This is a genomic window from Streptococcus mitis SK597 (assembly GCF_000148545.1).
GTDB lineage: Bacteria > Bacillota > Bacilli > Lactobacillales > Streptococcaceae > Streptococcus > Streptococcus mitis_C.
Genome location: NZ_AEDV01000039.1, coordinates 1 through 57,671, shown reverse-complemented (window position 1 = coordinate 57,671; position 57,671 = coordinate 1). Strand labels below are relative to the sequence as shown.

Annotated in this window: 51 protein-coding genes, 1 tRNA gene, 2 pseudogenes and 1 riboswitch (1 of these 55 running past the window's edge); of the genes and pseudogenes, 18 read left to right on the top strand and 36 right to left on the bottom strand. The window is 40.2% G+C overall.

What is annotated here, in order from left to right; translation table 11 throughout:
- From SMSK597_RS07290 to adcAII, 7 genes are all read right to left on the bottom strand, one after another.
- Positions 1 to 4,033, bottom strand: the 5' portion of a protein-coding gene (locus SMSK597_RS07290; RefSeq protein ID WP_000417196.1) for a ZmpA/ZmpB/ZmpC family metallo-endopeptidase. It extends 1,838 nt beyond the left edge of the window; 4,033 of the gene's 5,871 nt are visible here — the first part of the coding sequence; the start codon lies at positions 4,031 to 4,033; the stop codon falls past the left edge of the window.
- 202 nt (positions 4,034 to 4,235) lie between these two features.
- A complete protein-coding gene (locus SMSK597_RS07285; RefSeq protein ID WP_000174779.1) occupies positions 4,236 to 5,414 on the bottom strand; it encodes a hypothetical protein in 1,179 nt (392 codons plus the stop codon).
- A gap of 17 nt (positions 5,415 to 5,431) precedes the next feature.
- Complete coding sequence (gene addA, locus SMSK597_RS07280) at positions 5,432 to 9,082, bottom strand: helicase-exonuclease AddAB subunit AddA (RefSeq protein WP_000836260.1); 3,651 nt, start codon at positions 9,080 to 9,082, stop codon at positions 5,432 to 5,434.
- Positions 9,079 to 12,363 carry an ATP-dependent nuclease subunit B gene (rexB, locus tag SMSK597_RS07275; RefSeq protein ID WP_000772319.1) on the bottom strand — a complete coding sequence of 1,095 codons (3,285 nt, stop codon included), beginning with the start codon at positions 12,361 to 12,363 and terminating at the stop codon, positions 9,079 to 9,081. Before rexB ends, addA begins: the two co-directional genes overlap by 4 nt.
- Before the next feature lie 129 nt (positions 12,364 to 12,492).
- Positions 12,493 to 13,164 carry a CPBP family intramembrane glutamic endopeptidase gene (locus tag SMSK597_RS07270; protein WP_000746012.1) on the bottom strand — a complete coding sequence of 224 codons (672 nt, stop codon included), beginning with the start codon at positions 13,162 to 13,164 and terminating at the stop codon, positions 12,493 to 12,495.
- A 384-nt stretch (positions 13,165 to 13,548) separates the two neighbouring features.
- A complete protein-coding gene (locus SMSK597_RS07265) occupies positions 13,549 to 16,641 on the bottom strand; it encodes a pneumococcal-type histidine triad protein (protein ID WP_000700514.1) in 3,093 nt (1,030 codons plus the stop codon).
- A 7-nt stretch (positions 16,642 to 16,648) separates the two neighbouring features.
- Complete coding sequence (adcAII, locus tag SMSK597_RS07260; RefSeq protein WP_000744918.1) at positions 16,649 to 17,566, bottom strand: zinc-binding lipoprotein AdcAII; 918 nt, start codon at positions 17,564 to 17,566, stop codon at positions 16,649 to 16,651.
- Positions 17,567 to 17,717: 151 nt separating this feature from the next.
- Here adcAII and SMSK597_RS13805 point away from each other — a divergent pair, with 151 nt between their 5' ends.
- The gene (locus SMSK597_RS13805; RefSeq protein ID WP_000692897.1) at positions 17,718 to 17,915 is read left to right on the top strand and encodes a hypothetical protein; all 198 of its coding nucleotides are present in this window, start codon (positions 17,718 to 17,720) and stop codon (positions 17,913 to 17,915) included.
- A 34-nt stretch (positions 17,916 to 17,949) separates the two neighbouring features.
- Here the strand turns inward: SMSK597_RS13805 and SMSK597_RS07255 are convergent, their stop codons facing one another.
- The 10 genes from SMSK597_RS07255 to SMSK597_RS07210 form a co-directional block, all read right to left on the bottom strand.
- Positions 17,950 to 19,341 (bottom strand): APC family permease, encoded by a 1,392-nt coding sequence (locus SMSK597_RS07255; RefSeq protein ID WP_001020330.1) that lies wholly within the window; start codon positions 19,339 to 19,341, stop codon positions 17,950 to 17,952.
- 222 nt (positions 19,342 to 19,563) lie between these two features.
- Positions 19,564 to 20,538 (bottom strand): DUF1002 domain-containing protein, encoded by a 975-nt coding sequence (locus SMSK597_RS07250; protein ID WP_001227753.1) that lies wholly within the window; start codon positions 20,536 to 20,538, stop codon positions 19,564 to 19,566.
- A 73-nt stretch (positions 20,539 to 20,611) separates the two neighbouring features.
- Entirely contained in the window at positions 20,612 to 21,226 is a 615-nt protein-coding gene (gene pmp23 / locus SMSK597_RS07245) for a cell wall hydrolase Pmp23 (protein ID WP_000476379.1), read from the bottom strand.
- The gene (locus SMSK597_RS07240) at positions 21,226 to 22,200 is read right to left on the bottom strand and encodes a nucleoid-associated protein (protein ID WP_000356100.1); all 975 of its coding nucleotides are present in this window, start codon (positions 22,198 to 22,200) and stop codon (positions 21,226 to 21,228) included. Before SMSK597_RS07240 ends, pmp23 begins: the two co-directional genes overlap by 1 nt.
- A 7-nt stretch (positions 22,201 to 22,207) precedes the next feature.
- Entirely contained in the window at positions 22,208 to 23,464 is a 1,257-nt protein-coding gene (gene glyA, locus SMSK597_RS07235; RefSeq protein ID WP_000575486.1) for a serine hydroxymethyltransferase, read from the bottom strand.
- A 62-nt stretch (positions 23,465 to 23,526) separates the two neighbouring features.
- Positions 23,527 to 23,958: a GNAT family N-acetyltransferase gene (locus tag SMSK597_RS07230; protein ID WP_000945731.1), complete on the bottom strand. Its 432-nt coding sequence runs from the start codon at positions 23,956 to 23,958 to the stop codon at positions 23,527 to 23,529.
- Between the two features lies 1 nt (position 23,959).
- The gene (locus tag SMSK597_RS07225; protein ID WP_000969307.1) at positions 23,960 to 24,562 is read right to left on the bottom strand and encodes an L-threonylcarbamoyladenylate synthase; all 603 of its coding nucleotides are present in this window, start codon (positions 24,560 to 24,562) and stop codon (positions 23,960 to 23,962) included.
- Entirely contained in the window at positions 24,546 to 25,382 is an 837-nt protein-coding gene (prmC, locus tag SMSK597_RS07220; RefSeq protein ID WP_000761869.1) for a peptide chain release factor N(5)-glutamine methyltransferase, read from the bottom strand. The genes SMSK597_RS07225 and prmC overlap by 17 nt, the downstream gene beginning before the upstream one ends.
- The gene (gene prfA, locus SMSK597_RS07215; protein WP_001028820.1) at positions 25,382 to 26,461 is read right to left on the bottom strand and encodes a peptide chain release factor 1; all 1,080 of its coding nucleotides are present in this window, start codon (positions 26,459 to 26,461) and stop codon (positions 25,382 to 25,384) included. Before prfA ends, prmC begins: the two co-directional genes overlap by 1 nt.
- Positions 26,458 to 27,048, bottom strand: a complete 591-nt coding sequence (locus SMSK597_RS07210) for a thymidine kinase (protein WP_000068147.1) — start codon at positions 27,046 to 27,048, stop codon at positions 26,458 to 26,460. The genes prfA and SMSK597_RS07210 overlap by 4 nt, the downstream gene beginning before the upstream one ends.
- 123 nt (positions 27,049 to 27,171) lie before the next feature.
- Between SMSK597_RS07210 and SMSK597_RS07205 the strand changes: the two genes are divergently transcribed.
- Together SMSK597_RS07205 and mnmE are read left to right on the top strand one after the other, a co-directional pair.
- Entirely contained in the window at positions 27,172 to 27,354 is a 183-nt protein-coding gene (locus tag SMSK597_RS07205) for a 4-oxalocrotonate tautomerase (RefSeq protein WP_001117401.1), read from the top strand.
- A gap of 137 nt (positions 27,355 to 27,491) precedes the next feature.
- Positions 27,492 to 28,865, top strand: a complete 1,374-nt coding sequence (mnmE, locus tag SMSK597_RS07200; RefSeq protein ID WP_000632766.1) for a tRNA uridine-5-carboxymethylaminomethyl(34) synthesis GTPase MnmE — start codon at positions 27,492 to 27,494, stop codon at positions 28,863 to 28,865.
- A 46-nt stretch (positions 28,866 to 28,911) separates the two neighbouring features.
- Here the strand turns inward: mnmE and dapA are convergent, their stop codons facing one another.
- From dapA to SMSK597_RS07170, 7 genes are all read right to left on the bottom strand, one after another.
- Positions 28,912 to 29,847 (bottom strand): 4-hydroxy-tetrahydrodipicolinate synthase, encoded by a 936-nt coding sequence (dapA, locus tag SMSK597_RS07195; protein ID WP_000121606.1) that lies wholly within the window; start codon positions 29,845 to 29,847, stop codon positions 28,912 to 28,914.
- Positions 29,848 to 29,902: 55 nt separating this feature from the next.
- Entirely contained in the window at positions 29,903 to 30,979 is a 1,077-nt protein-coding gene (locus tag SMSK597_RS07190) for an aspartate-semialdehyde dehydrogenase (protein WP_000542461.1), read from the bottom strand.
- Between the two features lie 282 nt (positions 30,980 to 31,261).
- Entirely contained in the window at positions 31,262 to 32,446 is a 1,185-nt protein-coding gene (locus SMSK597_RS07185) for a hypothetical protein (RefSeq protein WP_000655938.1), read from the bottom strand.
- 3 nt (positions 32,447 to 32,449) lie between these two features.
- Positions 32,450 to 33,037 carry an ATP-binding cassette domain-containing protein gene (locus SMSK597_RS07180; RefSeq protein ID WP_000939878.1) on the bottom strand — a complete coding sequence of 196 codons (588 nt, stop codon included), beginning with the start codon at positions 33,035 to 33,037 and terminating at the stop codon, positions 32,450 to 32,452.
- 32 nt (positions 33,038 to 33,069) lie between these two features.
- Positions 33,070 to 33,258, bottom strand: coding sequence for a hypothetical protein (locus SMSK597_RS13800; protein WP_050540813.1), 189 nt, complete (start codon positions 33,256 to 33,258; stop codon positions 33,070 to 33,072).
- Between the two features lie 684 nt (positions 33,259 to 33,942).
- A tRNA-Thr gene (locus SMSK597_RS0102355) sits at positions 33,943 to 34,015 on the bottom strand.
- Between the two features lie 99 nt (positions 34,016 to 34,114).
- The gene (locus SMSK597_RS07170) at positions 34,115 to 34,624 is read right to left on the bottom strand and encodes a QueT transporter family protein (protein ID WP_000737072.1); all 510 of its coding nucleotides are present in this window, start codon (positions 34,622 to 34,624) and stop codon (positions 34,115 to 34,117) included.
- Positions 34,622 to 34,718, bottom strand: a riboswitch (PreQ1 riboswitch). It overlaps the preceding gene by 3 nt.
- A 28-nt stretch (positions 34,719 to 34,746) precedes the next feature.
- Here SMSK597_RS07170 and SMSK597_RS07165 point away from each other — a divergent pair.
- Both SMSK597_RS07165 and mscL read left to right on the top strand, forming a co-directional pair.
- Entirely contained in the window at positions 34,747 to 35,178 is a 432-nt protein-coding gene (locus SMSK597_RS07165) for a GtrA family protein (RefSeq protein WP_000702210.1), read from the top strand.
- An 81-nt stretch (positions 35,179 to 35,259) separates the two neighbouring features.
- Positions 35,260 to 35,637 carry a large conductance mechanosensitive channel protein MscL gene (mscL, locus tag SMSK597_RS07160; protein ID WP_000910204.1) on the top strand — a complete coding sequence of 126 codons (378 nt, stop codon included), beginning with the start codon at positions 35,260 to 35,262 and terminating at the stop codon, positions 35,635 to 35,637.
- A gap of 40 nt (positions 35,638 to 35,677) precedes the next feature.
- Here the strand turns inward: mscL and hemH are convergent, their stop codons facing one another.
- Positions 35,678 to 36,772 (bottom strand): ferrochelatase, encoded by a 1,095-nt coding sequence (gene hemH, locus SMSK597_RS07155; RefSeq protein WP_000709230.1) that lies wholly within the window; start codon positions 36,770 to 36,772, stop codon positions 35,678 to 35,680.
- 153 nt (positions 36,773 to 36,925) lie between these two features.
- Here hemH and pepT point away from each other — a divergent pair, with 153 nt between their 5' ends.
- Entirely contained in the window at positions 36,926 to 38,149 is a 1,224-nt protein-coding gene (gene pepT, locus SMSK597_RS07150; RefSeq protein WP_000222024.1) for a peptidase T, read from the top strand.
- Between the two features lie 141 nt (positions 38,150 to 38,290).
- On the opposite strand, the gene pta is transcribed toward pepT, so the two are convergent.
- The 5 genes and pseudogenes from pta to SMSK597_RS14085 form a co-directional block, all read right to left on the bottom strand.
- Complete coding sequence (gene pta, locus SMSK597_RS07145) at positions 38,291 to 39,265, bottom strand: phosphate acetyltransferase (protein ID WP_000451580.1); 975 nt, start codon at positions 39,263 to 39,265, stop codon at positions 38,291 to 38,293.
- A 43-nt stretch (positions 39,266 to 39,308) separates the two neighbouring features.
- Positions 39,309 to 40,205 carry an RluA family pseudouridine synthase gene (locus SMSK597_RS07140; protein WP_001209985.1) on the bottom strand — a complete coding sequence of 299 codons (897 nt, stop codon included), beginning with the start codon at positions 40,203 to 40,205 and terminating at the stop codon, positions 39,309 to 39,311.
- Positions 40,202 to 41,020: an NAD kinase gene (locus tag SMSK597_RS07135; protein WP_000799046.1), complete on the bottom strand. Its 819-nt coding sequence runs from the start codon at positions 41,018 to 41,020 to the stop codon at positions 40,202 to 40,204. The genes SMSK597_RS07140 and SMSK597_RS07135 overlap by 4 nt, the downstream gene beginning before the upstream one ends.
- Positions 41,004 to 41,675 carry a GTP diphosphokinase gene (gene yjbM, locus SMSK597_RS07130; protein WP_000171681.1) on the bottom strand — a complete coding sequence of 224 codons (672 nt, stop codon included), beginning with the start codon at positions 41,673 to 41,675 and terminating at the stop codon, positions 41,004 to 41,006. Before yjbM ends, SMSK597_RS07135 begins: the two co-directional genes overlap by 17 nt.
- A 210-nt stretch (positions 41,676 to 41,885) precedes the next feature.
- Positions 41,886 to 42,305, bottom strand: a pseudogene (locus SMSK597_RS14085) (transposase); the annotation flags it as partial.
- 593 nt (positions 42,306 to 42,898) lie between these two features.
- On the opposite strand from SMSK597_RS14085, the gene SMSK597_RS07120 reads away from it, so the two are divergent.
- From SMSK597_RS07120 to SMSK597_RS07090, 7 genes are all read left to right on the top strand, one after another.
- Positions 42,899 to 43,468, top strand: coding sequence for a CYTH domain-containing protein (locus SMSK597_RS07120; RefSeq protein WP_000681271.1), 570 nt, complete (start codon positions 42,899 to 42,901; stop codon positions 43,466 to 43,468).
- Positions 43,469 to 43,580: 112 nt separating this feature from the next.
- The gene (locus SMSK597_RS07115) at positions 43,581 to 44,540 is read left to right on the top strand and encodes a ribose-phosphate diphosphokinase (protein WP_001283821.1); all 960 of its coding nucleotides are present in this window, start codon (positions 43,581 to 43,583) and stop codon (positions 44,538 to 44,540) included.
- 9 nt (positions 44,541 to 44,549) lie between these two features.
- Positions 44,550 to 45,665, top strand: a complete 1,116-nt coding sequence (locus SMSK597_RS07110; RefSeq protein WP_000639653.1) for a cysteine desulfurase family protein — start codon at positions 44,550 to 44,552, stop codon at positions 45,663 to 45,665.
- A gap of 4 nt (positions 45,666 to 45,669) precedes the next feature.
- Positions 45,670 to 46,017, top strand: coding sequence for a DUF1831 domain-containing protein (locus tag SMSK597_RS07105; RefSeq protein ID WP_000863536.1), 348 nt, complete (start codon positions 45,670 to 45,672; stop codon positions 46,015 to 46,017).
- Positions 46,018 to 46,024: 7 nt separating this feature from the next.
- Positions 46,025 to 46,240 (top strand): DUF4649 family protein, encoded by a 216-nt coding sequence (locus tag SMSK597_RS07100; RefSeq protein ID WP_000462490.1) that lies wholly within the window; start codon positions 46,025 to 46,027, stop codon positions 46,238 to 46,240.
- 82 nt (positions 46,241 to 46,322) lie between these two features.
- A complete protein-coding gene (locus SMSK597_RS07095; protein WP_000653414.1) occupies positions 46,323 to 46,964 on the top strand; it encodes a redox-sensing transcriptional repressor Rex in 642 nt (213 codons plus the stop codon).
- A 17-nt stretch (positions 46,965 to 46,981) separates the two neighbouring features.
- Positions 46,982 to 47,671, top strand: coding sequence for a gamma-glutamyl-gamma-aminobutyrate hydrolase family protein (locus tag SMSK597_RS07090; protein ID WP_000743338.1), 690 nt, complete (start codon positions 46,982 to 46,984; stop codon positions 47,669 to 47,671).
- Here the strand turns inward: SMSK597_RS07090 and radC are convergent.
- The 4 genes from radC to SMSK597_RS07070 form a co-directional block, all read right to left on the bottom strand.
- Positions 47,668 to 48,348 carry a RadC family protein gene (gene radC, locus SMSK597_RS07085; protein ID WP_000286931.1) on the bottom strand — a complete coding sequence of 227 codons (681 nt, stop codon included), beginning with the start codon at positions 48,346 to 48,348 and terminating at the stop codon, positions 47,668 to 47,670. The genes SMSK597_RS07090 and radC overlap by 4 nt on opposite strands.
- Before the next feature lie 42 nt (positions 48,349 to 48,390).
- Positions 48,391 to 50,682 (bottom strand): DNA helicase PcrA, encoded by a 2,292-nt coding sequence (gene pcrA, locus SMSK597_RS07080; protein WP_000992871.1) that lies wholly within the window; start codon positions 50,680 to 50,682, stop codon positions 48,391 to 48,393.
- Positions 50,683 to 50,816: 134 nt separating this feature from the next.
- Complete coding sequence (locus SMSK597_RS07075; protein ID WP_000414385.1) at positions 50,817 to 51,791, bottom strand: GTP pyrophosphokinase; 975 nt, start codon at positions 51,789 to 51,791, stop codon at positions 50,817 to 50,819.
- A gap of 21 nt (positions 51,792 to 51,812) precedes the next feature.
- A complete protein-coding gene (locus SMSK597_RS07070; RefSeq protein ID WP_000845269.1) occupies positions 51,813 to 53,483 on the bottom strand; it encodes a formate--tetrahydrofolate ligase in 1,671 nt (556 codons plus the stop codon).
- Between the two features lie 225 nt (positions 53,484 to 53,708).
- Between SMSK597_RS07070 and coaB the strand changes: the two genes are divergently transcribed.
- From coaB to SMSK597_RS07050, 5 genes are all read left to right on the top strand, one after another.
- Complete coding sequence (coaB, locus tag SMSK597_RS07065) at positions 53,709 to 54,398, top strand: phosphopantothenate--cysteine ligase (RefSeq protein WP_000699509.1); 690 nt, start codon at positions 53,709 to 53,711, stop codon at positions 54,396 to 54,398.
- Positions 54,399 to 54,409: 11 nt separating this feature from the next.
- Positions 54,410 to 54,961 carry a phosphopantothenoylcysteine decarboxylase gene (gene coaC, locus SMSK597_RS07060; protein WP_001284125.1) on the top strand — a complete coding sequence of 184 codons (552 nt, stop codon included), beginning with the start codon at positions 54,410 to 54,412 and terminating at the stop codon, positions 54,959 to 54,961.
- Positions 54,945 to 55,508, top strand: coding sequence for an ECF transporter S component (locus SMSK597_RS0102350; RefSeq protein ID WP_000747412.1), 564 nt, complete (start codon positions 54,945 to 54,947; stop codon positions 55,506 to 55,508). Before coaC ends, SMSK597_RS0102350 begins: the two co-directional genes overlap by 17 nt.
- Before the next feature lie 178 nt (positions 55,509 to 55,686).
- Complete coding sequence (locus SMSK597_RS07055; protein WP_001097394.1) at positions 55,687 to 56,214, top strand: ECF transporter S component; 528 nt, start codon at positions 55,687 to 55,689, stop codon at positions 56,212 to 56,214.
- Positions 56,215 to 56,226: 12 nt separating this feature from the next.
- Positions 56,227 to 56,742, top strand: coding sequence for a transcription repressor NadR (locus tag SMSK597_RS07050; RefSeq protein ID WP_000159189.1), 516 nt, complete (start codon positions 56,227 to 56,229; stop codon positions 56,740 to 56,742).
- Here the strand turns inward: SMSK597_RS07050 and SMSK597_RS07045 are convergent.
- A pseudogene (locus SMSK597_RS07045) lies at positions 56,739 to 57,068 on the bottom strand (NUDIX domain-containing protein); the annotation flags it as partial. The gene SMSK597_RS07050 and the pseudogene SMSK597_RS07045 overlap by 4 nt on opposite strands.
- Before the next feature lie 373 nt (positions 57,069 to 57,441).
- The coding region (locus tag SMSK597_RS13310) for an LPXTG cell wall anchor domain-containing protein (protein ID WP_000298966.1) at positions 57,442 to 57,671 on the bottom strand (230 nt) is incomplete at its 5' end.

The window sequence follows — 57,671 nt, the reverse complement described above, 5'->3', positions numbered from 1 at the left end:
CTAGCGGAGAGGTATTTCCCTTACCAAAGAAATCCATATGGAACATAAGCAAATCTTTTGCGCTAGCCTTATCGAATTTGAAATCATACCAGCGTTCTAGATAGGTTAATCCGAGCATCAAGGCTTCTTTGTTTCGCTTGATTTTATCAACCATGTAATTGTCAATAGCACTATTATTTCCAGAGACAGCAGCATCAGCTGAAAGCAATTTTTTAAGAGTCTCAGTCAAATGCTCTTTAGTTTTAGCGAATTGTTCATCTAGATAGAGTTCTGTTAATTTAACATTATCCGAAATTCCTAACAAATTCTTAAGAGCAGTTGGATTATACTGCACTGTATTTAAGTCATTTTTAACTCTATCTATTATAGATGTATAATCTTTTAGGAAAGTATTTGGTGTGTATACTAGACCTGTAGTTCCAATAGTATACTCAGCCAGATTTGCAAAATCACTATTGTAGGTTAAATCTACTTTCTCAGATGTTCCATCTTTGTAATGTAGTAATAAGTGATTGATAGAGTTCTTGTCTGAAGTAATATCTGAAACCACTTCCTCATTTTTCATAGGTACAACAGATAATAATTCTTTTTTAAACAGGTTAGTATCAGTTGATAATTGATTTCCATATTTCACAATGGTGTCTCTATTATAGAAAGGTAATAATTTTTCTATATTTTTATATGCAACTTCTCTTGTCGCTTGATAATGAGTGGCCTTGGTATAATCTACATCCTGTTTAGCAGAATTTGTGAAATCTTCCACGGTTATAGTTTTCTTTGTAGTAATCTGGTCTTTCTTGGCTTGAACTGCTGTTTTTTCAATCTCAGTACCACGTTCTACAGTGGAATCAACTGACATTACCTCATCTCCAACTGCTTGAACATTAACTACCTTATTGTCTTTATTACTGTAAACCTCTGTCTCCTTCATCCCATCAAAATGATAACCAGAAATTGCATTCCCATTTGTAACAGTAACATCACTTAGAACACTCGATAGACGTCCAGAATTGTCTTTTGTGTCAGAACCATTTGTCCATAGGGAACCTGCAACTCCACCAACTCTAGCGAATGGTTTAGCATTATTTATTTCACCTTCAGCATAACTATTTGCTACAGTTGCATTATTTTCTACGATACCTGCGATTCCACCAATGGTTTGGTTAGAACGTTCTGCATTACTTAAAATGGTTACTGTTGCAATAGAATGATCTACCCTAGCATTAGCACCGGTTAATTGACCGACTAGACCACCAATTGCATACTGAGAAGTTGTAACAAAGGTATTAGTTATTCTTCCGGTGAAGCTACTATTTCTTACTGTAGAATTATCAACTTTTTGGACAAGTCCTCCGATACCTAGCTCACCAGCAATGATTCCATTTGCGTGAACGTTCTCTAAAGTTGAAGAATTTGTGGCTTCCTTAGCAACTGATGCGACATGATTCTTACCAGAAATATTGACATCTTTTAAGGTGAGATCCTTAACAGTAGCGTGTTCTAATCTATTGAATAACGGCTTTTTCAAATTAAAGATACCATAATTTTTACCTTGATGACTACCAATTAATGTCCCGGTAAATTTACTTGTAACGTAACTTTCTTGGTTTTCACCTAACTCAACCTCACGAGCATTCATGGTTGCACCCAGAGTGAAAGTTCCATCAGGTCTACTATTCATATCAGTTACTAATTTTTTAAATGATGTGTAGATAGGGCTGTCGTTTTGAACAACTTTTGGAAGATAATAAGTAAAATTGTCTTGATATTGATTATCTACAGATTGCTTCAAGTGTTCCAATCTAGCCGTGATTTTATAGACTGGTTTGCCATCTTTTGTAGTGTCCTCAATGTTTGAAACTGGAAGCAGTACATCTTTAAATTTAGCTGACTTCACCTTAATGAAATAAGCAGATTTATTATCTGGTACTTTATCCAAGCTTGTATGCTGTCTTGACCGATCTCCTTCATAACTATAGAGCTCCACATCAGAAACACTTCTTAGTTCTATTGTTTTCTCTGGATCTGTTTCTTTCGGCTTCTCAACAGGAGTTTCAGGTTTAAGTTGCTCGATATTCCCCTTGTATTCAGGAAGTGGGTCTACCTGTTCTGGTTCAACTATCGCTCCAGCTTGTACGCCTGTGTATTCTGGCAGCGGTTCAACTTTCTCTGGTTCTACTATCGCTCCCGACTGTACACCTGTATATTCTGGTAGCGGTGCTACCTGTTCTGGTTCAACAATAGCTCCAGCTTGTACACCTGTGTATTCTTTTGGCGGCTCTACTTTTTCTGGTTCAACAATAGCTCCGGCTTGTACGCCTGTATATTCTGGTAGCGGTGCAGCCTGCTCTGGTTCGACTACAGCGCCAGCTTGTACGCCTGTGTACTCTTTCGGTGCTTCTACTTTCTCTGGCTCGACTATCGCTCCGGCTTGCACTCCTGTGTATTCTTTTGGTGGTTCTACTTTTTCTGGTTCAACAATAGCGCCAGTCTGTACTCCTGTGTATTCTGGCAGTGGGGCTACCTGTTCTGGTTCGCCTTTATCGCTTACTACAGCCTCTGGCAACGCTGGTTGAACTTCTGGCTCACCTTTGTCAGTTACGACTGCTTCTGGTAACGATGGTTGGACTTCCGGTACGCCTTTATCTGTTACAACAGCTTCTGGCAACTCTGGTTGGACTTCAGGCTCACCTTTATCTGTTACAATTGCTTCTGGTAACGATGGTTGGACTTCTGGTACACCTTTATCACTTACTACAGCTTCTGGCAACTCTGGTTGAACTTCCGGTACACCTTTATCACTTACAACAGCTTCTGGCAACTCTGGTTGAACTTCCGCTTCACCTTTGGCGGCTACAACTGCTTCTGGTAACGATGGCTGAACTTCTGGTACACCTTTATCGCTTATAACTGCTTCTGGTAACGATGGTTGGACTTCTGGTACGCCTTTATCGCTTATAACTGCTTCTGGTAACGATGGCTGGACTTCCGCTTCACCTTTGGCGGCTACAACTGCTTCCGGTAACGATGGTTGGACTGCAGGTTCAACTACTGCCCCTGCCTGTGGACCTGTGTATTCTGGTAGTGGTGCTACCTGCTCTGGTTCACCTTTATCAGTAACAACAGCTTCGGGTAACTCTGGCTGGATCGCAGGCTCACCCTTGTCGGTTACCAGAGTTCCAGCTTGTACATCTTTATGTTCGGCTAATTGTGCTTGAGAATCTGAAGATTGTTTCTCTTCTTTTCTTGGATTCGTTAATTCTGTAGAAAGAGGTTTTTCAACTACTTGAACTTCTGTCGGCTTAGTTGAAGAAACAGATGTTTGTTCCTGAATAGCCTGTACTGTTGATGGATGTTCTACAAAATTTGGTGTAACACTATAATCCACCTTTTGTTGTTTTGTAGGAGTGGCTACTGATTTTTCTTGATCATTTACTTTAGACTTAGAAGTTATGTTTCCCTCTTTGATATATCCAATATATGTGTAACCTGAAATGGCTTTAGGAAGAGGTAATTTTTCTCCAGAGGTCAATTCATAGTCAGTATTGTAATTTAGCAAAAGATTATTTTCTAAAGCATGAGCGGATACAAGAACACCATTTCCTATTCCTGCAACCAATACTAAATGTAATACCGTTTTATTCTTAACTTTTTTCTTAGAAACGGCAAAAATTAAAATTCCCAGAGCAGCTAAGCTAGCACCAGTAACTAGGGCTTGCATCTCATTCTTGCTTCCAGTATTTGGCAATTCTCCCAGTTGATTTTGGGAATTTAATTTATAAACAAGATAATAAGTCTCATCATCATTCTCCACGTATGTCGGAATATCATAGACAATCTGCTTCTTTTCTTCTGATGATAGCTCTGAATCTGCTACATATTTATAGTGAACTCCTGCAGTTTCTTGAGCACCCACAGATGAACTAGCTAATACAGACATAAAAAATAAACTTGAAATCGTTGCAGAGACAAGTCCTACTGATAATTTTCTAAATGAAAAACGCTGCTGTTTTTCACCAAAATACTTTTCCATGATTCCTCCTTGAAATACAATTTATCGATGTTACAAAGACCTTTATTATATTAGTGTATTATCTATAAAAAAGGCAGTATACCTTAATTATACTCTTTATTTACCGAAAAGTCTTAAAATTGAGTAGCGTTTTCATACTTTGTTTTATATTATTTTGGGGATACAATAACACCTACCATGACACTTCCACGGTAGGTGTTACTCATATCAATAATCGTTCTAAGAATGGTTTGATGCAGTTGAGGAGAATTCCTTCTATCCAGCTTTCCTGTGCTGATGATAGATTCTCTGCTTGAAGGCTTTCTTTTAGAAAATCTCGAACTTGTTCTGGTGCGATTTCAAACTCAAAGGCTTTCATTTTATAGAAAAAGTCGAGCAGATGATCTGACAGATATTCGGTTGAAAATGACACTTCTCCGCTTTTTCGATATTCTAATAAGAGCCGAGCAAATCTAGATTTTTCTTCAGGAAGCTCACGAAAATAGGAATTGAGAAGCCAGGTCTGCTTCTGCTTTCTTTCAATTGGATCCTGACTAGCTATTCGTTGGTCTTTTTCCAGCTCTTTTCGGTATTGTTTAGCCTTGATAGCCCGTTCTGTTCGATTTTTACCAAAAAGTATTTTCTCCCACTTGCGTTCTTCTTGAGTTAGAGTCTCTGTAAAGCCAAAGTAATCCTGATAAGCACGCTCTGCTGGGCCCATAGCTAGAACCAGATTGTCTGCATATTGCTTGGCGATTTTATCCCTCTTCTTGCGTTCTTTCTCTGCCTGGATACGGAGTTCCTGTTCGTAGTCAATTTTCTCCTTGCCTAGCTTGACAAGGTAGAGTTGGTCATCCGACTTTCCAAGTAAAAAGGGTTTGATACACTTTTCAAGGACTTCTTCCATGCGAGCCTTTTTCTTTGGCTCTGCCTTGGTCCAACTTCCTCCCTGAAAGACTTCTAGGAAGAGTTGGTAGTCTCTCTCAGGTGAGAACTGATTTCCACGATTGGGCTTGAAAACACCTTTTTCCCAGAGCCACTTTAGAAGTCGCTCGTCAAAGTCACTTTTATTGACCTTGATTTTTTCCTTTTTCTGGGCTTTTCTGGTCAGATTTTCAACCTTTCTGAGCAGTTTTTCTTCCTCTTCCAATTGCTGGTCAAGGCTTAATCGATGAAAATGACGAACACAGTCGCTGCCTATCGGAAAGAGGCGTTGACCTGTGACGCCGTTAAAGAGTTCGTAGGCGTACTTGATGGCATTTCCACAGACACAATTGCTACGGCCGATACCATTAAAAATCAAGGAAACTTCATTCCATTCCTTGGTAGCTTGTTCCCAAGTATCAGCTTTTGAAGCCTGTAAAACCGCATCATGCAGGGATTTTCTAACTGGAAGTGTCATGAGGTCTCCTTTCTAGATTATACTTTTACAACTTGAACCTCATCTTTACCGAGTAAAATTAAGTATTTTTCTATGTTTTCAATCGAATAGGCTCGAGATAAAGCCTCTCCGTATAGTGCCAACTGACCACGATAACGGTCTATGAGTTGACTTGGTTCATCATAACGGTCTGTCTTATAGTCGAACAGAAGGATTTTATCCTCATAAAGCAGATAGCCATCAAGGATACCACGGACAACGAAGTCTTCCTGACTCTTTGGGTCTCGTTTGAGCATGGAGAAAGGTTGCTCGCGATAGAGATGGTTGGTATTAGCGAGAATTTCCTGACCGAGCGCTGTGTCAAAGAATGCAAGAGTTTTAGCAAGATTGATCTTGTCCCTGACAGCTGGGCTGGTTTGAACTTGTTTGAGAGTTTCTGTCAGACTAGCAAGCGTTGGTCGCTGGCTGAGGTCAATTCTCTGCATGAGTTCGTGGGTAGCACTACCAATCTCAGCTCCGGTTACCTTTTCTTTGGTTGAAAAATCTGGTAAATCAAAGCTGATTTTCTTGTCTACTGACTGGCCTTGACTTGCAATCTCAACACCTTCCATATCCATAACAGGTTCGTAGAATTTCTTGATTTGACTTGGGGTTTGAACACTTGGCAATTCAATAGCTGCGCGGTGAAGAGTATTATAGACTTCCACCTCTTTCAGCATTTCAAGGGCTTCTTTGATGATCTCTGACTGGCGGTTGTCTGCTTGAGAGCTGTCTTGTAGAGGGCTCTTGTTTTCCAATTGACCGATAGTTTCTCTAGTCAACTGGTCTTCACTAACAAAACGATAGCTAAAGTTGAGATTATCCTTTGCAAACACTTTATTGATAGCCCACATCCAATCTTGGAAATTCCTTGCTTGAAGTCTAGTGTTGCTATTTAGTTTTCCATTTTTAGCTGCTGGGTATTCCTTGGCTTCCAGTTTTTCACGAGAACCCTTGCCGACAAGATAGAGCTTTTTCTCAGCTCGCGTCATGGCAACATACAGTAGACGCATTTGCTCTGAATAGCTTGCCAGCTGTAATTCCTCTTCATTCTGTCTATAGGTCAGACTAGGAATGGAGAGTTTGATGGTTTTAGGATAGTGATCTTCCACTGCTCCTGTCTCCATTTTGGCAATATATTTGACACCAAGCCCATTTTTACGACTGAGAATGACCTCTGACATAGAGTCTTGCTTGTTGAAATCTTTATCCATATTGAGGATGAAGACGTAAGGAAACTCTAGCCCTTTACTCTTGTGAATGGTCATGAGTTCCACTGCATCTTTGGGCGGTGCGACAGCCACGCTTGCAAGATCGTGCTGGGCTTCTAAGACTTGGTCAATCATACGAATAAAACGTGATAAGCCTTTGAAATTACTCTTTTCAAATTGATCAGCACGCAGTGCTAGGGCATAGAGATTGACCTGTCTAGCAGGCCCATTTGGCAAAGCCCCAACATAGTCATAATAAAAACGGTCATTGTAAATCTTCCAAATCAAGTCATAGAGGGAGTGGGTTTTGGCATACAAGCGCCAAGAATCCAAGATATCCATGAATTGGTTTAGTTTTTCAGCTAAATCAGTATGAATTAAGTTTTTCTGGCTTGTTGCAAGTTTTTGAGCATTGACCAGTTTCTCATAGAGATTTTCTTGGACTTTATCTTCAGCTTTCTGGAGGGACAAACGTGCCAACTCGTCCTCATCAAAGCCAAACATTGGAGACTTCATAAGAGCAACCAAGGCATAGTCTTGCAGGGGATTGTGAATGACACGAAGTGTATCCAACATGACTTGTACTTCTAAGGATTGAAGATAATTGTTTTGCTCGCCGTCGGTTTTGACAGGTATCCCGTACTCAGATAAGGCGAGGAGAATCTGATCATTACGGCTGCGGCTAGAGGTCAAAAGGGCAATTTCCTTAAAAGCAACACCTTTTTCTTGATGGAGTTTGAGGATTTCCTTGATGACCAGGCGCATTTCACCTGTTAATTTTGTTTCTGCTTGGCTCTCTTCTTCCTCACTAGAATCGTCCTTGTCGTAGAGGAGAAATTCCGCCTTGTTGTCTGGATTGGAAGTTAGTTTGGTATTGGCAAAAACAAGCTGGTGCATGTTATCATAGTTGATTTCTCCGACTTCTTGGTCCATAAGACGTTCAAAAACATCATTGGTTGCTGACAGCACTTCTGAACTACTACGGAAATTTTCCTTGAGGAGAATGAGCTTGCCCTCTTTTGGATTTTGCACATAGCGTTGAAATTTTTCATTAAAAATCTGCGGATCTGCCTGACGGAAACGATAGATAGATTGCTTGATATCCCCCACCATAAAGCGATTGTGGCCATTAGAAAGTAATTCCAGCATCCGTTCTTGAATATGGTTGGTATCCTGATACTCATCGACCATGACTTCATGGAAGCGCTCCTGATAAGCCTCACGAACTTGCGGGAAATTCTCTAAAATCTCAATGGTGTAATAGCTAATATCAGCGAATTCAAAGGCGTTTTCCTGGCGCTTACGCTGACGATAAGCCTCCACAAAATCACTCATGAAGGCTTGGAAGGTTTTAGCTAGTTTCCAAGTGTCTCCATGATAACGTTCTTGATAGTCGAGAATGGTTATCTGGTCTGACAGTTGTCCTAGTTTAGCAAACTGGGCCTTCCTCTCTTCGTTGTAGGCATCGACCAGTGGCTTCAAATCAGCCTTACGACTAGCATTAGTCAGAGCTCGACCATTTTTTTCTTTCGAAATTGCGACAACACGCACAAGCACTGCTTGATAAGCCTGACTATCAGACTCCTGATTTAAGGAGCCAATTTCATCCAGAACCAACTGAACATTTTCTAAATAGGCAGCCTTAGGAAACTCCTTGGCATCGTTATCCAAATGATAACGGAAAAAGCTTTCCAAATCCCAAAGGGCTTGTTTGATTTGCTCAGTAAGTTTGTTTTTTTCACTGTTAAAATCAGCTTTTTCAAAGCCTTTGAGAAAAGATTCACTCAGCCACTTTTGCGGATTGCTGGTGGATTGGAGGAAGTCATAGATTTTATAGACTTGCTGGCGTAGCCCCCGTTCATCCTTGCCGCGCCCAGCAAAGTTTTTCAGCAAATGACTAAAGGTCTCTTTCTGTTTACCTTGATAATGCGCTTCAAATACCTCATGAAAGACTTCGTTTTTTAGAAGGAGTTGCTCGCTTTGGTTTTGTAAAATACGGAAATTAGGCGCAATATCAATCAGATAGCCATGTTTACCAAGGAATTTTTGTGTGAAAGAGTCCATGGTTCCGATGGCAGCGTTGGGTAGGTCTGCCAACTGGCGGCCCAAGTGTTGTTTGAGATCAACATCGCTACTTTCTTGGATTTGTTGGCTGATTTTTTTCTCCAAACGTTCCTTAAGCTCTGTGGCAGCCTTAACGGTAAAGGTTGAGATAAAGAGTTGAGAAATTTCGACACCACGCGTCAATTGGTCCAGAATACGCTCTGCCATGACAAAGGTTTTACCAGAACCAGCCGACGCTGAAACCAGGATATTCTGGCCAGAAGTGTAGATAGCTTCGATTTGTTCGACAGTTTTCTTTTGTTCCTTGCTCGAATTTGCTTCTGCTTCTTGGAGTTTTTGAATTTCCTCATCAGTTAAAAAGGGAATGGACTTCATCGATTCAACTCCTCTCTTATTTTTTCAAACCAAGCTTGCTTGAGTTTTTCTCCGACCAGACGCTTGCCGTCAGCCAAGTCCAACTTTTCTAGGAAACGGGCTTGACCCAAGTGGTAATTTGCTTCAAATCCTGTAATAGCCTGATGTTGCTGAACATACGGTGCAATACTTCTGCCATTTTCAGTATAAGGGTTAATAGCGAACTGGCCTGCTAAAATCTTCTCAGCCGCTTTTTTATAAAGATGGGCATTGTAGTCCAGTAGGAGCTGAAATTCCTCATCCGTCAGCTGATTAGCCTTGTTTTTATTGTAAAATTCACCCAAATGACTGCTTTCTTTTTCTAAAAAGAGCCCTTGGTATTTCATAGACTTGCTGGCTTCTACTACTGCCCCCGCCAGACTCTTAACAGCCATCAGAGATTGAACAGGCTCAGCCATTTCCAAGTACATGGCACCGAAAAAGTTCTGCTCCCCTTCTCTTTTTAAGGCGGCTAGATAGGTTGGTAACTGGGAATTGAGCCCATTAAAGAAATGAGGAAACTGGAACTGAGTCAGACTGGATTTGTAGTCTACTACCCCTATCGCTCCATCAGCTTTCAAACGGTCAATCCGGTCAACCTTTCCTCGTACAAAGACACTGCGTCCATTGTCCAATTGAATAAAGGCCTGCTCTTTCCCACCGAAATTCGCCTCTTCTTTGATGGTTTCAATAGCTGGATTGTGTCGGAGAATGTGGCCAGTCGTCCGTGCAACATCAAGTAGAACTTCCTTGGTAAACTGGGCTTCCAAACTTTCTTGATAAATGGCTTCAAATTCGCGTTCTTGACTGGTTTCTTGAATAGCTTGTTCTAGACGGTGGTCAAAGGAATCTTCGTCAGGCAACTGCAAGGCACGTTCAAAAATACGGTGCAAGAAATTCCCATGACTACGGGCATCCGGACGCAGGCGCAATTCTTCCTGCAAGCCTAACACGTAGCGGAGGAAATAACTGTATTGGTTCCGGTAAAACTCCGTCAAACCAGAGGTAGACAGGTAAAACTCCTGATCAGTAGGATAGAGAGCTTGTAAGGTATCTTTGGTCAACTGCTTACTACTTGGACTGGTTGGAAGGGCAGGATTTTTCAGACCTTGCTGGTCTAACTTTTTACCCATGACACGCGCCAGAACCTTGACAAAGGTCAAATCTTGCTCCCTATCACTCGTCTCGTCCGTCTCGCTCTGCTGGTGATAGGCAACCAGACTAGACAAAAGACTGTGATAGGTCCCTATATCCTCCTTAGACAGCCCTTTGTGATTCATCCTCTTCTCTTTCCTGCTAAATCCAAAATGAACTAGCTCTTGAAGATAAGCTGATTCCTTGCTTTCACTTTCGTTAAAAAGGCTTGGAGCCGACAAGACCAACTGCTTACGAGCAGAATTGACCAAGGAAAGCATAGTATAGCGATTTTTCTTGAGATTTTCACTACTAGCAATCAGTAATTGAACGCCTTCTTCGGTTGCTTGGTTTAGATTTTGCTTTTCTTCATCTGTCAAAAGACTGGTATTTTGCGCGATTTTTGGTAAATTGTCCTGAGTCAGCCCAATGGCGTAGACAAAGTCAGCTGTCAAAGGCGCAATCAAATCGTAACTCTGCACCAGAACAGTATCCACTGTCGCTGGAATAGTGCGATACTGAGACAAACTCATTCCAGAATGGAGCAAGGCTAGGAAGTCCTCTAGACTAACCTGTGAACCAGCAAAAACAGTCGCAAATTGCTCTAAAACATGACAGAAAGCCTTCCAAACTTCAGCTTGTCTTTCCTGTTCTAGAGCTTCCATAGTGGCTGTCAAATCTTGCAACTGCTTGGTCACAGCTCCTTCTTTTAGAAAAGAGTTCCACTTTTGCAAGAGATTTTCAGCCTTTTGTTTTCTGCTAGCAAAAAGAGTCTCAAGAGGTGTTAAAATACGCAGACGAAGAGCATTTAAACGTTCCAGATTAAATTTTCCATGGTGGGATTTGGTAAAGGTTTGCTGAAAGGCTGGCAAGCCATTGATACCAAGATAGCGGATATATTGCTCAAATGCATCAATATCAGCTTGACTAAGGTCGCTATACAAACCTGTTCTAAGAAGGTTTATCAAATCTTCCTGACGGAAACGATAGCGTTTTAAAGCTAAAACAGACTCGACAAACTGTGTTAAGGGATGATGCGCCATGGATTCGCTTTTGCCTAGATAGAAAGGAATTTGATACTGGTCAAAAATTGTTTTTAGAGATAATCGATAAGACGCTACATCCCCCAAAAGAATGCGAAAATGCTTGTAACTCAGATTTGAGTTCTCGTGCAATTTCTGACGAATGCTACGGGCTACCAACTCCAACTCTTCTTTTTGCGTCAAACAAGACCAGATTTGTAAGTTTTCACGGTCCTCATCATCGACATCCAATGTTAATTCTGAAAAGTCATAAGACGCTTCTAGCAAACGAGAAGCCTTGTCAAAACTATCCATCTTCTCGTGAGATTGAGAATAATCCTGAGCAGGCGTTTGGTATTTAGCAGCTAAATGATGGAGAAACTCCACACTGGCTTGATAAAGATTGCCTTCAGCGAATGGACTGGTATAAGCTTTCTTACTAGCATAAGCCCCAATGACAATCTCAACACCCTTGCCGTGAAGTAAGTCCACAATCCGCTCTTCCTCGGCAGAAAAACGGGTAAATCCATCAATAACCAAGGCGATTTGATTAAAATCACTACTTACCTTGTTATTCTCAATAGCCTCAATCAATTGAGACAACTGACTTCCTTGAGCTAACTGCCCCTGATTGAGATAAGCCGTTACCTTCTCAAAAATCAAGAGTAAATCGGCCCTCTTGTCCTCATCCGTCAAACTCTCCAAGTCTAAAAAACTCATTTGAGCCTTGGTCATCTCGTGGTAAAGCTCTATCAACTGCTGGATAAACTGAGGATCCTGCTTGATGGCTCCGTATACTCGTAAGTCTTGGGGATCAAGTTCGGCAAGGCATTTGTAAAAGGCCATCCCAAGACCGATGTCATCTAGACTGGTCTTGGCAGGCAAGTCATTCAAGACTAGGTAACGAGCCATTTGAGCAAAGCGCGTGACGGTAATCGCAAAAGAAGCCTGCTGGGACAAGCATTCCAGCACGGCACGTTCCTTTTCAAAAGAAAGAGAGTTGGGGGCGATGTAGAAGACCCGCTTGCCAGCAGCAACTAGCTCTTCCGCCTCTCTGGTTAGAATTTCAGTCAAAGAAGTCCGAATATCAGTATAAAGTAATTTCATCTCTGCCTCGTTGGAATTTTTCATTACCTTTTATTATACCATGATTAGCCACCCAAGTCTGAAAATAATCAGTTCTTGCTCATCTATTGAAAAGAAAATGCCGGAAAGTTCCGACATTGTTTTAGTAAGCTAACTTCCTGAAAATAGGAGTAACCACACATCCCAGAAGGCAGTGATATTGATGAGAATATGAACTAGTATTGGATAGTAGAGATTTTTAGTCATACGATACAATAGAGCCAAAATAAGCCCTCCGCTAGCATAAATGAAAAAAGCAAGAGGAGTTAAAGCGAAATTGATATGAATATAACCGAAAATAATAGCAGAAAGCAAGACATCTCCGTACCAAGGCGAGTTTTTGAAAAAGGTTGTCATAAGCACACCGCGATAAATCAACTCCTCAGCAATAGGGCCGATGAAGCAAGCTATGAGCAAAAAATAGGGTAATTCCTGTCTCCCTATCATTTCTATCGTTTCATTCAAAGAGATTTGATTTGAAGACGAGGGTATGAAATAAGACAAGAGGAAGTCCGACATATACGAAATGATGTAGCCCAGTAAAAGGTAGATAAAGTACCTCAGCTGCCACTTGAAATGAAAAGTCTTCTTTCCTGCAAAAACTAGTAGATAGATGACCGCTAATAAAAGACCTCCACTCTCCATCCAAAGCAGAATCTGAAAAAATTCACGACTTGCTGGTAGATAAGGCTTTGCGAGGTGATTGAAAATTCCCCAAAACCAAGTTGATTTGTAAAAAATTAAGGATAATGCTAGTAAAATCTGAATAATTCGTTTTTTCATCTTAAATCCTCTGTTTTTCTTGACTAGCTTATTGAATAGAATGGTTTGTTTAATTGAATCAAAAGTTTAGTATAGCATATCTTTTCCAAATATCCTCTTCAAATCATAAATTGTCATCAAAACATCCTAAACTGTAAAATCAATTCCCCCCTACCCTTTTACCATTATCTTCTCTAACAAAGGAAGACCTATAATTAAGTTACTAACCTTGGATATAGATTGATTTCTCCTAAATGAAGCCAAAGCCCCCCAAAAAATCAGGTGGTTTATTTAGCCTGAACCTTACGGAGCGAGACAAATAAAAGCCAGTATTGCTACTGACTCTTACATCATTTTAATTTAACAGGATAAATTTATGCTTCTGATTTCGTCATAACTGACTCACTACCTTTTTAACAAAGCAAGTAATTTCTCTGCTTCTGCCATGATGCCATTATTATCCATGGTTTGGAGACTCAGATTATTTCGTAAACCAGCTAGGCTCTCTGTCACATTGTCTTTCAAACTAGCATCCGTTACTTTATCAAGTAAAGCTTCTACTTCTTTGAGTTTAGCTTCTACTTTTTCTGTTTCTACTTGAGGGACTTCAGCTTCGTCTGTTGTATCGTTAGCAACTCCCTCTGTCTCGTCTTCATCAGTGCTCGGTTTATAAAGATTATCTACTGAAGGGTTTAAACCTGCGTGATTCTCTTTTTCATCAGATTCAGGGCGAGTTGGCTCACTTACTTCATCATGTTCCTTATCTTCATCAGGTTTACTGTCTTGGTCTGCCTTATTTTTACGAACATGGTCGCTGGCATTTCCCCAACCATTATCTGAGTGAGGGCGTTCATTTGGATGTTCAACATAATATTTTACAGTCGCAAAAAGATCCTCAAGGCTATAACCTTTAGGTGCCTCATATAGTCCTTCGTCAAACCAAGAAAATTTAATGTTATGGTAATGGTCGTAATGAGGTATAATCAAGCTACCGTTTTTAACTTCAACAGTATGTTGGAGATTGTAAGGCATGTGATCAAGTGGAACTTTCTTAGCTGCCTTCACTTTATTATAGATTGCTTCTACTCCTTTAACCTCAGTATTTCCTGAACCCTGATTATCTGTTGAAGGAGGCGTCAAACCTTTCTCTTTAGCATAAGCCTGAGCTGCTGCTCTTTCAGCTTCAGACAAACTTTCTTTCTTGATCCAATGACTATGAGTCATATGCGGAGTTACATAGGCATCGCCTTCATCGCTCGTTATATCACGAGGATCAAAGATATAGCCATCTTCTGTTGTATACTTACCTGCTAATTTCGCTAATTTAATTTCATCGTCCGTATAAGCAATTTGAGCATTTGGTTTGCCAAGTCGCTCTGGGTGGATAATTGGTGCTAGGAATACTAATAAATCATCTACTAATTTTCCTTTATTAGAAGATTCATCATTCAAGCGTTCTGCTAACTTGTCTAAGGCTTGGAAATCAGAAGTACGACCCTTATTTTCAGACAAGGCTTTATGAGCCTCGGTCAACAAATGATAAGCTTTATCATAAAATTCTTGGTCACGAGGTGATACATTTTCTTTCTTCGCAACTAGAGCGTGTGTCTCTTGAGTTTTCTTAGACAAGAGATTTTCAATAGCATCAATCTTATCCTTGGCTAAGTCTTTAGCTAGAACATAACGACTAACGCCCTTATCCTCGATAATATAACCGTCGCCAACTTTTCTAACAACCTGGTTGACATCAAATTCTGTCGGTTTATTTTCCACTGGTGCTAGAGGTTTGGTAGTAGGGGCTGGCTTCAGAGGAGTAACACTTGGCAAGACACTGCCATTTTGTCCTTTTAACGGAATAATTCTAGCAATCTTCTGCTCTAAATCAGACATTTGTGAATAAGGGATAAAGTGATAATGGTCTCCGTGAGGCACTGCTACACCGTTAGCTGTACGTTTGATGATTTGTGCCGGATCAAAGACTAATCCATCAGATTCCACATGGCGTTCTGATAAAGGTTTGGCATACAATTTACTTAAAAGTGTTGGGATATCTTCCCCTTGATTTTGATGATAAGTTGGGGTGACAGTCAGGTTTGGAGTCTCTGTCAAACTTGGTTGGACTGGTTTAGCATTATCACTACTTGGTTTACTTGAGCTTGTAGAAGAATGAGAACCCTGTTTCCCATTCCAATAAGCTTGGGCGGCAGCCAATTCTCCTGCTGACAAATCACTCTTAGGTATATAGTGAAAATGATTGCCGTGCGGTACAACAAAAGCGTCACCTGTATCTTCAATCACATCTGTCGGACTAAAGACATACCCATCATCCGTTGTATAAGCGCCTCCAGTTCCTCTATTCGGTGCCGGCGTATTGAGATTAAAGTTTGGTTTAATCGGTGAACTTGGTGTTGAACTTGGTTTATCTGTACTGCTTGGTTTCGTATTGTCAGAATGACTTTGAACTGGCTGACCTCCAATTGGTAGATTTCGAGCCAATTTTTCTTCCAAAGCAGACATTTGTGAATAAGGAATGAAATGGAAATGATCTCCGTGAGGAACAGCCACACCATTGGCTGTACGTTTTGTAATCTGTGCTGGGTCAAATACCAATCCATCAGACTCCACATGACGTTGGCTAAGTGGCAAAGCATACAATTCTTGAAGGAGACTATCCAAGTCCTCGTTTTGACTCTCAGGAGCTGTTGCAGAATCTTGAGGAGCCTCAGATTGACTCGTTCTCACACTAGATCTTGTTTCTCCCCTGCTTGAACGATATTCAACCGTACTTAATTGACCGCCTTTTCCAGATAGGAAGGCCTGAGCAGCAGCTAATTCACTAGCAGACAAGTCACTCTTAGGAATATAGTGGAAGTGATTGCCGTGAGGGACAATATAAGCATCACCCGTATCTTCTATAATATCAGAGGCATTGAAGATATAACCATCATCCGTTGTATAGCGTCCTTGGGCTCTGGCTGCAGCAACAGCATTATCTGTGCTTGCATTATGATTATGACTATGTTCCTGCTTCTGACGTTTAATCTCTTCTTTTGTCCGAATATTGTCCGCATGAGCCGCATCCTTGAGGTAAACATAGTATTTCCCGTCTACCTTAATCACATAGCCACCCTTGATTTCATTAACAATATCTGCATTCTTCAACTGATAATTCGGATCTTTCATGAGGAGTTCTTCACTGATGATGGCATCATAAGGAACCTTGCCATTATAGTAATGATAATGGTCTCCATGAGAGGTCACATAACCTTGATCCGTAATCTTGATAACAATTTGTTCGGCGTTGATTCCCTCTCTCTTACTGACTTCATCTGGTGTCAAGTTCTCTGCCTTTTGACCAGCCTGATCACCGTCTATATAAGCAACTCGATTAGAATCTTTTTTAACTTGACCAGCTTGGTAACGACCAAGCTCATAGGAGCAAACACTTAGGGCAAGGACTGCCACTGAACCTGCTACATATTTTTTATTGATTTTCATTCTTTCCTCACTTTAATTCTTCTGCTAGAACACTCATATTTTCTTCAAGATTTTCTAAATAGGTCTTGTCATTTTGTGGGTCTGCTTCTAAAGGATTCAGAGTTTTAAGCCCCACACCTGTTGATTTGACAAGAGTTTCAGCTACTTTTGAAGAAGCGTTACTTTCTGTAAAAATCGTTTTAACCTTATAGGTTTTTACAAATTCCTGAATTTCTGTAAGTTGTCGTGGACTTGGTTCTTGTTCAGGAGAGATACCTGCAATACCAAGTTGATTAAGTCCAAATCTCTTCGCTAGATAAGAAAAGGCTGTATGTTGTGTTACAAAAGTCTTCTGAGTCGCTTTTTCAAATTTAGGCTGGAATTTCTTAGTCAATTCTTGAGCTTTTTTGATAAAGGCTTGCGCATTTTTCTGGTAAGTTTCTTTATGCTCACTATCCACCTCTGAAAGTTTATCAGCGATAATCTGAGCTTCTTCGCCAGCTTTTTCAGGATCTAGCCAAGTATGAGGATCATAGAGCGTTTTTTCATCAACTCCATCCCCTGCTTCCACATCTTCTAGCCCTGGGACTCGGTCTAATGTCATTCCTTCAGAAGCCTCTAAAACCTTCACTTTAGATTTTTTTAGATTGGGATCTAAACTTCCTGCCCAAGATTCGAGCGTATGAGAATGGTAAACAAAGACATCTGCATCATAGATGGCTGCAATGTCATTCGCTGAAGGTTCAAAGGAGTGAATCCCACTACTTGACTGAATCATCCGAACATCATTCAAGTTACCAGATACTTCCTTGACCATAGCGTAGATAGGATAGAAACTGGTCACAATTTTCATCCCTTTCCCTGTCTGGCTTTCCTTTTGACCACAAGCCCCTAAACACAAAAGAAAGACACTTAACAATACTAAAAATAAACTTTGTTTTTTCATGGATAACCCCTTAACTATTTAATTAACTGGTAAACATTCTACTCCTAAAAATTTAATCTGTCAAGCTATTTTAAGAAAAAAATTGAAATTTCTTTCACATATAAAAATCTGCTGAGTGTCAACAACTCAACAGATTCTCACTTTATACTCAATGAAAATCAAAGAGCAAATTAGGAAGCTAGCCGCAGGTTGCTCAAAGCACGACTTTGAGGTTGCAGATAGAACTGACGAAGTCAGCTCAAAACACTGTTTTGAGGTTGTGGATAGAACTGACGAAGTCAGCTCAAAGCACGACTTTGAGGTTGTAGATAAGACTGACGAAGTCAGTCACATATATACGGCAAGGTGAAGCTGACGTGGTTTGAAGAGATTTTCGAAGAGTATTATTCTTCTATGGTAGAATGCTTATAACCATAAGTAAAGTAAATGATACTTCCTACTAACAACGCAACTAGGAAAGCAATCCAAGTTTCCATATTATACTGCAACATAAATGATAAACAAATGATGATTGATAAAATCGGTAATAAGGGTACCAGTGGTGTTTTAAATTCTCCAGCTTTGGGCATCCCCTTTTCTCTCCGTAAGCGAATCAAACCATAAGCCAACATGATCAGGTAAGACAAGGTACAAATATTTAAGAAGGCTGCGATACTAGCAAGAGGGAACATTCCTGCTGCTACTGCTGAAGCTAGCCCCGTTAAGATAGTAGCATTCTTTGGTACCTTGCTAGTCTTCGTTAGTTCTTTAAAGGCGGCAGGTATCAATCCGTCACGCGCTAAACTGTAAATCATACGCGATAGGGCATAAGTCATTGAGATACAAACCGTAATCAAGGTCAAGATAGCCACCAATGACACATAGTTGGCTGCCCAACTAGTCCCAACACTACGAAGGGCAAAGGCAACGGCATCGTCGACATTTAGATGACTATAGTGAACCACACCAGTCAAGACAAGCGTCACCAAGGCATAAAGAATGGTTACGATAGAAAGCGATAAAACAATCCCTCTAGGAATATTTTTTTGAGGAGTCTTGACCTCATCTACGGCCATAGAGATGGATTCAAATCCCAAAAAACCGAAGAACATCAAGGACGCACCAGCCATAATACCAGTACTAGCACCATAGATTTGTCCAAAACCATAAGGAGCAAAATTGCTCCAATTATCAAGTTTAATATGCCAGATTCCTACTAAAACAAAGAGAGCTAAAGCGGAAAATTTCAAAATCACTAGAATAGAATTAAAGCGTAAGGCAGCCTTGGCGTTTAGTAAAACAAGCGAAGTCACCAAGACCAAGACAAGAATAGGCAATAAATCAACAAATGTCCCTGCTTGAGGATTAAAGGTACCATTTAAAGTCTGAGGAAGGGCTATCCCATATTGAGAAAGCAATCCTTTAAAATAAGCTGCCCAACCCGAAGCTACGCCTGATATGGCTGTCATGAACTCCATCATGGTTAACCAACCAGCCAACCAGGCAGGAAATTCTCCTAAAATAGCATAGAGATAACTGTAGGCACCACCTGTAGCGGGTACTCGCGAAGCAAATTCTGCAAAAAAGAGGGCTGATAATCCTACACACAAGGCAGAAATGACAATTGAAATCACTAGGGCTGGACCCGCTAGAGTTGCGGCTGCAGTACCTGTGATTGTAAAGACACCTGTCCCTACCATGGCTCCGATACCCAGCAAAATCAAATCCCATAACTTCAAATGCCTGTGCATCTCCGTTTTATCTAAACTAACATTTTTTGTTCTAAATATATTCATCTTTGACTCCAAAATAAAATGATGATTCTATTTTACCATAAATATAGGAGATTTGTGAATATTTATAAAACATTTTTCTGAAAAAATCTGACTACCTTTTGTAATAGCTTATACTCAATGAAAATCAAAGAGCAAACTAGGAAACTAGGAAACTAGCCACAGGCTGTACTTGAGTACGGCAAGGCGACGTTGACGTGGTTTGAATTTGATTTTCGAAGAGTATTAAGAACCAAAACTCTTGAAGAAGTTGACAATGGCTTGCCAGAGGGCGCTTAAGAAATTCCCCCCGTCCTCTAGCGCCTTATCCGCATCAAAGTTAAGGTTAATATTTTTAAAACTGTCACCAGCTTGTGATACGATGCTTTGTTTCAGGTCCTTTAGGGTTTTAGTGAAGTCTGCATTGCTGAGGATATCACTTTTTGAGAGATTTAAAGCAAAATTGATGATGATATTGATCTGGTTTCCTGTTATCACCTGATCAAGTTTGTAATTTTTTAAGGTATCTTCAACGATTTTGCGGATATCTTCCTCTGTCAGATTTCCCTTGCTTTCTTTAGCTTTGGCGAGTCCTGACTTGATATCGGCTAGGGCAACGTTTAGTTTATTAGCATCATAGCCTGACTTGTCCTTGTTTTCAGCATTGATATCTGACAAAGCCTTCAGCTCTTCTTGAGCCAAGTCTTTATTAGCTTGCGGCACCTTGGCTCCATTAGCCTCTAGCGAATAGTAAATCCCTGCTAAAGCACTTTCACCAGTAACTGGAATGGGCGCTGCTACAGTGATTTTGGCGTGTTCCACACCCAAAGTTACGGCCGCGTTTCGGTACATATCCTGAGTCACCTTAGTAATGTTTTCTGGTGTTTCAATCTTGACCTCAAGTGGCGACTTGTCACCTAGTTTTTGAATCTTGGCTGATGAATACAATTGTAAGCTAGAGTCATTGGCGACATTCATAATCTTAGAATAGACATCAGGTGTCATGGTCTTGAGTTCTTTGGTGTCTGTTGAGGCATTGTAGCCTAATTTCTTAAGAGTTTGATTTTTTTGATCTTCAGACAATGATGAACCTAGGACATATTCAGGTTGGACATAGGTTTCATCGATGACTTTTTGAACATTTGTTGCTGCATGGGCGCTATTCATAGCTGTTACTGCCCACAAGACCGCAGCACTGGTCAGAAAGAGTTTCTTTCTCATAGGGAATTCCCTCCTTTACCTTTCTAGAGTAATATATCTATCTTAAAGAAAACTTATAACAAAAACATCTGGACTAGCCAGATGTCGAAAAGAGAGTGAAACATTTGATGATGTAAAGGTTGAGTTGCACCTGTCTAGAATAATAATAGTTTCCTCCATTTACATAGAGTTCGGCACCGTGAAAAATGGAAATGGGGTGAATATAACTATAAGTCTTTCCAGTGGTATTACCAAGCAAGGGGGCAACAGTCTCACGAGAGTACTGTTTGGCCAGAGCCAAGGTGTTTTCCTTGCCATTTTGGGCGATAAAATCGATATAGGCAGGTCCAAAATTATAGGATTGAACAGCCGTCCAGACATCTACCCCCTTCTTCTGAGCCAGATAGAGATTGTCTGTCAGAGTTTGAACGCCTTGTCGAATGCTAGAGGCATTATCATTGATGGTGTTGGTGGAACCACTTGCAGACTCACTAGACTGCATGACATCGCCTTCTTTTCCTTTTGTTTCGGTATAAATCATAGCGAGCACAAGCTCTTCGTTTGCTGGGGTGTCTTTTTCACTCAAGATTTCTCTAACCATGGGTTGATAGGTCATGACTTGCTTGACATCTTGATGAACACGGTAAGCTTTATATCCAGCAAAAAGGAAGACTGCTAGTACAAGCACTCTTCGAATTCGTTTAAACATTATTTACTTTGGATATCCTCGATATTTTTGATTAAGATAGAGTAGGTTCCATTATCATTTTGGATAAACTCAACAGACTCGGCGTCTTGATAGACATTATTGGGAACGATGAGCTCAATTCCATTTGACAAGGAAAGTTTTTGGTTTTCAAATTTCTTTAATTGGCGACTGGCATCAATTTCATCAAATTGAACTGGTTCTGGTACGGCTTCTTTGACTTGGTCAATAAAGCTCAAACGAGCAGTCAGATTGTTATCAAAAAGGTCGTTAGCCAATTTCTCAGGCGATAATTCATTGCTTTCTTCCAGATTGTTAAAAATAGCTGATTTGACCTTGGATTGAAATTGAAAGTCATCTGTGTTAAAGGTTTCAGCAATGCGCTGTGCCGTTTTTTCCAGTTCTTTGATAGATTTCTTGGGTGAAATTTTAGGGGCGACGGCAAGAAGATTGTCTGAAAAATAGTTCAAGAAAGCCCCGTTATACTTGATTCGTTTTTCAATCAGGTGGTACTTGCGACTCTGAAGATTGACCACCAAGGCTTCGTCAGCACCCGTTCCAAATCCAGGCAGGTTATTCTGAGTCAGCTTGATTGGATTATCAACTTCTCCTCCGAGGTGGGTCAAGGTCTCACGCAGGGCAATTCGCAAGAAAGCGAAATGTTCTACACCTTCTTTAGAAAATTGCACAAAAATCAAGTCATTGGTCTTGAGGTTTTCAGAAATACTGAACTCTTCTTTCCAGAGATTAGCCAGTGTTACTGATGTCTCCAACAAATCGTCTGTGATATGATTGAAGAAGGGATTTTCTTCCTCGAAAATCCCAGTCTTGGCTTCATCTGAATACACACGTTCAATTTTTTTACGCAGGTATTCTTCGATTTTTGGAGTAATATTGAGAAACTTATCCGCTAGGAACAGCTCGGTATCATCCGGACTGAACTGGTGAATAATGGCTTTCTTAATATAAATGTCCATAAAAGTTTTAGTCCTCGTATAATGGGAAGGCATCTGTCAATGCTTTGACATCGCTTCTCACTTCTTCTAATACAGCCTCATTTTCTGCATTCTTAAGAGTTTTAATGATCAATTCAGCCACTTTGCGACTTTCTTCTTCACCAAATCCACGTGCAGTGATGGCTGCAGATCCGATACGAATCCCACTTGTCTTGAATGGTGATAAGGTTTCGTAAGGGATTGAGTTTTTATTTAGGGTAATATTGACTTCATCCAGCAAGTTTTGAGCAACTTTTCCGTTTTCTACAACCTTAGTCACATCCACTAGGAAGAGATGGTTTTCAGTCCCGCCAGAAATGATACGGAAATCAGGGTCTTGTAAGAAGACATCTGCCATAGCCTTGCTGTTCTTGATGACATTAGCCGCATATTCCTTGAAGGCTGGATCCAAAACTTCTTTGAAGGAAACTGCCTTGGCAGCAACAACATGCTCCAAAGGACCACCTTGAATACCTGGGAAAATAGCTGAATTGATTTTCTTGGCAAGTTCTTCGTCATTAGTCAAAATCAAACCACCACGAGGTCCACGAAGGGTTTTGTGAGTCGTTGTTGTAGTGATATGAGCGTATGGTACTGGACTTGGGTGGAGACCAGCAGCAACCAAACCAGCGATATGGGCCATATCCACCATAAGCTTAGCCCCAACAGCATCTGCGATTTCACGGAATTTTGAGAAGTCGATAATTTGAGAATAGGCTGAAGCACCAGCTACGATCAATTTTGGTTTTACTTCTTGAGCTTGTTTCAAGATAGAATCAAAATCCAAGAGTTCCGTTTCAGGATCAACACTGTAAGAAACAAAGTTGTAGGTTTGACCTGAGAAACTAACTGGAGCTCCGTGGGTCAAGTGTCCACCTGCTGCCAAATCCATCCCCATAACGGTATCACCTGGCTCAATTAAGGCCATGTAAGACGCACAGTTGGCTTGGCTTCCTGAGTGTGGTTGGACATTGGCAAATTTAGCGCCGAAAATTTCTTTTGCACGCTCAATAGCTAGACTTTCTACCACGTCTACCACATCAGTTCCACCATAGTAACGGCGACCTGGGTAGCCTTCGGCGTATTTATTCGTCAAGATAGACCCTTGAGCTGCCATAACAGCCTTGGAAACTACGTTTTCCGAAGCAATCAACTCAATGTTGTTTTGTTGTCGTTCTTCTTCTTTGGCAATAGCATTCCAGAGATCAGCATCATATGCTTTAAAATCATCTTTGTCAAAAATCATAGGTCTTCTCCTTTTATTGTGTGACTAGTCCATTAGTTTAATTTTCTTATTAGAAAATTAAACTAAAAGATGCGAATAAACCGTTTCTGCATTTTATCACAAGTATAACCAACTTTTTCATAAAATGCATGAGCACCCAGACGATGATCGGCAGAGTTTAAGCGGATAAACCCATAACCACGTCTTTTTGCTTCTTGATCCAACCCTTGTAATAAGCTTTTACCAATACCTTGACCTTGTGCTTGAGGTGAAACTGCTAAGGCTAAAATATTAAATCCTGCTTTGGAATAGAGGGATTCGTAAACTTCAGCGTGGACATATCCAAGTAAGACATGACTAGCTTCATCCTCATAGCCAAGAAGGAAATGATGGGAATCCTGAGATAGTCTAGCTAGTTGACTAGACGTGTCCTCTAGACTAAAAGAATAGCCCAAAGCCTCTTGGTTAATTTCACAAATGGCTTTCACATCAGTTTCTCTTAAATTTCTTAGCATTTTAAGCCTCCTCAAAAGAAATCTCTGGCAACCGAGCAAGAATATCTTCTCGCTTAATGGACCCTTGGCGTAAGATTTTCACCTTATCTCCAGACAAATCCAAAATCGTTGAATCCTGTCCAGTTAGAAAAGCATCGTCTTCTAGACCCAGAACCTCTTGGTCAAAATCCTTCAGAATTTGTTCAAAGGTTACTCCACTTGCCTGACCTGAAATATTGGCAGACGGCCCAATCAGGGGTCCTGTCTCTCGAATCAAATCAAGGGTAATCGGATGACTGGGCATCCGAAATCCAACAGTCGCGAGGCCAGAATTGACCCAATAGGGAACTCGGTCATTAGCTTCAAGGATAATGGTCAAGGGACCTGGTAAAAAGGTCTCTACAAGTTTTTGTAGATAAGTTGGCTGATTCTTTGAAAAGTGCAAGATGTCCTCGAGAGAATCGATATTGAGATTGAGTGCCTTGTCTCTAGGACGACGTTTGAGTTGGTAAACATGGTTAACTGCCTTTTCATCTAAGGCCTTAGCAAAAAGACCATAAACAGTCTCTGTAGGTAGAACGACAGCTCCACCATTTTCCAACTCTTGTCTAATCCTGTCCATCATCAACCACGACCATCCTATCTTGACCAAATTGGTCCTTAAGTGTTCTTACACGTTTTTCAGGAAGATGCTTCCTAAAAAGTTCAGGAACACTTTGACCTTGCTTGTATCCAATTTCAAGGTAAATCTTGCCACCGTCTTTGAGATAGTCTTTTGCATCTTCCGCAATTCTACGGTAAATAGCTAGGCCATCCTCGGCTGCAAAGAGAGCTAGATGAGGCTCCGAATGCAAGACATTCAAGCCAACCTCTGACTCATCTTCACGAGAGATATAGGGTGGATTGGAAACAATTATATCATATTTTTCAGAAATTTCTGTAAAACAGTCAGATTTTTTTAAAAATATTTGAAGATTTTGATTTTTAGCATTTTCGCTGGCTACATCTAAAGCATCTTGGGAAATATCTGCTGCTTTCACTGACCAATCTGGTCTGTTTTTTGCTAAGGCGAGAGCAATAGCTCCACTACCTGTTCCAATATCCAGAACTGAAAGATTCGTCTCAGGATTTTCAGCCAGGATAAGCTCCACCAACTCCTCTGTTTCTGGACGAGGGATCAATACTCGTTCATCCACTTTTAGCTGCATTCCATAAAAATCTGCCTGTCCAATGATATACTGGGCTGGCTTGTGAGCTGCTAGCTGTTGGAAAATTTCTTTTACAAATACTTCTTCCTCTTCCGTCACTTCCTGCTGGAGGGCAAAAACAAAGTCTGTAAAAGATAGATTTTTCAGGCTACGATAGACAAAAGAGAGGCTTTCTGCTTCCTCTCCCTGTCTTATCAATTCTTCTTCAAAATCTGAAAATAATTGAGCTAATTTCATTATTTATTTAATTCTTCTAATTTTTGCGTTTGGTCATAGAGAACCAAGGCATCCACAACTTCGTCTAATTTACCAGACAAAATCGTATCTAGTTTTTGGAGAGTCAAGCCGATACGGTGGTCTGTGACACGGTTTTGTGGGAAATTATAAGTACGGATTCGTTCTGAACGGTCACCAGTACCGATTGTCGACTTACGCTCAGCGTCTTGTTCATCTTGTGCAATCTGAGCAAAGTGGTCAGCAACACGCGCACGGATGATTTTCATGGCTTTCTCACGGTTCTTCTGTTGAGTACGTTCTTCCTGCATCTCAACCTTGATATTGGTTGGCAAGTGAACGATACGAACGGCAGTCGCAACCTTATTGACGTTCTGTCCACCAGCTCCAGATGCATGGTAGATGTCAACACGAAGGTCTTTTGGATCAATATCATATTCTACCTCTTCCACTTCAGGCATGACAAGGACTGTCGCTGTAGAGGTATGCACACGGCCTTGACTTTCAGTCACAGGGACACGTTGAACACGATGGGCACCAGACTCATACTTGAGTTTAGAGTAAACAGATTGACCTGAAACCATGGCAACGACTTCTTTGAAACCACCGACACCGTTCATAGAAGCTTCCATAACTTCAAAGCGCCAGCCTTGGGCTTCCGCATACTTTTGATACATAGTTAGAAGGTCTCCAGCGAAAAGTGCCGCTTCGTCTCCACCAGCTGCTCCACGGATTTCAAGGATAATATTCTTGTCATCATTTGGATCCTTTGGAAGGAGCAAAATTTTGAGTTTTTCTTCGTATTCTTCTTTTTCAGCCTTGGCATCTTTGAGCTCTTGCTTGGCCATTTCTTCCAAGTCCGCATCTCCGCCTGATTCCTTAATCATCTCTTCAGCATCAACGATGTTTTGAAGGACTTGTTTGTATTCTCGGTAAGCCGTCACTGTATCACGGCTTGAAGACTCTTCTTTTGAGAGCTCCATGAAACGCTTGGTGTCCGAAACCACATCTGGGTCACTGAGCAACTCTCCTAATTCTTCATAACGGTCTTCTACAGCTTGTAGTTGATCATAGATGTTCATTTTTCTTCATTCTCCTTATTGATTTCAGGGGCAAAATAATGTTTACGGCAAACTGAGATATAGGTTTCATTTCCACCGATCTGGATCTGCTCTCCATCGTAAACGGGCAGTCCATCCTGTGTTCGCAAAACCATGGTCGCCTTTTTCTTACAATACTGACAGATGGTCTTGATTTCTTCGATCTTGTCTGCTAAGAGCAAGAGATACTTGGAACCTTCGAACAGTTCATTGCGAAAATCATTTTTCAAACCAAAAGCCATGACAGGTATGTCTAACTCATCGACAACACGAGCTAAGTCGTAAACATGATGACGCTTGAGAAACTGGGCTTCATCGACCAAAACACAGTAAGGCTTTTCTGGTAGGTCTCGGATATAGCCAAAGATATCCGTCGTCTCCTCAATCGCAAGAGCAGGGCGTTTCATACCGATTCGACTCGACACATAGCCAACACCGTCACGCGTATCCAGAGCCGAGGTCATAATCACAACACCTTTTCCTTGCTCCTCATAGTTATAGGCCACCTTGAGAATCTCAATGGTCTTACCAGAGTTCATGGTCCCATAACGATAATACAACTGTGCCATGTTTCTTGCTTCACGTCCATTTCTAAATTTTTGCTACATTCTAGTATATCATAATTTTCTTAAGCTTTAAACGGCAAAATGTGGTAAAATAGAAGAAATCAAAAACTAGTGGAGGAAGCTATTATGCCATTTGTACGCATCGATTTATTTGAAGGACGCACGCTCGAGCAAAAGAAAGCTCTTGCTAAGGAAGTAACGGAAGCTGTTGTCCGCAACACTGGAGCACCTCAATCAGCTGTCCATGTCATCATCAACGACATGCCAGAAGGAACTTATTTCCCACAAGGGGAAATGCGCACCAAATAAGCTAGCTTAAGCAGAATTGCTTAGGCTTTTTCAATCTCCAAGTAGCATCCATTGAAGAAATAGCCTAAATTTGTTACAATTTGAAAGGATACTTGGAAAAATTTCCAAGAAAAGAGCTATTAATTAAAGGAAATATTATGATTACACGTGAATTTGATACCATCGCTGCTATCTCTACTCCACTAGGTGAAGGAGCTATTGGTATTGTCCGCCTGAGCGGAACAGAAAGTTTTGCTATTGCGCAAAAGATTTTTAAAGGGAAAGACTTGAGTCAGGTTGCTAGCCATACCCTTAACTACGGTCACATCGTTGATCCTCTGACTGGTAAAGTCATGGACGAGGTTATGATGGGAGCCATGAAGTCTCCAAAGACCTTCACTCGTGAGGATATTATCGAGATTAACACTCACGGCGGGATTGCGGTGACCAATGAAATTCTCCAACTAGCTATCCGTGAAGGAGCTCGGTTGGCAGAACCTGGTGAATTTACCAAACGTGCCTTTTTAAACGGTCGCGTAGATTTGACACAGGCTGAGGCCGTGATGGACATCATCCGCGCCAAGACTGACAAGGCCATGAACATTGCAGTTAAGCAATTAGACGGCTCCCTTTCTGACCTTATCAATAATACTCGTCAAGAAATTCTCAATACACTTGCTCAAGTCGAGGTCAATATTGATTATCCTGAGTACGACGATGTTGAGGAAGCCACTACTGCTGTTGTCCGTGAGAAGACTATGGAGTTTGAGCAATTGCTAACTAATCTCCTTAGGACAGCCCGTCGAGGCAAAATCCTTCGTGAAGGAATTTCAACAGCTATTATCGGACGTCCAAATGTTGGGAAATCAAGCCTTCTCAACAACCTCTTGCGTGAGGACAAGGCTATCGTTACAGACATTGCTGGTACTACTCGAGATGTCATCGAAGAATACGTCAACATCAATGGTGTTCCTCTAAAATTGATTGACACGGCCGGTATTCGTGAAACGGATGATATCGTTGAACAAATCGGTGTTGAGCGTTCAAAAAAAGCCCTTAAGGAAGCTGACTTGGTTTTACTAGTTCTAAATGCTAGTGAACCACTGACTTCTCAAGACAGACAACTCTTAGAAATCAGTCAGGATACCAACCGAATTATTCTTCTTAACAAAACTGACCTACCAGAAACGATTGAAACTTCAGAACTACCTGAAGATATCATCCGCATTTCAGTTCTTAAAAACCAAAATATTGATAAGATTGAAGAAAGAATCAACAACCTCTTCTTTGAAAATGCTGGTCTAGTCGAGCAAGATGCAACCTACTTGTCCAACGCCCGTCATATTTCCTTGATTGAGAAGGCTGTTGAAAGTTTGCAAGCTGTTAATGAAGGACTGGAACTAGGTATGCCAGTTGACTTGCTTCAAGTTGACTTGACTCGTACTTGGGAAATCCTCGGAGAAATCACTGGGGATGCTGCTCCTGATGAACTCATCACCCAACTCTTTAGCCAATTCTGTTTAGGAAAATAAGAAAAATCCATGATCCTTCATTCGGTCATGGATTTTATTGTCTTCATTAATAATCTGGTCTTAAAACCCCTGTTACAGTTGCCTTAGTCGCTTCGTAGTCGCCATCTACGACGACTTTGATAATGCGTTTGGCATCTTCTTCTGGTGCTGGAACAAGAGGTAGACGAGTTGGGCCAGCTTCAAATCCCATATAGTTCAGAACTGCCTTAACTGGAGCAGGACTTGGATAAGAGAAGAGAGCATTAACCTTAGGAATGAATTTACGCTGAATAGCTGCAGCTTTCTTCATGTCGCTTTCTGCAATTGCAGTAAACATCTCGTGCATCTCATCCCCATTTGTATGAGAGGCAACAGAAATAACTCCATCCGCACCAAGGTTCATGGCATGGAAAGCATCTCCATCCTCACCTGTATAAATCAAGAACTCTTCTGGCTTATGCTCAATCAAGTAAGCCATATTTGCTAAACTAGTACATTCTTTGACACCAATAATATTTGGATGGTCAGCCAAGCGAAGCATGGTTTCTGGAGTCAATTCAACAACTACACGCCCTGGAATGTTATAGATAATAATTGGTAGATCAGAAGCATCCGCAATGGCTTTAAAATGCTGATACATTCCTTCTTGAGAAGGTTTGTTGTAGTAAGGTACAATAGCAAGTCCAGCTGCAAAACCGCCAAATTCCGCTACTTCTTTGACAAACTCAATAGAGTCACGCGTATCATTAGTACCTACACCCGCAATCAAAGGAACGCGTCCATTGACAATCTTTTGTACAGCCGCAAAGAGTTCCAACTCCTCATCGTGGGTCAAGGTTGGACTCTCAGCAGTGGTTCCTGCGAGAAGAATCCCATCCGTATGATGAGCCAATAAATGCTCAATCAAGGCTGGAATAGCATCAAAGTTGATGGAACCATCCTCGTGGAAGGGAGTAATAAAGGCTGTGATGATTTTACACTCTTTTAAATCTTGATAAGACATGAAAACACCTCTCTATTTCAAAGAAGGAGTTCATCTGAACTCCTAAACGATATGACTATTTTAATTCAAATTTCAATTCAGCTGTTGGACGAACCAAGCCACGTTCATGAAGAGTTTCTGCAATCTGAACTGAGTTCCAAGCAGCACCTTTGAGAAGGTTATCTGAAACAACCCACATGTGAATTCCTTTTTCAGCATCCAAGTCTTTACGGATACGACCAACAAAGGTATCACGCGAACCAACTGCATTGATAGCTTGAGGATAGATTTGATGAGCTACATCATCTTCAAGAACAGCACCTGGGAAAGCTGCGATAGCTGCTTTGACTTCTTCAATTAGAGCCACTTCTTTTGTTTCAATATAAACTGACTCAGAGTGAGCTGACAAGACTGGAATACGCACACATGTTGCAGATACTGCGATGCTATCATCTTCCATGATTTTCTTAGTTTCCTTAGTCATCTTCATCTCTTCGTAAGTGTAATCATTATCAGTGAAGACATCGATTTGTGGAAGAGCGTTAAAGGCGATAGGATAGTGTTTCTTGTCACCACCTGAAGGCAAGATTTCCGCATGCAAATCACATGGTTTCACTCCATCATTCAAGACTTCACGAAGTTCACGTTGTGTCTCAAGAATTGCTCCCATACCAGCACCTGAAACGGCTTGATAAGTTGAAACAATGATACGGTCCAAGCCCCATTTTTGGCGAACTGGCTCAAGAGCTACCATCATTTGGATTGTTGAACAGTTAGGGCAAGCAATAATCCCGTTGTGGGCATCAAGTGCGTGAGCATTGACCTCTGGAACAACCAAAGGAACGTCTGGATTTTGACGGAAGTATGATGTATTATCTACTACTACCGCTCCAGCTTTAACTGCGTATGGTGCATACTTAGCTGATGTAGAACCACCTGCTGAAAAGAGAGCAATGTCAACTCCTTCAAAAGCTGTTTCAGTCGTTTCTTCAATCGTAATATCTTGGTCTTTAAATTTTAAAGTCTTGCCTGCTGAACGTGCAGAAGCAAGTAAACGAATTTTATCGATTGGAAGTGTTGATTCTTCCAACATTTTTATCATCTGAGCACCGACAGCACCTGTCGCGCCGACTACAGCAACTGTATATCCCATAAATAACCTCTTTCGGAATTTTCTAAAAATTTCTATAATAGATGTATTATACTACTTTTTCCATGAATTGCAAAGCTTTTTCATCATTTTTTGGAAAATAAAAATCCCCCGTAACTTCTCAAAGTAACTTCCATCTCTCTCCCAAAACTGGAAGTTACTTTGAGAAGTTACCTTTTTTGAAAAGTTTCTGTTTGTATTTTGGTTTGATTTCCTAATCAAAAAGAGAGAAACAAGTTGATTCCCTCTCTATGTTAGTTTTTACTTATTTTCCCTATAGGAATGCTAGAATCTATTAAAAACTTCCTTTTTACATGAACTTCCCCATCTTTCAATAAATAGAATCCCCACTAACAAAAGGACAATCAGGCAAGGCAGTAAGACCATCCCCATGCTCCAATTCAGATTGACATTATCAATTTGCTTAGGTAATCTTCCAGATAAAATCTCCACTGAACGCAAGTAAGTAAAGGGAATCAGATGTGCAATCTTTTGGAGAGGCTGAATTATTTGGATGCCAAACAATAAGCCAACAATCCCAATGAGTGAAAGAAAGAGGACAGGCATTTTTTGCTTGAAAAAGTAAGTAATCAAGTACACTACTTCCACAATGACGATAAAGGCTAAGAAAGCTAATAACAAGCCAGGAAATAACACATCTTGTATCTTTCCAATAGTTACCTCTTGATTCACTAAGCTATAAATCGGGTAGGGGTAATCTAACTGTCCAAAACCACTTATCAGACTTCCCACTAGAAAAGAAAATCCGCTGATTCCGATAAACAGCACACTTACATAGCCCACTCCAACTCCAAGAGAGGACATGGCAAATGTCACTTTTGAAAAAGGATATAATTGAGCAGTGTCCAGATGATTTTGATATCTTTCTGCAAATAGTTGCGTTAGCATAAAAATAATAGCAATCACAAATAAGCTTGGGATGATAACCCCTAAAATCCAGACAATCTGATCAATCCCGTGGGTCGGATAATCTAAATTGTGGGCTTTTATGTTCAAGGGATATAAGGCTTGGTAAATCTTTCGCTCGCGGTCAGCCCCCATTTTTAGTTCAGAGCTAGAAGTCGGGGTATTTGATATCCTTTCATAATTCTTCTCTTCATCTTGCCACTGCAAATAGTAGGCTTCTTTCCATCGCTCTTCTTTTAATAAAGTCAGAATTTCTGTCTTTTGAGTCAAATGATTTTTTTGCACGTCTAAAGTATTTTTAGCAATTTGGTATTCCTCCGAGCTGGTGTCAGATATTTGGGAGAGTTTCTCTTCATATTCATTGATGACTCTCTCAATTTCTACAAGACGAGTTTCCAACTCTCTCCCCAAGCTGACGGAGTTTGCAGTCCGACTATTGAAATAAAAGGTAACACCGAGTACAGATACAAATAAAGCTAAGATAATCCAATTTAAGCGACTTTTGAAAACTTTTTTTAATAAAAATAGACTAACATCTTTCATAAACTAAACCTCTTCTATTTGCCCCTGATGAATGGTTACTACTCTATCGCAGACATCAAGCAACTCTTCCTTATAGTGGGAACTTAAAAGAACCAGCTGTTCTTGTCTATCGATTTGTGCTAGCCTATCAAAAAACTTCTGTCGATAATACTCGTCTAAGCCATTTGTAATCTCATCCATAAGCCAGCATTTCGCCTGACTGAGGAAATACATGGCAATCACCAATCGTTGCTTCATGCCTAAGGAATACTTGCGAATTGGAAGGCTGATATAGTCAGACATTTCCCAGTAATCAATTTCATCCCCCAAGTTTAGATCTGACTTCCAGATATTTTTTATAAGGCGAAGATAGTCCATCCCACTTAAGTTTCCATCCAGCCATTCAACGCTTTCATAATAAAATAAAGAAGGAGGGACTGCGATATTTCCACTACTTATAGGAATTAAATTGCTAATGGCGCGGAACAGGGTCGTCTTTCCAGAGCCATTGATAGCAAGAATACCATAAATCCTACCCTTTTCAAATGTAAAATCAACATCTTGTAAGATGACTTGTCGCGTTTTTAAGATCACATGAGTAAGCTGCAACATATCTAGTCCTCCTTTTTCTCACTCTTTAGAGATTAATAGCATCCGCTGTAGTAGTTTAGTACCTCATAACAATCGTAATTCCAACCAGAACCAATTTTATATTCAGAATAGCTGTCATAAAGAGACCATGATGGAACGTTAATATAGCTATGTCTGTGGTAATTCATACTAGACCTATAGTAGGTATTCCAAGCATACCGATAAGTTTTAAGAACGCTCACAGCAGATATACTGGACTGAAAAGACCAACAGATAACAAACTAGCTAATAAAACAACTTTTGCTGATTTTTTCATGGCTTCCACCTCACTAATATATTTACTTTTGAAAGCGCTTTAATTATATCGTTTTTTTATTTTGTTACGCAATAGTTTTTTTGATCCGAAAAGTCTCACACTAAACGCTAGCAACTGGAATTTACTCTAAGACGACTCTGTTTTAGGGTTATTTGTCGTGCACTTTTTTTCTGAGTCTTTTCACTTTTGAACCCTTATATATCAAGAAAAAGAAAACCAGTGGAAGTTAGTCTAAGACGAATTTCCACTGATTTCACGAGTTTTTCTCATACTAAAAGCTAGGTTGTGGGAAACTGGAAGTTAGTTTTAGAAGTTTCCAATAAAAATCCCCAGTCGTTAGACCAGGGACTAAGAGGCATCTTCATGTGATGAGCAGGTTCACACAACTCATCAAGGTCCGCTCCTGCGTTATGACCTCCTTATGCTCAATAGTAGCCCGAAGACTACCTATCGACTCATCGCATCTACTATTCTACTAAAGAGAATGACTTTTGTCAACAGACGAAACTCTTTAACTTCTTTTACACAGCTGAATAAGAAATATCTTTGAAAGATTTGGGGCAGACATAACAAAAACCCTTTATTTACAAGGGTTTTCTTGTCTATTTAATGCTAATTGCCGGGATTGAACCGGCGACCTCATCCTTACCATGGATGCGCTCTGCCAACTGAGCTAAATCAGCTTACTTGAAAAGTATACTATAATCAGAAAAGCTTGTCAAGTTTCCTTAGAAATTTTCTATAAGAAAAAGCCAGGTAAAGGCTACCTAGCTTGTCCTGTTCTATTTGCTTAAATCGATTCGACGACCAATTTTACCGATAATAATCGCTCCAATAATCAATGAGGCAAATTCACCGATTCCTGTTGTGAACCAAGTAAGGAAAAATGGTAATTGCGCTACGATATTCAACTCTGCAGCGATAGTAAACATGGAAATTGAAAAGAGGATTGAAAAGAAGAAATGATCTTTTCTAATCAATCCGTTAAAGAGGTAATCCTTGCTGTATTTTGCAAAAAGCCAAACACCTAGACTGAGAAATACCAGGGTTGATCCACCACCAACAAAGACATCAAGCAGTCCAAAGCTAAAGAAATTAGCAATCATACAACCGATGGTAACTCCGATGATGTACTTAGGATTGTAAAAAGCCATAAAGTTCATCATTTCTGAAATACGGAACTGGTAAGCACCATAGCTGATTGCATTTAGGGGCGGTGTGACAGTCAAAACGACATAAATAGCAGCAACGATTGCAATATCTGCAACATCACGAATAGTTAATTTTTTCATCTTTTCTCCTTTAGCGGTTATCCGCGTGTAATATGCTTGGTGAAAGAAGCTAAGCACCAAGGGTTGCTTTATTCAACCTTACTAGTATAGCACAATAGCCTGCTTTATGCTATACTTAAAACATGAAAATTCGTATTCAAAAATTTTTTAACAATGAAATCTTAGCCTATCTCTTTTTTGGCCTTGCAACAACTCTAGTTTCGATTCTCTCACGACTAGTCATTTATCAACTAAGTCATCAGGAACTCCTTGCTACTGCCCTAGCAAATAGTATCGGTATCCTCTTTGCCTTTATCACAAATGATACAATCGTGTTTAAGCAAGCAAGGAAGAATCGGCTTATCCGTTTAGTGAAATTTTTTCTTGCCCGCCTTTCTACTTTTCTGTTAGATTTGCTCTTTACTTTTCTGTTTGTGACTCAGTTTCCTCACATCATAGGTCAATTCGTAAATGAAAATCTTGATAAGGTAAATGCAATTGAAACAGTTCTTGCACAATTATTGATAATTATTCTTAATTACATTTTAAGCAAGGTCTATGTTTTTAATAAATAAAACTTCTGAGCATATATCTTGCAAGCTTTTCTTAATTAATATATAATAAATAGTAAAAATTTTTGAAAGGATATTATGAAAATGTTAAAAGATCTTAAAGCATTTTTGCTTCGTGGTAATGTTGTTGACCTTGCTGTCGGCGTGATCATTGCCTCTGCTTTTGGTGCTATCGTTACTTCACTTGTAAACGACATTATCACTCCTCTTATTTTAAATCCCGCTTTGAAAGCTGCTAAAGTCGAACGTATCGCTCAACTTTCTTGGCATGGAGTCGGCTATGGTAACTTTTTAAGTGCTATTATCAATTTTATCTTTGTCGGTACCGCCCTCTTCTTTATTATCAAGGGTATTGAAAAAGCACAGAAACTGACTGGCATAAAGGAAGAAAAAACTGACGAAAAAAAACCAACCGAGTTGGAAGTACTTCAAGAAATCAAAGCCCTTCTTGAGAAAAAATAAGCGATTAAAAGGATCTAGCGCAAAGCTAAATCCTTTTTCTTTACTCTTTCGGCAACTTGCCTGCTTTTTCTAGCATCTTCTTGATAAGATAAGGCATCTTGACATTCTCCCGACCTTTTTTCTCAATCAGTTTTTTCACAAATTCTGGCATTTGTAAATCTTGAGATTCGGCCAAAATGTTTTTAGTCTCGTCTGAAGGAACTAATTCATCAAAGGTTTCTTCTTCTGGAAGAAATTCCTTAAACTCCTGATGTTCATTAGCTCTGACTGTGTTGACCAAGGCATCAATCAAACGAGAATCTGTATTTGGCATTGGTGGTCGATGGTAGTTCACACCCAATTCTTGACACAAGTCATAACATTCCACATCATTGTCAAACAAGACTTCAATATGCTCGCTAATGAAGCTGATAGGAACAAAAATATAATGGTCTGGATGTTCTGTCTGTTCTCTGAGATACTCCAAAACATCTGGCTTAATCCATGGAATCCCGATATCACTCTCACTTTGCCAGGTATTTGTATATTGTTCGGAACTCAAACCTAGTTTTTCAGCGACTAACTTGCTATTTTCAAAAATTTGGTCGATATAAGGATCACCAAAATCCAAGGCAAAAATAGGCACACTATGGGCTGAAAAGATGACTTTAAAACTATCCTGCTTTACTTCTTCTTTTAAAATTTTACCAATTTCATCTGCCCAATAGTTTAAGAGCGCTTCTTCTTGATACCAGTCCTTAATAACCAAAAATTGAATTTGCTTGCTTTCTAAAAATTTCTCATAACCCATGACAGAGTAAAAAGAATAATGGGGCTCCAAAATCAGGCAAATACACTGCTCAATTCCGTCTGCTTCCATCTGACCAATCACATCTGGGATAAAGGGACTGGAAAACTTATTGGCAAAATAGACACTATATTCATTTCCTAGCCTAGCTTCTACCAAGGCAACCTCTTCACGGGTAATTTTTTGCAGAGGCGTGCCTCCAATAAGTACATAATTATCATAGAGAGTTTGAATCTCGTGGTCTTGAGGTCTCACTCCACGACGAATATTTGTGAAAAAATCAGCCACACCTTCAAAGGTAATCTCTTCTGGCGAACCGAAAGTCATCATTAAAATTGCTTTTTTCATAATCGCTTCCTTGTGATGTTTTTATCAAGTTTATTCTATCATTTATCCATTAATAAGTAAACGCCAACATAGCGAATTTCCCTAACTTATGTCTTTTGTTTTTCTCTTCTTTCTATGATACAATGGAAAAAATAAATTCAAAAGGAGTTTTTTATGACTTATCCAAATCTCTTGGACCGCTTCTTAACCTACGTTAAGGTCAACACGCGCTCTGATGAACACTCTACTACTACTCCAAGTACACAGAGTCAGGTTGACTTTGCAACCAATGTCCTTATCCCTGAAATGAAACGTGTTGGACTGCAAAATGTTTACTATCTTCCAAATGGTTTTGCAATTGGAACCTTGCCAGCCAATGATCCATCGTTAACACATAAAATTGGCTTCATCTCCCACATGGATACTGCTGATTTTAATGCCGAAGGAGTCAATCCACAGGTAATTGAAAACTACGATGGTGGTGTGATTGAACTAGGGAATTCTGGTTTTAAATTAGATCCAGCTGACTTCAAGAGTCTTGAGAAATATACAGGACAAACGCTCATCACAACCGATGGAACAACCTTGCTCGGCGCTGATGACAAGTCAGGAATTGCTGAAATTATGACTGCTATTGAATATCTAACTGCTCACCCTGAAATCAAACACTGTGAAATTCGTGTTGGTTTTGGTCCAGATGAGGAAATTGGTGTTGGTGCTAATAAATTTGATGCAGAAGATTTTGATGTGGATTTTGCCTACACTGTTGATGGAGGACCACTAGGGGAACTTCAGTACGAGACTTTCTCAGCAGCTGGTGCTGAATTGCATTTCCAAGGTCGTAATGTCCACCCTGGTACTGCCAAAGGTCAGATGGTTAATGCTCTTCAGCTAGCAATTGATTTCCATAATCAACTCCCAGAGAATGACCGACCTGAGTTAACTGATGGCTACCAAGGTTTCTATCATCTTATGGATGTAACAGGTAGTGTTGAGGAGGCAAGTGCTAGCTACATCATTCGCGATTTTGAAAAGGATACCTTTGAAGCTCGTAAGAAAGCTATGCAAGCAATCACTGATAAAATGAATCAAGAACTTGGTAGTGACCGTGTCACCTTAAACTTGACAGACCAGTACTACAATATGAAAGAAGTCATTGAAAAAGACATGACTCCAATTACCATTGCTAAAGCCGTTATGGAAGATCTGGGGATCACTCCTATTATCGAACCAATCCGTGGAGGGACAGACGGCTCTAAGATTTCCTTTATGGGAATCCCAACACCTAATATCTTTGCGGGAGGAGAAAATATGCACGGACGTTTTGAATACGTCAGCCTTCAGACCATGGAACGTGCAGTTGATACCATCATTGGCATCGTAGCTTATAAAGACTAAAAATAGGCTGGGCAAAAACTCAATTTTAAGAGAAAATGAAGTAAATCTTCACACAATAAAACGCATAGTATCAAGTTTTTTCGGCTCCTGATACTGTGCGTTTTTTGATTATAAATACGAATTATTGAGTAGCACTTCTCTTTATTGATGAACTGCTTGAGCTGCTGTGATAAGGGTCAACTTGTACACATCATCAGCATTACATCCACGAGAGAGGTCGTTAACTGGCTTGTTCAAACCTTGCAAAACAGGTCCTACAGCTGCAAAACCACCAAGACGTTCAGCCATCTTGTAGCCGATATTTCCTGCCTCGATACCTGGGAAGATGAAGACATTTGCTTGACCAGCTACTGTACTTCCCGGAGCTTTAAGAGCTGCAGTTTCGGGAACAAAGGCTGCATCAAATTGCAACTCACCATCGATTTCAAGGTCAGGGCGCAAGTCGTGAGCAATTTTAGTTGCTTCAACAACCTTATCAACGCTTTCTCCAAATCCTGATCCTTTAGTAGAATAGCTTAGCATAGCAATTTTAGGCTCGATACCAAACATCTTAGCTGTGATTGCTGAGTTGATGGCAATTTCAGCCAAAGCTTCTGCGTCTGGATTAATGTTGATGGCACAGTCTCCAAACAGGTAACGTTCCGTACCACGAACCATGAGGAAGGCACCTGAAGTACGCGTTACATTTGGACGAGTTTTGATGATTTGTAGGGCTGGGCGAACTGTTGAAGCTGTTGAGTGAATAGCTCCAGATACCATTCCATCAACCAAGCCCAAGTAAACCAACATAACACCAAAGTAATTGACATCTTCAACCAAAACCTTGCGTGCATCTTCTTCAGACATTTTGCCCTTGCGACGCTCCACTAGAGCAGCAACCATTTCTTCAAATTGAGGATAATGTTGAGGGTCAATGACTTCATAACCATCCATGATCCCTTCAATTTCAAGATAAATTTTAATTTTTTCAGGATTTCCAAGCAAAACAGGAATCACTTCTGTTTCTTTTACCAAGCGTTTAGTTGCTTGAAGAATACGAGGCTCTTCCCCTTCAGGGAGAACGATACGAGCATTTTTACCAACCAGGTTGGCTTTGAGACTTTCAAAAACTTCCATGAGTTTTCTCCTTTAAGATAATAATTATACTCTGAAACAGTTTTTATAGAGTATTAGTTGATAACTGAGTAATAAGGTTACTGAAATCATCCGGCAAGGGACTTTCTAACTGCAAGTCTTGCTCTAAAAATGGATGATAAAAGGATAGGTAATGGCAATGTAGGGCCTGACGCTGAATGCCATCGTCCAGACTACCACCGTACAAATCATCGCCCAACAAAGGAAAACCAATATGAGAAAAGTGGACTCGTATTTGGTGGGTTCGACCAGTATGCAGGCGAATGTCTACCAAGTGAATATTTCCATAGGAAGCGACAATCTTGTAGGAAGTATGGGCGTACTTCCCACCTTTAGCTACCCTTCTGGTGATAATAGAGTCTTCATCACGCGCAATCGGAGCAATAATTTCCCCCTCTGTTTCCAAGTGTCCATCACCTTTAACCAAAGCAAAGTAACGTTTTTCAATGGACTTCTTCTGCAACTGCTTATCTAATCGCGCATGTGCATATCCGTGCTTAGCAAAGAGCATCAAGCCAGAAGTATCTCTATCAAGTCTGGTTACAATGTGAACCTGCTGATTTTCGTAATTTTGCTTGACGTAGTAACCCTTGATAAAATTAGCGATGGTATTGGAGTGATTGACACTAGGAATAGAAGCCACTCCATAGGGTTTATTCAAGACTAGAAAATGGTCATCCTCATAGAGAATATCCAGTGGGCGCTCGATAGCTTCTAGAGTTTCAAAGCCTCCCTCAGCAGGAATATCGATGATAACTCGATCTCCAATATCCAATAGATAGGTTGCATTTTGCGGTTGGTCATTGACCAGAATTGCACCACCTCGAAACTTAATCTTGGCCAGAAGCCCCTTAGAAACCTCGTGCTTTTTTAAGAAGGTCTTAACCTTGACATGTTCATCTGCGATAAATTCAAACCTCATTCGTCCACCTCGCCGATAAAAGCATCCTTAACGCGGTTCCAGAAGCTGGTATGGCTAGGAGTCGCGACAAAGTGAATCTTATGATGATCAATTTGATACTCGATTCGCTCGATACTACGAAAAGAATAAACGCTATTGTCAATCGAAATGGTGTGGTAATCGTTTCTCGTTGGAATGAGTTCAATCTTATCCTTCTTCGGAACAATAATGGACGAACCTAGCGTTCGATAGACGCGATTATTAAGGCTGGCAATTTCCGTCAACTGCAGAGCTTCAATGGTAGGGTGTAAAACAGCTCCACCAAGCGACTTGTTATATGCTGTACTACCAGTGGGAGTCGAAACTGTTAGCCCGTCTCCGCGAAAACGTTCAAAGGGAACACCATTGATGACAATATCTGCCACCATGGTTCGATCAGACCTGCGGATGCTAGCTTCATTGAGGGCACGAAAAATCTTGACCTCTCCATTTCCAAGAAAAACCTTCACATTCAAAACCGGATAAGAAATCCTTGCTCCGGTATCCAGCTGCAAATTGGTCATCAGCTTATCCAACTCAAAATCACGATAATCGGTATAAAAGCCCAGGTGTCCTGTATGAAGACCGATAAAGCGTACCTTATCAAGTTGGTCTTCGTACTTATGAAAGGCCGACAAGAGCATGCCATCTCCACCAATGGAAATGACAATGTCCGGACTGCTATCATTGAGTATAAACTGATTTCTCTTCAAACGATCTCGCAATTCATACAAAACCTTTTGACTCTGCGGTTTTCTATTGGCTATCAGATCAATTCGTTTACCTGTATTCTTCATCTGTATCGTCACTGTTTCCTACACCGTCATTTAATTTTCTGCTCAAGGGATCAAAAAGTGCCTGGGCTTCTTGGATATCATCACGAATTTCACCCATTTCTTCATCCAACTGATGGGCGATTCTAGCTGTAATTTCCAGTCGCTTCTTAATCTCATCTGGGAAATCCCCTTGGTACTTGTAGTTGAGAGAATGTTCTATCGTTGCCCAAAAATTCATGGCCAAGGTACGAATTTGAATTTCCGCCAAAATTGTCTTGGCTCCATTGATGGTATCAACCGTATATTCTACTACCACATGATAGGAACGATAGCCTGATGCTTTTCTATGAGTAATGTAATCTCGCTCCTGTATGATTCGCATATCCTGACGCTTGTGCAAAATCTCCACTACTTCCTTGACGTCATCTACAAACTGGACCATCACACGTAAGCCAGCAATATCCTGCAAATCGTGTTCCAAGGTCGCATAAGTAATGCCACGACGAGCCATTTTTTCTTTGATGCTCTCAATTGGCTTGACTCGACCGGTCACAAACTCAATCGGAGAATGCTTATTTTGCTTACGATATTGCTTACGAATACCACGAAGTTTAATCTTTAACTCACCAACAGCTTGAATGTAAGGATCTAGAAATTCTTCCCATTCTAAGGTCATATATTCTCCCTTGTTCTCATATTATCCGTCAAAAATATCTTTGATTTTTTCTCCAGATTCATATACAATAAATACAATGCTTATTATACCATAAATCCGCTTTCAACGATAAAGAAAAGGTAAAGTTTGAAAAAATAAAAATTAGTTGATTGCTTATTTATCCTAATTTTAGGCACACTAAAAAGAGGTTTTGACACCTAAATTTTAAAATTAAAGCACGTTGAATCCGTGCTGTTGTGCGAAGCGAATAGCGTCTTGAAGAGACATTGTCTTATCAGGATTTCTTATTTCTGTAAGACCTTGTAATCTTGGATTATAACTCTCCTGTTTTAGAAGTACATGGTAGATGGCAACCAATAATCTGCGACAAATAGCGATGATAGCTTTTCGATGACCACGTCGTTTCTTGAGTTTGAGATATTTATTTCGTAGTTCAGGGTGCTTCTCTGATTTAACCACGGCATTAGCTATTTGAACAAGAAAAGGTTTGAGATAGTGACCGCCTTTCGAAATACGAGTAGAGAACTTCTTTCCTGCACTTTCATTGTTGGCAGGAACTAATCCGCCCCAAGAACAGAGTTTACCTGCAGTACCAAAGATAGTCATATCAGCTCCGATTTCAGAGACAATTCTGAGGGCAGATAGCTCCTCTTTGAAACCAGGCACGGTTTGGATTAGCTTGACCTGTTCTTGGTATTCTTGACCGAGCTTCCGAATCATGGTTTCTAAATCTTCTTTACAGACATCAAAGCAAGAATAGTATTCTAGCCAGTCTCGTAGCTGTACTAACCCATTTGTAAAAGTTGAGAAACGTTTTCGATGGTAGCTTGTGAGTCCTTGCTTGTCGGTGATGGCAATAACCGCTACAACAAAGGTTTTATGCACATCGATGCCACAACAATTAGGATAAATAATTTTTAACATGAGGGGTCTCCCTTCACCAAATTTGAGTCTGCCTATCCCTTGACTATTCTTGCCTTTCACAAACGAGTCGCTTATTCAATTATAAGTTTACGTGCTCCTAGTCACAGTTCTTGTGCTTGATGGAAAGAATGACACCTATAAAAATGCGAGGTAGTGGCTGTACCACTCACTTATTCACCTCCCCGTGATTTGTAGTAGTGATAGGCTTTCTCACTATTATTATAAAACAAAATAAAGAGCACAACACTTTTTCATTCTGTGTTGTGCCTTGAGTGAAACGAAAGGAATGAATTATAAAAATGAAACATTTAGAAATTGAATTGAAAACACTATTGAAAAAAGATGAATATGATCGTCTAAAAGACCAGTTCACAGGTGTCACTCCTGTTCTTCAAAAAAATTACTACATCGACACGCTTGATTTTGAACTGCGAGAAAAGAAAGTTGCTATGCGCATTCGGACCTTTGAAGACTGGGCTGAGTTGACACTCAAAGTCCCACAAAGTATTGGAAACATGGAATACAACCAAAAATTGCAACTAAAAGATGCTGAGAACTATCTGGCTAAGGAAGAACTTCCTCAAGGGCTAGTTCTTGATGAATTGGCAAAACATGGTATTAAAACAAGTGAATGGCAGATCCTTGGTTGTCTAACGACACTTCGCTATGAAATGCAAACAGCTATTGGTCTCATGGCACTGGATGAAAGTCAGTACTTTGATATTACAGATTACGAATTAGAGCTTGAAGTTGAAAATCACGAGCAAGGCAAACAGGATTTCCAACAATTTTTAGAGAAAAATCAGATTTCTTATCAAAAAGCTCCTTCAAAATTGGTTCGATTTGTCAAAAGTATGAAAAATAGCTGAAATAATCTCCATTTTTTGGTAAAATAGAAAAGATAAAAATACACGAATCCTAGTTCATATATGTAAGACAGATATAACTAGGATTTATAAAGTTTACAGAGGACGGTCTATAATGTCAGATAGAAAAAACATGAAACTTTTCGCACTCAACTCTAACCAAGAGATTGCACAGAAAATTGCTCAAGCTGTTGGTGTCCCACTTGGAAAACTATCGTCACGTCAATTTTCAGACGGAGAAATCCAAGTGAATATCGAAGAAAGTGTCCGTGGTTATGATGTTTACATCATCCAATCAACAAGTTTCCCTGTTAACAACCACCTAATGGAATTGTTGATCATGGTCGACGCTTGTGTGCGTGCAAGTGCCCACAGTATCAACGTTGTCCTTCCATATTTTGGCTATGCACGTCAAGACCGCATTGCTTCACCTCGTGAGCCACTTACAGCTAAACTAGTTGCTAATATGCTGGTTAAGGCTGGAGTTGACCGTGTCCTTACGCTTGATTTACATGCTGTTCAGGTGCAAGGTTTCTTTGATATTCCTGTCGATAACCTCTACACAGTTCCCCTATTTGCAAAACATTACTGCGATAAGGGCCTACTTGGTTCAGATGTTGTTGTCGTTAGCCCTAAAAATTCAGGTGTCAAACGTGCTCGTAGCTTGGCTGAGTATCTTGATGCTCCTATCGCCATTATCGACTACCCTCAAGACGATGCAACTCGTAACGAAGGTTATATTATCGGTGATGTTGAAGATAAAAAAGCTATCTTGATTGACGATATTTTAAATACAGGGCGTACCTTCTCTGAAGCTGCTAAAATCGTTGAACGTGAAGGAGCTACAGAAATTTATGCTGTTTCTAGCCACGGTCTCTTCGTTGAAGGTGCTGCTGAACTTCTTGACAATACTAAGATTAAAGAAATTCTTGTGACCGATTCAGTAGCAACAAAAGAAAAAACTCCTAAAAACGTATGCTACATCACTGCTAGTGAGTTAATTGGTGATGCCATCGTCCGTATCCACGAAAGAAAACCAGTCAGCCCACTCTTTGCCTACAACAAAAAGAAATAAGGTGATTCTTTGATTTATTTGGACAATGCTGCGACGACTCCTATGTCAGCAGTTGCTATTTCAGCTATGACCAAGGTTATGCAAGAAACCCATGGCAATCCATCTAGTATCCATGGTCATGGTCGTCAAGCTGGCAAACTCTTGAGAGAAGCCCGTCAGGAACTAGCCCAGTTACTGGGGACAAAACCTCAACATATCTTTTTCACTTCTGGTGGGACTGAAGGCAATAATACTGCCATCATTGGCTACTGCCTTCGTCACCAAGAACAAGGAAAACATATCATCACAACTGCCATTGAACACCATGCTGTCCTTGAAACCATTGATTACTTGGTTCAACACTTTGGTTTTGAAGTAACCATTATCCAACCAGAAAATCAAGAGATCACGACCCAGCAAATCCAAGAATCCTTACGTGATGATACGATTTTGGTTTCTACCATGTTTGCTAATAATGAGACAGGAAACCTACTGCCCATTGCTGAAATTGGCCAAATACTCAAGCAACACCCAGCTGCCTATCATGTCGATGCAGTTCAGGCTATTGGTAAAATCCCTATACAGCCAGAAGAATTGGGCATTGATTTTCTCACTGCTTCGGCCCATAAATTCCATGGTCCTAAGGGAATCGGCTTTCTCTACGCATCTAGCATGGACTTTGATTCCTATCTTCATGGCGGAGAGCAAGAACAGAAAAAACGAGCAGGAACTGAAAATTTAGCTGCCATCGTAGGCATGGTTGCAGCCCTAAAAAAAGACCTAGAACAGCAAGAAGAACATTTTCAACATGTACAAAATCTAGAAACTGCCTTTCTGACAGAGCTAGAGGGAATTCAGTATTACTTGAATAGAGGCGAACACCATCTCCCTTATGTTCTCAATATTGGATTTCCTGGCCAGAAAAATGACCTCTTACTCCTTCGTCTAGATTTAGCTGGAATTTCTATCTCTACTGGTTCAGCCTGTACGGCAGGTATTGTCCAATCCAGCCATGTTCTTGAAGCCATGTACGGGGCAAATTCAGAACGCTTGAAAGAATCCGTTCGCATCAGTTTGTCGCCACAAAATACCATTGAAGACCTACAAACCCTCGCAAAAACCTTAAAAGAAATTATCGGAGGTTAGCCATATGGCATTTGAAAAAACCATTCAGTTAAAAAATTGTCGTTACGACTACGCTCTTAGTCCTTCTGTTAAGAAATTCACCCTCAAGGACAACACATTTTTTGAGACAAAAGTTGGCAACTATGAATTGACTCGCCTTTTGGAAAAAGTTCCGAACAGCGGTGAGGGATTCCAACTCAAAATCATCATTAACAAGGAACTTACAGGTGCTAAAATCAATATCACTGACAAGTTTGGGCTACGTCTAGTTGATATTTTCAAATCAGAAGACCTCCACATTCATCAGGAAAAATTCTACTTCCTCATGGATAGCTTGGTAGAACGTGGTGTCTTTACAAAATCGGAAAGATAGGTCCCATATGTTTGAACTGACCTATAAGGATAGCTATCATGTAGAGCGTACACTCAAGTATGAAGATTATGAGGCTCTCATGCTGGCTTTGTCAGGATGTGTGACCCTACCAGATACACTTTATGTGACTTCTCTGACTTTTAAGGACCAGAAAGTTTATCAGGGCCTGGTCGGAGACCTCTACCGTTTTCTATCACATGCAGATTTTTTACATCAAAACTAAGATTTTTCTTAGTTTTTTCTTGTTTTTGTTGATTTTTTCACAATGTTTCTATAAAATAGAAGAATAGAAAGGTTGTGATTTTGTGAAAGATAAACAGTCTGCTATTCCAAAAGCTACAGCGAAAAGACTCTCTCTCTACTATCGAATTTTTAAGAGATTTCATGCAGAAAAGATTGAACGTGCCAACTCTAAACAAATTGCAGAGGCTATCGGTATTGATTCAGCGACCGTACGTCGTGATTTTTCCTATTTTGGTGAACTTGGTCGTCGTGGTTTTGGCTATGATGTCAAAAAACTGATGACATTTTTTGCCGATTTGCTCAATGATAACTCTATTACCAATGTCATGTTGGTTGGAATTGGGAATATGGGCCATGCCCTTCTCCACTACCGCTTTCATGAGCGTAACAAGATGAAGATTATCATGGCCTTTGACCTTGATGACCATCCTGAAGTCGGTAGCCAAACTCCTGACGGGATTCCCATTTACGGGATTTCTCAAATCAAGGATAAAATCAAGGATGCTGATGTCAAAACTGCTATCCTGACCGTTCCTAGCGTCAAATCACAAGAGGTTGCTAATCTCTTGGTAGATGCTGGTGTGAAAGGAATTCTCAGTTTTTCACCAGTTCATCTTCATTTACCAAAAGACGTGGTCGTTCAGTATGTTGATTTGACAAGTGAACTCCAAACCCTCCTCTATTTCATGCGAAAAGAGGATTAGAAAGCGAAAATCATTTTATGAAAAAACCAGTTATAGGGATTACAGGAAACGAAAAAACTCATCCAGATGATGACATCATGATGAGCTACGCAGCAAAAGGCTTTGTTGAAGGCGTTAAAGACGCTGGAGGGATTCCCATCATCCTACCGATTGGTGATCAAGAAATGGCCTGCCACTATATCAGTATGATTGACAAGCTCATCTTGACAGGTGGGCAAAATGTTGATCCAAAATTCTATGGTGAACCAAAAACCATTGATAGCGATGACTACCACCTTCAAAGGGATATCTTTGAACTGGCCCTCATCAAGGAAGCTATTAAACAGAAAAAGCCAATTTTTTCTGTCTGCCGTGGAACACAACTCTTTAACGTTGCCATGGGTGGAACTTTGTACCAAGATATAGAAGACCATTGGCAGAATTGTTCGGCTGAGTACACAACCCAACGCTTGGTGACAGAACCAGATACTGTTCTCCGAGAAATCTATGGAGAAATCTCCCATATCAACTCCTTCCATCACCAGAGTATCAAGGATTTAGCACCTAACTTAAAGATTGCAGCTCATGATCCTAAAGATGGTATCATTGAGGCTGTCATGAGTACGGATGATGTTGCCTTTCTCGGTGTCCAATGGCATCCAGAGTTTCTTTTTGAAAATCGTCCCAAAGATAAAAACCTCTTTGACTATATCGTTAATGAACTTTAGATTAAATCTGTCTTTTCACGATAGCTAAAATAACTGGAGTGAGAGACAATCAAATGGTCCAAGAGGACAATTCCCATCAGGTCGCAGGCTTCTTTAACAAGTTTAGTGACATGATCATCATTTCGGCTAGGGGCTACCGCTCCCGAAGGATGATTGTGAACCAATATGAGAGAAGTCGCCATATGCTTGATAGCATAGTGAAGAATCTCTCGCGGCTCAGCGATACTACGAGTTGCAGAACCGATAAAAATGGTCTGTTGATGAATGATTTGATTTTGAGTATTGAGATAGAGCGCCACCAGGTGCTCTTGTTTTTTGTCCCCCAATTCCTGTTGCATCTTCTTGGCCAACTTTTGACTGCTGAGAATACTTTCCATCTCAAGGGTTTCGTGCTTGTGAATACGATGGCCCAGTTCAATCATAGCTTGTAATTCTATGGCCTTAACTCGCCCGATACCAGACAGACTCTGCAATTCCTGCAGGGTCATTTTTTTTAAATCCGTTAGGCTTGAAAGATTATTCAAGACTTTCTGGGCAATTTCAAAAACACTGGCCTGACGTGTTCCAGTCCTGAGTAAAATAGCTAGCAACTCTTGGTTACTGAGTGCTTCCACTCCTTCTTGGGCAAGTCTTTCTCTTGGCAATAGTGAATCTTCTTGGAATGAAATACTGTACATAAAAATCCTCCTCACTTTATTATTCGTGAGAAGGATGAAAAGTTAGATTTTTTTCTCAATTGGGGCTACACTAGCTAAAAGTTTTTTCAGGCCAACCTCTGGGAAATTGATTTTCAACTCCTGCGTAGCACCACTACCTGAAACTTCCAGAACAGTTCCCTCTCCCCATTTCTTGTGGAGAGCAATGTCACCAATGGACCAATTTGCTTCACTAGACGCTGATTTTGCTCCAGCTGTAAATTGACCAAATGGGAGACCGCTTGACTGGATAGTTTTTGGAGCCACACTGCGTTTACGGTCTTGAAGAGCCTGGGCAAGACTCATACCTTGACCCAAGGCAACCCCACCACTGCTATAAGATGCCTTAAAGCTTGTATTGGCTGGACGGGCCAATCCTTGATACTCAAGCAAGTCTGAACTGATTTCGTTAATAAAACGAGTCGGACGGTTATAGTTGGTACGACCAAAAAGCAGGCGTGAGTTGGCATTTGTCAGATAGAGGATTTTCTCTGCACGCGTGATACCTACATAGGCTAGACGGCGCTCTTCTTCTAATTCATCTGGATCTTCAGCCGCACGACTAAGTGGAAAGACATTTTCTTCCATCCCAATCAAAAAGACAACTGGAAACTCGAGACCTTTGGCAGCATGCAGGGTCATCAAGGTCACTTCTGATGTCTCCTGACTACCTGAATCTGTGTCTGCAATCAAGGCCAAGTCATTTAAAAAACGACTCAATTTGTCCAGACCAGTTTCTTCTTCTGCCACATCAGAGGTATCATCAAAGTTTTTCGTCACAGAAAGGAACTCTTCGATATTTTCAACCCGAGCCTTGCTTTCTAAGGTCGCTTGAGCATTGAGAATATCAACATAACCTGTTTTTTCTAGTACCGACTCAACCAACTCAGTAATGCTTAAGTGGTCCAGTTGTTCACGCAGATCCAGAATCATATTGGCAAAATCCCAAATAGACTGGGCTGCTTTTCCTTTGATGCCAGACAACATGATGTTTGCTGAAGCATCTAACATAGACATCTCTTGAGTATTGGCAAAATCACGGATTTTCTCAACTGTACCTGGACCAATTCCACGTTTAGGTTCGTTGATAATACGTTCAAAACTGATATTGTCACTCAAATTAGCAATGAGGTTGAGATAAGCGATAATATCTCGGATTTCCTTACGGCTGTAGAACTTGGTTCCTCCAACCATGGTATAAGGGATGTTAGATTTGAGCAGAGCTTCCTCAATAGTACGAGACTGGGCATTTGTACGATAGAGAACTGCAAAATCCTTGTGAAGGAAGTTTTGACTCCGACCAAGTTCATCGATAGTTCTGGCTACAAATACAGCCTCATCCAGCTCGTCATCGGCACGATAGTAAACGATTTGCTCCCCATCAGCGTTTTGAGTCCAGAGATTCTTAGGACGGCGGTTTTTATTGTTTTTAATAACCTCGTTGGCCGCTTGGAGAATGGTTTTGGTTGATCGATAATTCTCCTCCAACAAAACAACCTTGGCTTGGGGATAATCCTTTTCAAAGTCCAAGATATTCTGCATATCAGCACCACGCCAGCCGTAGATAGACTGGTCCGCATCCCCAACCACACAGATATTTTTAAAACGGGAAGCCAAGAGTTTGACCAGTTGATACTGGGCATGGTTGGTATCTTGGTACTCATCAACATGGATGTACTGAAATTTCTGCTGGTAGTAGGTCAAGACATCAGGATTTTGATCAAAGAGACGCAAGGTCAGCATAATCAAATCATCAAAGTCAACCGACTCCGACTGACGCAGCTCCTTCTGATACGCTGTATAACACTGGGCCACGATTTGCGTATACATATCACCAGCTTGGGCAGCATAAGCCACATCATCAATCAAATCATTCTTGGCATTGGAAATGGTCCCCAAAATAGTTCGTTCATTCCATTTTTTAGGATCCAAGTTCAACTGTTTGAGAATGCGTTTCATGAGAGTTCGTTGTTCACCAGGATCGACAATAGTAAAATTACGGTTGTAGCCAATATGATCCGCATCCCGACGCAAAATACGAACACACATGGAGTGGAAGGTCGCAATCAGACAGTCCTGAGTAGCTGGATTGAGGCTATAAGCACGCTCCTTCATCTCACGCGCAGCCTTGTTGGTAAAGGTAATGGCCAAGATATTCCAAGGATTGACCAGCTTTTCATCAATCAAATAAGCGATACGGTGGGTCAAAACACGGGTCTTTCCAGAACCAGCCCCTGCCATGATCAACAAGGGACCTTCTGTCGTTTGCACCGCCTCAGCCTGACGGTCATTCATTCCATTTAATAATGCGTTCATCTTCTCTTCCTTACTCTTGAAGTCAATATTTCTATTATATCAGAAATCAGGAAAAATAGAAATTTTACAGAGACTAGACAAATAGCAAAATCCCATCCGAATATAGATGGGACTTCTCACAATACTTAACGTGATTATCTAGTTGAATTATTTAAATTATAAAGAACCTCTAGTAAAGGTGTAGTATTCCAAGTATAAAAATAGTTATTTTTTTCTTCAATCCATCTACTAAAGTAATTTGGAAATTCACTTTTGAACTTACTTTCTAATTCATCAATCGTTTTAATACCTAATTGTTCACAATAATTGACAATTTTAGAAATTCTATCATCTTTAAATTTTCCACCAGGATACCTAATTTCTATATTATGTTGATCATAATTTTCTTCAATAAAGTTGATATAAGATTCACTTTCTAATAAGGCTGAAATACTTATAGAATCAATTTTTATACTTTTAGAATTCTCTTTGAATCCTTCTTCAACTCTATTAGTATATTCCTTTTCATATCGTTTAATTTCCATGAATTCATCGTCAGCTAACTCAATTAAACCAGCTAATCTTGAAAATCTTCTTCTAATTTTTTCAGGAACATCTTGATCAGATTTATATCCAAAGTCATGTTCTATCTCCGCCCAAGCATGCTGCAAAATAGTCCTTATCTGAACTTCAAATTTTAATTCTTTATAATTAATATTTTCAGTTAATCCTGCTCTACTTCCTCCTAATTTTAAAATATAGTGTAAAGATACATAGCCAAATTTAGTAGGATCTTGAGTTTTTCGTTTATCAATAGAATTGTCCTGATCTAAATCAAATTCCTCTTCAAGTAAAGAAGCAATTTTATCTACATCGTCCGAAAAATATGTGATAATTCTAATTCCACAAATATCAGTTATTTCTGACAAACTGGAATATTTATAGTCTTTAGTTTCAATTTTTTTGCTTAAACTTTCTCTATCTTTAATCCTTCCTTTAATTTCATGAATTTGTATTTTTTCATTTTCCATAAGACTTTTAATTGTGGCTTCAATATATTCTAAAAGTCTCTCGTAATTATTTTTAGTTGAATCAAATTGTGACAATATTTCTTTCAAATTTTTTTCCATAATTCTATATCTCTCAATATACTAGAACAAACCTAGAACTGTTCCATCACTTTCAACATCCATGTTGAGGGCTGCTGGTCGTTTTGGAAGGCCTGGCATGGTCATGACATCACCAGTTAAGGCAACGATAAAGCCTGCACCTAATTTTGGCACCAATTCGCGAATGGTAATTTCAAAGTTTTCTGGTGCTCCAAGTGCATTTGGATTGTCTGAGAAACTATACTGGGTCTTAGCCATACAGATTGGCAATTTGTCCCAACCGTTTTGAACGATTTGAGCGATTTGTGTTTGAGCTTTCTTCTCAAAGTTCACTTTGCTACCACGGTAGATTTCAGTAACAATCTTTTCAATCTTTTCTTGGACAGAAAGGTCATTGTCATACAAACGTTTATAGTTAGATGGGTTTTCAGCGATAGTCTTTATAACTGTTTCGGCAAGTGCTACTCCACCTTCTGCACCATCAGCCCAGACACTTGCTAGTTCAACTGGTACATCGATTGAGGCACAAAGTTCTTTCAAGGCTGCGATTTCTGCTTCAGTATCAGATACAAATTCGTTAATAGCCACAACTGCTGGAATACCGAACTTACGGATATTTTCAACGTGGCGTTTCAAGTTAGCAAAACCAGCACGAACTGCTTCTACATTTTCCTCTGTAAGAGCGTCTTTAGCCACACCACCATTCATCTTAAGGGCACGAAGAGTTGCAACAATAACTACTGCATCTGGAGATGTTGGCAAGTTTGGTGTCTTAATATCAAGGAATTTCTCAGCACCAAGGTCTGCACCAAAACCAGCTTCAGTAACTGTGTAATCAGCCAAGTGAAGAGCTGTTGTAGTTGCCAAGACAGAGTTACATCCGTGAGCAATATTGGCAAATGGACCACCGTGCACAAAGGCAGGTGTACCGTAAATTGTCTGAACCAAGTTTGGCTTAATAGCATCCTTCAAAATCAATACTAAGGCACCTTCAACCTGCAAATCACCTACAGAAACAGGCGTACGGTCATAGCGATAACCGATAACGATATTAGCCAAACGGCGTTTCAAGTCCTCGATGTCTGTTGCCAAGCAAAGAATTGCCATGATTTCTGAAGCAACTGTAATATCAAAGCCATCCTCACGTGGAATACCATTTAGAGGGCCACCAAGTCCAACGGTCACATGGCGAAGAGCACGGTCGTTCAAGTCCACAACACGTTTCCAAAGGATACGGCGTTGGTCAATTCCAAGCTCATTTCCTTGGTGCAAGTGGTTGTCAATCAAGGTAGAAAGCGCATTGTTGGCAGTTGTAATGGCATGCATGTCTCCAGTAAAGTGGAGGTTGATGTCTTCCATTGGCAGAACTTGAGCGTAACCACCACCAGCGGCACCACCCTTGATACCCATTACTGGACCAAGAGATGGTTCGCGGATAGCAATCATCGTTTTCTTGCCAATCTTGTTCAAGGCGTCCGCAAGACCAATAGTAATAGTTGATTTTCCTTCACCTGCTGGCGTTGGGTTGATGGCAGTAACCAAAATCAATTTCCCAACTGGATTGCTCTCAACTGCACGAATTTTATCAAAGCTGAGCTTAGCCTTGTACTTTCCATACAACTCCAAATCATCGTAAGAAATACCAAGTTTCTCTACAACATCAACGATTGGCTTCAACTCAATACTCTGTGCGATTTCAATATCTGTTTTCATTCAAAACTCCTCTAACCTCTTATATGATAATTCATTATAACACAAAACAAGATTTTTAACATCCCAAAACTCTCTAAACGTTCGTAAATATCCCTGTTTTTAAGGTTTTTAGAGTTCTTTCTTAAATTTTATATGGCTTTATAGTTTAAAACTATATTCTTTCCTTTTACCAAAATTTTATCACTTTCATTTTACTTACCGTTTATTTTTGTGTACAATAGTGCTATGAAAATTTTAGTTACATCGGGCGGTACCAGTGAAGCTATTGATAGCGTCCGCTCTATCACTAACCATTCTACAGGTCGCTTGGGGAAAATCATCACAGAAACCTTGCTTGCTGCAGGGCATGAAGTTTGTTTAATTACGACAAAACGAGCTCTGAAGCCAGAAGCCCATCCCAACCTAAGCATTCGAGAAATTAACAATACCAAGGACCTTCTACTGGAAATGCAAGAACGTGTTAAGGATTATCAGGTCTTGATCCACTCAATGGCTGTGTCCGATTACACTCCTGTTTATATGACGGGGCTTGAGGAGGTTCAGGGTAGCTCTAATTTGGAAGAATTTTTAAGCAAGCAGAATCATCAGGCAAAGATTTCTTCGACTGATGAGATTCAGGTTTTATTCCTTAAAAAGACTCCAAAAATCATCTCTCTAATCAAGGAATGGAATCCTGCTATTCATCTGATTGGTTTCAAACTGCTGGTTGATGTCTCTGAGGATTATCTCATCGAGATTGCCCGAAAAAGTCTTATCAAGAACCAAGCAGACTTGATTATCGCAAATGACCTGACTCAAATCTCAGCAAAGCAGCACAGAGCTATCTTTGTTGAAAAAGATCAGCTTCAAACAGTCCAAACTAAAGAAGAAATTGCAAAACTCCTCCTTGAAAAGATTCAAGCCTATCATTCATAGAAAGGAAAGCTATGGCAAACATTCTCTTGGCTGTAACGGGCTCAATCGCCTCTTACAAGTCGGCAGATTTAGTCAGTTCTCTAAAAAAACAAGGGCATCAAGTTACTGTTTTAATGACTCAGGCTGCTACAGAGTTTATCCAACCTTTGACACTACAGGTCTTATCACAGAATCCTGTCCACTTGGATGTCATGAAGGAACCCTATCCTGCTCAAGTCAATCATATCGAACTTGGAAAAAAGGCAGATTTATTTATCGTGGCCCCTGCAACTGCTAACACTATCGCAAAACTAGCCCTTGGTTTTGCGGACAACATGGTGACCAGTACAGCTTTAGCCTTGCCAAGTCATATTCCCAAACTAATAGCTCCTGCTATGAATACAAAAATGTATGACCATCCTGCAACTCAGGCTAATCTGAAAACATTAGAAACCTACGGCTATCAGCTGATTGCTCCTAAGGAATCCCTACTAGCTTGTGGAGACCACGGACGAGGAGCCTTAGCTGACCTCACAATTATTTTAGAAAGAATAAAGGAAACTCTCGATGAAAAAACGCTCTAATATTGCACCCATTGCTATCTTTTTTGCAACCATGCTCGTGATTCATTTTCTAAGCTCACTTATCTTTAACCTTTTTCCATTCCCAATCAAACCGACCATCGTTCATATTCCTGTCATTATTGCCAGCATTATTTACGGTCCACGAGTTGGAGTCACACTTGGATTTTTGATGGGGCTACTTAGCTTGACCGTTAACACAATTACGATTCTACCGACAAGCTACCTCTTCTCGCCATTTGTACCAAACGGTAACATTTACTCAGCTATCATTGCCATCGTCCCACGTATTTTGATTGGTTTGACTCCTTATCTAGTCTATAAACTAATGAAAAACAAGACTGGCCTGATTTTAGCTGGTGCCCTTGGTTCACTTACCAACACAGTCTTTGTACTTGGTGGAATTTTCTACCTTTTTGGAAATGTTTTTGATGGTAATATCCAAAAACTCCTAGCAACTGTTATCTCAACAAACTCAATTGCTGAATTAGTCATTTCCGCAGTTCTAACCCTAGCCATTGTTCCACGACTACAAACCTTGAAGAAATAAAAAAATCTCCGCTTTCAAACCTGAAGGTGGAGATTTTGTTTGATGTAGTTTGTGTTTTTAGTGAAATGTTTACGAGTCTTTAATTAAAAAAATGACTTATAGACCTAAGTAAATCCTTGCTTTATTGTCCTGTTTGTTGTACCATACTAGTGTATATACAGTTAAAAAGGAGATTCTTATGAATACACGGAAAAAGACACAATTTATGACAATGACTGCCCTCTTAACAGCTATTGCGATTTTGATTCCAATTGTTATGCCTTTTAAGATTGTCATTCCACCTGCTTCTTACACTTTGGGAAGCCACATCGCTATTTTTATTGCCATGTTCTTATCGCCCTTGATGGCTGTTTTTGTCATCCTAGCCTCTAGTTTTGGATTTTTGATGGCTGGCTATCCTATGGTTATCGTATTTAGAGCTTTTTCCCATATCTTTTTTGGGACTTTGGGAGCTCTTTACCTACAAAAATTCCCCGATACCCTAGATAAACCAAAAGCTTCCTGGATTTTCAACTTTGTTTTGGCTGTTGTTCATGCCCTTGCTGAAGTATTGGCCTGTGTCGTTTTTTATGCAACTTCTGGTACCAATGTAGAAAATATGTTTTATGTTCTATTTGTGCTAGTTGGATTTGGCACAATTATCCATAGTATGGTAGACTATACATTAGCACTAGCTGTCTATAAAGTGCTTCGAAAACGCCGTTAAAAAGGAAAAGCTATGACAAAAGATCGCAAACAAGCCCTGCTCCAACTCTTGAAAGAAGCTCCTAAAGCCCTCAATGGCCAAAGTTTGGCTGAACATTTTCATGTCACGCGTCAGGTCATTGTACAGGACATTGCAATTTTGAGAGCCGATGGCGCTCCTATCCTATCCACTAATCGTGGCTACGTCTATAAGCAAGTTGATGTCAATCCATACGTCCACAAACTTTTCAAAGTCAAACATGAAGTTGAAGAAATCGGGCAGGAGCTCCTCGCTATCGTTGATAATGGAGGGCGTGTTCAAAACACCTTGATTGACCATCCCGTCTATGGAGAAATTGAAACCTTGCTGAAACTGTCTTGCCGCAGAGATGTGCAACATTTTCTAGAACAAGTCGAGCATTCTGACTTTAGACCTCTATCTGAATTGACAGATGGCATCCATTACCACCTAGTCGAAGCCGAAACTCAACAAGACCTCCACTATATCGAGGAGGCCTTGGATCAGCTAGGTTATTTAGTAAAGGATTAGAAAATTTTCTTTTCCCAATCGTCTTCTGTACGGCGAGGGTAGAAAAATTCAGATTTGTCAGGATCTTCCATCATCTCCATCAAGGGTAGCATATCATAGGCCAGATCCAAGTTTGGAATCTGGTCTTTTTGCACCCAAGAAACTTCTCCCTCTTCTGAAGATTGAAGAGTTCCAGTAAACTCAGTCGCCTTATAACAAATGACAATATAGCGCCCACCTGTATCTAGTGGCCAATTTTTAATGCCTACCAGTTGCGGATTTTGGATAGTCAATCCTGTTTCTTCATAGATCTCACGAATGACAGACTATGCGAAAGCCTCGCCATGTCTGTGTTCCTCTTTGATGTGATATAATGCTCGTCGTTTAAAATCATTACTATATGCCATAGCTTCATTATAATATACTTTTTTAAAAATAAACAACTATGAAGTATAGTAAGTCGAAATAAGATGTGAACAAATTTATTAAAGAAATCAAATTAATTTCTAGAAATATTTTAGCAGCAGTTGTATACTATACTAGTTTTAATCTGCTATAAAATCAAATTTCTAACAATAGTTAAGAATTTATGTCGTACTATTCCAGTTTCAATTTACTATATTATCGTAACTGCCCAATAACGAAGCATATTGAAAAAAATCTCCAGATTAGAGAACTCGCTGATAGTTCCTAATCTGGAGATTAAATGAGATTTTCTACTTATGCTTCCTCTTCATCATCTTTCTTCTTTTTAGCAAATAGTAAACCAAATGCTCCAAGAAGGGAAAGAATTCCTAGTGCACCTGCAGCACGATCTTCTTTGGTACCAGTATTTGGTAATGTGGCATGACTTTCAGAATCATTTTGTTTCAGTACATTATTCTCTGATGAAACTGGTTGAGAATTTGAAGTGACTACTTCAGGCTCACGTGTTGTATCATCAGATGGCA

Coding starts and splice junctions, on each gene's coding strand:
- glyA (WP_000575486.1), bottom strand. CDS start 23,464: ATGATTTTTGACAAAGATGATTTTAAAGCATATGATGCTGATCTCTGG.
- SMSK597_RS07265 (WP_000700514.1), bottom strand. CDS start 16,641: ATGAAAATCAATAAAAAATATGTAGCAGGTTCAGTGGCAGTCCTTGCC.
- dapA (WP_000121606.1), bottom strand. CDS start 29,847: ATGTCTTATCAAGATTTAAAAGAGTGTAAAATCATCACAGCCTTTATT.
- SMSK597_RS07100 (WP_000462490.1), top strand. CDS start 46,025: ATGTTTGAACTGACCTATAAGGATAGCTATCATGTAGAGCGTACACTC.
- SMSK597_RS07255 (WP_001020330.1), bottom strand. CDS start 19,341: ATGAATATATTTAGAACAAAAAATGTTAGTTTAGATAAAACGGAGATG.
- yjbM (WP_000171681.1), bottom strand. CDS start 41,675: ATGACCTTAGAATGGGAAGAATTTCTAGATCCTTACATTCAAGCTGTT.
- SMSK597_RS13805 (WP_000692897.1), top strand. CDS start 17,718: ATGAAAATCAAAGAGCAAATTAGGAAGCTAGCCGCAGGTTGCTCAAAG.
- SMSK597_RS07285 (WP_000174779.1), bottom strand. CDS start 5,414: ATGACACTTCCAGTTAGAAAATCCCTGCATGATGCGGTTTTACAGGCT.
- addA (WP_000836260.1), bottom strand. CDS start 9,082: ATGAAGTCCATTCCCTTTTTAACTGATGAGGAAATTCAAAAACTCCAA.
- SMSK597_RS07205 (WP_001117401.1), top strand. CDS start 27,172: ATGCCATTTGTACGCATCGATTTATTTGAAGGACGCACGCTCGAGCAA.
- SMSK597_RS07140 (WP_001209985.1), bottom strand. CDS start 40,205: ATGAGGTTTGAATTTATCGCAGATGAACATGTCAAGGTTAAGACCTTC.
- SMSK597_RS07135 (WP_000799046.1), bottom strand. CDS start 41,020: ATGAAGAATACAGGTAAACGAATTGATCTGATAGCCAATAGAAAACCG.
- SMSK597_RS07090 (WP_000743338.1), top strand. CDS start 46,982: ATGAAAAAACCAGTTATAGGGATTACAGGAAACGAAAAAACTCATCCA.
- radC (WP_000286931.1), bottom strand. CDS start 48,348: ATGTACAGTATTTCATTCCAAGAAGATTCACTATTGCCAAGAGAAAGA.
- SMSK597_RS07180 (WP_000939878.1), bottom strand. CDS start 33,037: ATGTTGCAGCTTACTCATGTGATCTTAAAAACGCGACAAGTCATCTTA.
- SMSK597_RS07075 (WP_000414385.1), bottom strand. CDS start 51,791: ATGGAAAAAAATTTGAAAGAAATATTGTCACAATTTGATTCAACTAAA.
- SMSK597_RS07170 (WP_000737072.1), bottom strand. CDS start 34,624: ATGAAAAAATTAACTATTCGTGATGTTGCAGATATTGCAATCGTTGCT.
- SMSK597_RS07165 (WP_000702210.1), top strand. CDS start 34,747: ATGAAAATTCGTATTCAAAAATTTTTTAACAATGAAATCTTAGCCTAT.
- pepT (WP_000222024.1), top strand. CDS start 36,926: ATGACTTATCCAAATCTCTTGGACCGCTTCTTAACCTACGTTAAGGTC.
- prmC (WP_000761869.1), bottom strand. CDS start 25,382: ATGAAATTAGCTCAATTATTTTCAGATTTTGAAGAAGAATTGATAAGA.
- coaB (WP_000699509.1), top strand. CDS start 53,709: ATGAAAATTTTAGTTACATCGGGCGGTACCAGTGAAGCTATTGATAGC.
- pcrA (WP_000992871.1), bottom strand. CDS start 50,682: ATGAACGCATTATTAAATGGAATGAATGACCGTCAGGCTGAGGCGGTG.
- SMSK597_RS07250 (WP_001227753.1), bottom strand. CDS start 20,538: ATGAGAAAGAAACTCTTTCTGACCAGTGCTGCGGTCTTGTGGGCAGTA.
- SMSK597_RS07190 (WP_000542461.1), bottom strand. CDS start 30,979: ATGGGATATACAGTTGCTGTAGTCGGCGCGACAGGTGCTGTCGGTGCT.
- coaC (WP_001284125.1), top strand. CDS start 54,410: ATGGCAAACATTCTCTTGGCTGTAACGGGCTCAATCGCCTCTTACAAG.
- SMSK597_RS07120 (WP_000681271.1), top strand. CDS start 42,899: ATGAAACATTTAGAAATTGAATTGAAAACACTATTGAAAAAAGATGAA.
- SMSK597_RS07055 (WP_001097394.1), top strand. CDS start 55,687: ATGAATACACGGAAAAAGACACAATTTATGACAATGACTGCCCTCTTA.
- SMSK597_RS0102350 (WP_000747412.1), top strand. CDS start 54,945: ATGAAAAAACGCTCTAATATTGCACCCATTGCTATCTTTTTTGCAACC.
- SMSK597_RS07230 (WP_000945731.1), bottom strand. CDS start 23,958: ATGCTAAGAAATTTAAGAGAAACTGATGTGAAAGCCATTTGTGAAATT.
- SMSK597_RS07115 (WP_001283821.1), top strand. CDS start 43,581: ATGTCAGATAGAAAAAACATGAAACTTTTCGCACTCAACTCTAACCAA.
- SMSK597_RS07070 (WP_000845269.1), bottom strand. CDS start 53,483: ATGAAAACAGATATTGAAATCGCACAGAGTATTGAGTTGAAGCCAATC.
- SMSK597_RS07050 (WP_000159189.1), top strand. CDS start 56,227: ATGACAAAAGATCGCAAACAAGCCCTGCTCCAACTCTTGAAAGAAGCT.
- rexB (WP_000772319.1), bottom strand. CDS start 12,363: ATGAAATTACTTTATACTGATATTCGGACTTCTTTGACTGAAATTCTA.
- pta (WP_000451580.1), bottom strand. CDS start 39,265: ATGGAAGTTTTTGAAAGTCTCAAAGCCAACCTGGTTGGTAAAAATGCT.
- mscL (WP_000910204.1), top strand. CDS start 35,260: ATGTTAAAAGATCTTAAAGCATTTTTGCTTCGTGGTAATGTTGTTGAC.
- adcAII (WP_000744918.1), bottom strand. CDS start 17,566: ATGAAAAAACAAAGTTTATTTTTAGTATTGTTAAGTGTCTTTCTTTTG.
- mnmE (WP_000632766.1), top strand. CDS start 27,492: ATGATTACACGTGAATTTGATACCATCGCTGCTATCTCTACTCCACTA.
- SMSK597_RS07225 (WP_000969307.1), bottom strand. CDS start 24,562: ATGATGGACAGGATTAGACAAGAGTTGGAAAATGGTGGAGCTGTCGTT.
- prfA (WP_001028820.1), bottom strand. CDS start 26,461: ATGAACATCTATGATCAACTACAAGCTGTAGAAGACCGTTATGAAGAA.
- hemH (WP_000709230.1), bottom strand. CDS start 36,772: ATGAAAAAAGCAATTTTAATGATGACTTTCGGTTCGCCAGAAGAGATT.
- SMSK597_RS07270 (WP_000746012.1), bottom strand. CDS start 13,164: ATGAAAAAACGAATTATTCAGATTTTACTAGCATTATCCTTAATTTTT.
- pmp23 (WP_000476379.1), bottom strand. CDS start 21,226: ATGTTTAAACGAATTCGAAGAGTGCTTGTACTAGCAGTCTTCCTTTTT.
- SMSK597_RS07210 (WP_000068147.1), bottom strand. CDS start 27,048: ATGGCACAGTTGTATTATCGTTATGGGACCATGAACTCTGGTAAGACC.
- SMSK597_RS07105 (WP_000863536.1), top strand. CDS start 45,670: ATGGCATTTGAAAAAACCATTCAGTTAAAAAATTGTCGTTACGACTAC.
- SMSK597_RS07240 (WP_000356100.1), bottom strand. CDS start 22,200: ATGGACATTTATATTAAGAAAGCCATTATTCACCAGTTCAGTCCGGAT.
- SMSK597_RS07185 (WP_000655938.1), bottom strand. CDS start 32,446: ATGAAAGATGTTAGTCTATTTTTATTAAAAAAAGTTTTCAAAAGTCGC.